This is a genomic window from Lysinibacillus sp. AR18-8, assembly GCF_001705465.1.
GTDB lineage: Bacteria > Bacillota > Bacilli > Bacillales_A > Planococcaceae > Lysinibacillus > Lysinibacillus capsici.
In genome coordinates, this window is sequence record NZ_MDGU01000001.1 from 1 (window position 1) to 57,671 (window position 57,671).

Here is a 57,671-nt window from a genome sequence, read left to right on the forward strand (position 1 = left end):
AGATGTGTATAAGAGACAGATATTTAATAGATTTAAAGATGAAATTAGATAGTGAGCCTTCTCGGGAACAAATACAATATGAAATGGAAAATTATTTTGACCATGAAGAGTCACAAAAATCTATAATTGAAGCTGAAGCAGGTATAACAATTTATAATGAAAATGAGATAATCGAGCAATTCAAAGATTTAGTTAATCCATTTATAAATACATTAACTGATGAATTTTATTTTAGGCAAGACCTTGAGATAAGTATTGAAGAAATCTATGATTCTGTTCAATCTCTAGAAATAGTTCAAATTGAAAGAGAATGGGAAGATAAAATTTTAACGGTGTCTGCTGATATGGAAATTGACGAAGAACAGATAAGTACTTTGACTCTAACAATCTATATAAATGAAGAAGAAGAACTAAAGAAAAGAATTGAGTTTCAAAATGGACAAGCTTATTATGACGAAGATAAGGGGTATTATTTACCCTTAGCTTACGAAAATTTAGATGAAAGTTCTTTTAATGAATTTAAATCAGAGCTAACTGAAATAATAGGGATTGAATTTATTGATTATGTAAGTGAATTGAATTATGAGCAGGGACGAGCGTATAAAGATGGTGGGGCAGAAGTTTTAGCTGATTTTTCTTGCGAAGAATGTGGAAATGAAACTATTAGTTTAGATGAAAACGTATTTCCATATGGTAAATGTGCTACTTGTGGTCACCAACATACAAATATTAAATCCTGCATGAAGTGTGAATGTATTTATAATGCCAATATTGATGGGAGTTTTGGATTATGTGATTCATGCTATGAGAGATTTGAAGAAGAGTAAGTTTTCTTTATTAATTGGCTGACAGAAGTATCGAAGTAACAAGTTAGTGATTTAGTTGGAGGTATTAGGAAACACCTGTGAGTTTATTAAGTAAAATCATTCTTTTACTTAGTATTGAAATTGCAGGTCATGAAGCTTGTCAGAGCTACAAAGCGACCTCGCAGGAGATTCACAGAGCCACGTCACAGGTCGGGTCATTAACAGTCATGTGAGCGTCAGAACGCGTTACAGTGCAATATGATAAGGATTTAGGGAATATTTACAAAGGTCGGTATGGTAGCCCCCTAATTAGCGATACTCCATGCACCATTTATTTGGCTACACAAGTATGTAGTAAATCAAGAAATATTTGAATAAATAGCTTGTTATAGATGCCTATGCCCGCAAAAAAAGAATTTGCGAAATGTTTAGATACTATGTTGTTATCTCGCTATTTTATTTGATGCTTTTATAATTCAAAATGATTATTAAAAGACTAAATGTTGCGAGTTTTTAATGAAAATCAGGAGGTAAGATACTGTATGAAGCTACAAATTGAAAAATGGGTTGAGGGAAATAAGCCTTTTAAAGAATATGAAGCAGCTAATGACCTATTTGAAGAATCAGTACGTTGTTATAAAATGGGAGCATATAAGTCTGCTTTTATCATGTCTTATCTTTCTTTTAAAGTTACTTTGAGAGGTAGAATTTTGGGGTGTACTTATGGTAAAGAGCTTGCTAAGTCTAACCCTAAATTTTGGGAAAATGAAATTGTAAAAAAACTAGAAGATGATAGTAGTTGGGAAAATCATCTAAATTCAATTGTAGATGCGTCTTGTTCAAGTGGTAACAAAAAAGATATAGCCATTTTAGATTTTACAAATGGTGAACAGGTTAAAATAGCCTATAATTATTGGAAAAATATCAGAAATGATTGTGCTCATGCGAAAGGACGTATAACGATAGATAGTTCAACGGTAGAATGTTTTTGGAACTATTTGATGGATAATTTAAGTGATTTTTATGTTCTTGGTGGAGAGGAGTATTTATTAAGGGAATTAAAAAATCTTTATCAATACTATCCTTTTCCAGAGATAGTTGAACAAGACTCCGTAAAGATAATAATGAATGATGTAAACGTAGTTTATAAGAAAAACTCTAAGTATTTTTTCCAAAAACTATTTGAAAAATTAGAGGGTCGCCATAATGGAAAGGGACAATTCGTTAACGATTCAAATAAGAAATTTTGGCAAGATATATTGGAGTCGAATTATGAAAATGTAAGAGAAGGAATAGTAGAAGTCATTTCAAGCGATGCGATGCATTTCTTTAACTTCTACAGCTATTATCCTCAACTACTCGAAATGTCTGTATCTATCAACTCAAAATTTGTTGTGAACGATTTATGCGATTGGTTAAATAGTTCATACTATTTTACATATGATTTCAAAAAAAACTTTTGGACTGTTTTTGTTGAAATTTTACATAGGTTTCCATCGCATGTAGATATTAAAGGAATTGTGAATAAACAAACGCTAGAGCTAATAGATGCCTTTGAGCCAGATGAGAGAAAGTTGCAGATACTTAACCGTAATGGTGTGTTCAAAGAATATATTTTTGAAGTTTCAAGTTGGTTCTTTAGAACTGATGCAAGTTCACAGTATAATAATTACGGTAGGTTTCAATCTAGTGAGTCTGAATTTATAGAACTTTGTTTCGATTATTTGGAATGGGATAGCAAATGTGTAGCTACCCTAAATTATGCTCTTGTTAGCTTAGAAGAAAGTATGGCTTCAAGGTCTAATCACAGTTCCATCATGAATGGACATAGTTATAAATCAAGATGTAAGCGGATAATTTGTAAAAACAAAGATAAAATAAGAAATATCCCAGATATTAATTTAAGTGATTACAAGGAAGTCTTAGAGATAATTAATAGTAGCTGTGAGAGGGAACAAGATTAGGTTCTAAGTTTGTATCTCATAATTACTTTAAAGGTAATTTGATATAGACCCCCCTATTTTCCGATAAATTAGTGTTCTTTATACTAATAAAAAGTGTTCCTTATGCACGCACGTGAAGATGCTTTGAAAAGGAAACGAAAGCTATATAGACCCAAAGAAAAGTGATAATATGATATTTAATTGATACTTTCGGTCTTAGAACGTAATTTGATCGAATCCCTAGTATAAGTAGTGAAAACTTTATTGGTAAGCTAAAGCCTTCGGTTTGGCATTAAATGAATAGAGGAATGGCTTAAGGGGAATGTAAGAGCGTTAAATGTCTTCTTAGCCTATCTCTGTGAAGCCTTACATGAACAATTGGTAACTGAGTTCCATTGGGCGTACAGAGCAAGCTCAAACGTTTAAGGAGTAATAGAATAAGAGTAAAAAAAGCGAGGTAAACTAAGGGTTTATCTCTTTTTTGTTTTTAGATGTGTATTGGAACAAGATTAAATAACAGTTTTGAGTTGTAGGTCATGTAAGCTACATGAGCTGTAGTGTGAGATGTGCTGTGAGTGAAGTTGATTCATTCTGTAATGGTGCTATGAACCCTTGTAGAGCTTGCTTTGAATAGATGGTAGGAGCGTGTTATCCGGTAATGAGGTAGGGTATCTTCTTATATAAATGATGAGCTGTATCAACCACATGAAATGAAGTTGCTAACGAAACAAGCCACTAGGAGCTAGTAATCAACATTTCAAAATGCTATCATTTCAATAGAAGGTGATAGTATTGCGTTCTGAAATCATTCTATTCTTAAATATCCTATAATTCTTGCTCTGTAAGGGTTTCTGAGCTTTGTAAGATGCTCTTGAATCCTTATGGAACAACCATTCCATTCCACCAAGCACTAATGAACAATGATGTCTTCAAATCAGCGCAATTCAATACGAAGTTCCTTGAAGAGAACGATGTATTGGGTGTAGCAGAAAAAGTGAAGTAAGCGTTCGCAAGTTTAAACCTCCTAGCTATTATTAGTTAGGAGGTTTTTTATGTCTAAGCATAACTAGATAGAAGACTTACTTGCAGGTAGGAAGATCAATCATAGAAGAAAGATTGACCGTTATAGAAGCTTAAACAATTACTAGTTGAAGTGTGGTGAAAAAGATTATAAAAGTTCTATTTTATAGATAGAAGATCGTTATCTGGTGTTAACATACCATTCTTTGTTGAATAGTCTCCTATGTTTCTGTAAAGCACAGCTGTCTTTATCGCATGGCCTTCTTTCGCAAATACAAGAAGGAAAATATCTTCCCGTACATCTAATCCACTAATACTACCTTTAAACTGTATGTTCATTGTTTCTTCAATCGCATCTTTCGTTGTATAAGGTCCAAAAATTTGCGCTTTTTCCCAATCAAAATCCGTTAATTTATTTAGTGAAACTATAGTTGTACCATTATTTGCTTTTTCCATTATATTTTTCGCAAGCAATGTATCTTCACTAGCACTATTCCCAAAAAATAAAAAAAACATTGTAAACATGAGGACAACCCCACCGATGCCAAACAACCATTTTTGTAACATACTCTACCTCTACTTTATCTCAAATCAATTCTATATTATAGAAAGAATACTATATAATAGAAGAAAGAAATAGTCATCCCCCTGAAAAGGAGTGAAACAATGGATGCCAATATACAATAAGCTAGTGAGGGATAAAATTTTAGAAGTAATTGAAGCGAAGGGTTTATCCTATCATGCACGCATTTTAGAACCTAGTGAGCTGGTAAAGGCAATAAAGGCTAAAATGATAGAAGAAGCTACAGAATTTTACGAAGCCCAGCATAAAGAAGATAGTGTTGAAGAGCTCGCAGACATACTGGAGCTCATTCATATGGCTATCGGTGTGCTAGGTGTAAGCTTTGAGGAGCTAGAAGCGACCCGTGTACACAAGAAGAAAGCTCGTGGGGGATTTAAAAAGGGAATTTATTTAATCGATGTCGTGGATCAGTAAGTCGGTTTTAAATTAAAACGGCTTTCGACAGCCAAACCTTCCTTTTTATAGTATAATAAATGTAAGTACAGCACTTGTTTGTGATGTGTAAGGGAAAGGATGATATTTGTATGGCAGAGAAAGTAGGACAATCTTTCGTACAACCAACACCTTCTGGGAAAGAAGAGCTTGGAAAAATTGAGGTAGCGGCAGAGGTGATCGAGGTTGTGGCTGGGATTGCTGTCAATGAAGTAGAAGGCATTGCTGCAACTCGTGGGAATATTGCGACGGGTGTCGTGGAACGTTTCGGTAAAAAAGTACACAATAAAGGCATTAAATCAGGTGTAACGGAAACTGGTGAAATTGCGATTGATGTATTTTGCTCTGTGAAATATGGATATGCCATTCCTAAAGTAGCAAAAGAAGTTCAAACGCAAATCCGTCAGGCTATTTTTAATATGACGGCACTAGAAACAGCAGAAGTAAATGTGCATATTACAGGTATTCACTTTGAAAAAGAAGAGACAGTAGTGCATGAATAAAAAAGAAAAGGATTGCCCAATGATGATTCGTTCATCAAAGGGCAGTCCTTTTTATATGGATTTCTCTAGGATGTTCATGTGGATGTATCGTCTATTTTATAATTCTATATGCTTTGGCTTTCTCCAGAATAACGCAAGTATGACGCCTAGCACCAATACGATTGTAGCAAAGTAGTATGGATAGTTCAGATTGATATCGAACAATACCCCACCTAGAATTGGGCCAAAAATATTACCAAGACTTGTAAACATAGAGTTCATGCCACCAACAAATCCTTGTTCATTTCCGGCAATTTTCGATAAATACGAAGTAACAGCAGGTCGAATTAAATCGAAGCCTACGAAAATAAAGAATGTCACGAATAAGATGGCAAAATAATGACTCACGATCGTCATGGCGAATGTTAATACTGCTGAAAGGATTAGTGAGTAACGAATAACATTAATCTCACCCATTTTCTTTGTCAGCCAATCAAATAGTATTAATTGAGCTAGTGCCCCAACAATACCACTTCCTGTAATAATTATGGCAATATCCGATGGTGTAAACGCAAATTTGTGATCAACGAATAAGCTAAACAATGATTCGAATGCAGCGAGGCCAAATGATAACACGAAAATAAGAATGAATGGTATGAAGTAGAGTGGACTAAACACACGTTTGACACTACCTAACATGGATTGTGCTACTTCTTCATTGTCTGTAGCACGTGTTGGCTCTTTTAAAAACAGCAATGACAGGATAGCTGCGAACAGACCAAGTACCCCAGCTGCATAAAATGGGACACGTGTACCAATTTCAGCTAAAAAACCACCGATCCCAGGGCCGATAATAAAACCTGTGCTAATGGCTGCACTCATATAGCCAAGTGCCTTAGGGCGCTGTGCCAATGTCGTAATATCAGCTATATAGGCGGTTACAGCTGGCATAATGAAAGCGGCACTCACGCCACCTAACATACGAGAGACAAAAAGAATTTCAACAGAACGACCAAACCCAAATAAAAACTCAGAAAGTCCAAAAATAAAAAGACCTGCAACAATCATAACTTTGCGGCCAATATTATCAACAAGCTTACCTGCAATTGGTGATGCAATTAATTGTGTAATGGCAAAGGCTGCCACCATATAACCAACAACAGAGCCAGAAATATGTAGCTCATTCATGATGGTTGGTAAAACAGGGATGACTAAACCAATCCCTAAAAAGGCAATGAAAAGATTAGATAATAAAATAGCTAAGGTTATATTTTGTTTCTTGCTCATAAACTTCTCCTTCTAATTGTTCGCGATACATGTTTTCAATCTACTAGAATATTTCCATGTAATACGATAAACCCTATAGTAACTATAGGGTCAAAAGATTTGTTTTTATTTTTTAAAATTTTTATCAGTTTGGGAGTTCTGGCTGAGAGTTATACGAATGCGCCACTACTTTTTCGGAGGAATTTTGTGTCTCTTGTTTTTGCCTAATCTTTAATTCTACTATAAATTTCTTTTCTTGTTCCATAGTGAGCGTTGCTGGCATGTATAGCTCATACACTTGCGATTCAAATAGTTCCTGCTGAGCTAATACATGATTTCTCAACTTTTCATAGAATGAAAAATAAGTATCAGGATCGTAAATAAAGGCAATGCATACATATTTACCGCCAGGAATAATGGTTTGTTGTATGTTTGGTGAAAGCTGCGAAAATGTGCGCTCCGTTAATAGGGGAGTGAAAATAGCATCATAAATGATGTCATTGACATCTTTATAAGGCTCTAGTGGAAAAATACAGCCATAACGACTGTTTAAGACACTGCCTTCCTTTTCGATGATTTTAATTAAAGTGGCATAGTATGTACTGGTGCTCGATGTCGGTGTTAATTCATTAGTGGTTACTTGAAGAACGGGCATTGCTTCCTCTATTTGCACATAAATCTCACCGAAGACTGGGATATCAATTTGCTCTTGTAATTGCTTTTTTGTTTTCAGTAAGGTATTTTTTGCTTCGTTTAAACGAGAAATTTTTTCATTGATGCGTAGCTCCTGCTGAGCTAAAAAATCAAGCAATTCCTCTGAGGTTAATCTAAGTGCTTTTTTTATATCATCGAGCGTCACGCCGATATATTTAAGGGACTTTATAATGTCTAAATAGAATAGCTGATTGCCTTTATAATACCGATAATTGGTGAAGGTATCGATATAAGCAGGCTTAAATAAATCAATTTGATCATAATAACGTAATGTCTGAACCGATAAGTTTGAAAGTTTGGCAACCTCACCTATCGTATAATAATGTTCCTTCATAAATGGCCTCCACTAATAAAAGCTAAAAAAGTTTCGAATGGCATCAAAACGAATTTTATGCTTGCATCCACCCAGTAAAATAGGTGAAATGTACGTTCCTTCATTTGTTGATATTGTTCTTCACCGTCAACCATTTTAAATGTTTTTTGCAGCTAAGACATATAGCTTCAGTTTGCATTGTGACACCTCTAACGTTTTTCTTTATTATACCATTACGAACAGGAAACATTCATTTTTGGAATACCACTATTTCGATGAGAAGTGGGCTTAAACAAAAAGTTCCTTGAAAAAGGTTCAGATTATTGAAAACTTGCTTGAAATCGTGTTTCTCATGTGATTTTATGCTATTATAAACCTTAATGCCACTTAAGAAGGAGAGCTTTACATGAAACGACATGAAGCACGCGAAAAAGCGTTGCAAGTTTTGTTTCAGCTAGACAATACGGATCTAACAGTTGAAGAAGCAATGGGCCATATTAAAGGTCAACCTACCAATGCCTTCTACGAAAAGATCGTAAATGGAACAGCTGAACATTTGGAGGAAATCGATGCTACATTAGAACAGCATCTTGAAAAGTGGTCACTTGCCCGTTTACCCAAAATTGAAAGAACGGTTTTACGTTTAGCTGTATATGAATTGTTATACATGCCAGAAACACCAAAAAGAGTAGTACTAAACGAAGCAATCGAGTTATGTAAAACATTTGGCGATGATAGTTCATCTAAATTCGTCAATGGTGTACTTTCTAAATTTACAGAACAAGAATAATGTGTTGAATTGGAAGGAGTAACGAAGGTTTATGTCAAGTGCAATTATTAATGGTAAAGAGATTGGTCAAGAAATTCGTAATGCTGTAGCAGAGCGTGTCATTCGTTTAAAAGAGCGAGGATTGACACCTGGTTTAGCGGTTGTGTTAGTTGGAGACAACCAGGCATCAGCTACATATGTGAGAAATAAACAAAAATCTTGTGAAGCGATTGGAATGTTTTCAGAACTCATTAAATTACCCGAAGAGACAACGCAAGAAGAATTACTAGCACAAATTGAGCTTTTAAATCAACGTGAGGATATTCATGGTATTTTAGTTCAATTACCACTCCCAAAACATATTGATGAGGATACAGTCATTGCAACGATTGCTGTCGAGAAGGATGTCGATGGATTCTCACCTGTAAGCGTTGGGAAAATGATGCTTGGCCAAGAAACATTTTTACCTTGTACACCGTTTGGCGTAATGAAGCTTCTTGAGTATTCAGGAATTGAAATCGCAGGAAAGCATGCTGTAATCGTAGGTCGCAGTCATATCGTTGGTAAACCAATGGGACAACTACTTTTACAAAAGGATGCAACGGTAACCTATACACACTCTAAAACGCCAGATTTACCTTCATTTACAAAACAAGCAGATATTTTAATTGCCGCAGTCGGACGTGCTAACTTTATTACAAAAGAGCACGTGAAAGAAGGGGCTGTTGTTATTGATGTAGGCATTAATCGCGATGACAACAATAAATTATGCGGTGACGTAAACTTTGCAGAAGTAGATGGAATTGCGTCTCATATTACGCCTGTACCAGGTGGTGTAGGACCAATGACCATCACAATGTTACTATTCAACACAGTGCAAGCAGCTGAAAATACGCTTGCAAAATAAAAAACCTTTTGAAGAAAGTCATCTCAACTTGTGTGAGGTGACTTTTTTGTTGTGTAAATTCAGAACTTTTCTTTGATTATGTCGTCTAATGTAACGTTTGGGACATACATACTGAGGAGGAGGTTTTTATGGAAAATATCGATATTATGTTAATTATCAAGCATATCATTATTGGACTTGTCCAAGGTTTTACAGAGCCAATTCCTGTATCGTCGAGTGGACATGTAATGATTGCTAGCGAAATGCTGGGACTAGGTGAACAAGGTTTTACTTTTGCCATCTTAACCAATACAGCTTCGTTACTTGCTATTATGTATATTTATCGTGAGGATATTGTTCGTCTGATCAGTCATTTTTTTCTTTACTTGAAAACTAGAGAAAAGCGGTATAACGCAGATTTTCGCTTTGCGCTCTATATTGTCATCGGTTCAATTCCTGCTGGCGTTTTAGGGGTGTTATTAAGTGATGTTATTGCAGATAACGTAAGTATGACAACGATTGCGCTCATGCTATTTGTGACAGGGACTGCATTATGGTTAATTCGTAATATGCGTGGCAAGAAGAAAGATGCAGATTTACGTGCTAAAGATGCCATCATTGTAGGGCTGGGGCAAGCAGTTGCTTTAACGCCAGGCATTAGCCGTTCAGGAGCTACGATTATTTCCGCCATAGCAGTAGGGATGAAGCAGGATACAGCCTTACGTTTTTCCTTTATGCTTTATATTCCTGTAAGTTTGGGTGGGGTAGTCCTTGGCATTACAGATTTTTTAGACGAGCCGAATAAAGGTGCCTTAGCTCTTCCATATGCCGCCACTTTCTTGGCAACACTCATTATGACTTATTTTGCGATGCGTTGGTTTATGGGCATTATGAAAAGTGGTAAACTTAGCTACTTTACGTATTATTGTTTTATTGTAGGAACTCTTTTATTACTATTTTATTAAAATATAAAGTCTCATAACGTATGAAGTTATGGGGCTTTGTTTGTTATTTGTCATAATATACGATTTCTAATAGTGAGAACGTGTAGGAATGTGTTATAGTTGTTTTTCGATAGAAGAAAGACAGTCATTTTTTCTATCGAAACTGCATTTTGGCACGTCAACGACTGCAAAAAATGTTATGATAGGTGTAGTTTTGTGAAAAACTTGATTTTAGTAAAGGAGCCGAAAACATGTCCTCTGCTTCTTATTTAACAGTAAAAGCGTTAACAAAATATATTAAACGAAAATTCGATGCAGATCCACATTTGCGTGAAGTGTATGTAAAAGGTGAATTATCAAATGTGAAAATTCATCAATCCGGCCATATTTACTTTACATTAAAGGATGATGGTGCCCGAATAGCTGCGACGATGTTTAAAGCAGCGGCTACCAAATTAGCGTTTGAACCAAAGGAAGGTATGCAAGTATTTATCCGAGGGGATGTAAACGTTTACGAAGGCTATGGAACCTATCAGCTATATGTACAGGAAATGCAACCAGATGGCATTGGTAGCTTATTTGTTGCCTTCAATCAATTAAAAGAGCAATTACAAAAAGAAGGTCTTTTTAAACCTGAGTGGAAGCAACCGATACCAAAATTTCCTGAAAAAATTGGTGTGCTCACGTCAACAACTGGTGCAGCTATACGGGATATTTGTTCAACCTTAAAGAGGCGTTACCCACTTGCTGAAATTTTGATTTATCCAACCCTTGTACAAGGAGCTCAGGCTGCACCGAATATTGTGCAAAATATTCAACGTGCTAATCAAGAGGCAAGCTGTGATGTGTTGATTGTCGGGCGAGGAGGAGGCTCCATCGAGGATTTATGGGCTTTTAATGAAGAAATTGTGGCAAGAGCTATTTTTGAAAGCCGAATTCCTATTATTAGTGCGGTTGGCCATGAAACAGATACAACGATTGCCGATTATGTAGCCGATTTACGTGCACCTACTCCAACAGCTGCTGCTGAGTTGGCTGTGCCCGATCAAGCGGATCTCTACCAACGCGTGCTTACGCAGAAATCACAGCTACATCAAATGGTTAGGTCGCAACTTATGGCAGAGCGACAACGTCTAAATAAGCTCCAGCAGTCTTATCCATTGTCAATGCCAGAAAGACTTTATCGACCTTTTACAGAAAGATTGGCACAGCTTGAGTCAGGATTACAGGCAGCAATGCAAGTGAGCTTGATGAAAAAAGCTGCCCAACTTCAACAATTACATAGTACGGTGGAGCAACATTCACCCAAAAAGGCACTTGCTTTTCATCAGAGAGAGCTTGAAGCGCGCGTTCAACAATTATCACGTGCTACAACGTATTATGTGGCAAAAAAGCAACAACAATTTGAGTCAACCGTTAGAACATTAGAAGCTTTAAATCCACTGTCCATTCTAACAAGAGGATTTACAGTAGCATATAAAGATCAGCAAATGATCAAATCATCCACTGAGGTGCAAAAGCAAGATCAACTGACACTGACTTTCCATGATGGAAAGGTTGTGGCTAACGTGACGAATATCTTGCCAAAGAATGAGGGGGAATTGTTGTGACTGAAAAACAACAAACATTTGCAGAAGCCATGACGGCACTAGAAGAAATCGTTCGCCAGTTAGAACAGGGTGATGTGCCATTGGAAAATGCGATTGATTTATACAAGCAAGGAATGGAGCTATCAAAGTTTTGCCATAGTAAGCTGCAACATGCTGAGGAGCAGCTTGTATCAATTGTCCAAGAGACTGGTGAAACAACAGCATTTGATCCACTAAAGGGAGAGAATTAGGAAATGAATGAGCCATTAAAGTACTTTATTGAAAGCAATACACCACAAATTGAAGAGACGATGTTTGCACTTGTTGAACAAATTGATGCACCAGCAGATTTAAAGGAATCCATGCTTTATTCATTAAAGGCAGGGGGTAAACGAATTCGTCCGCTTTTTGTGTTAGCGGTACTAGAGCTTTACCGTAAAAATCTTCAGGACGGTTTGATTGTCGGTTCGGTTATTGAAATCATTCACACATATTCTTTAATCCATGATGATCTACCAAGCATGGATAATGATGATTTTAGAAGAGGCAAGCCAACAAATCATAAAGTTTATGGAGAAGCGCTGGCTACGCTTGCTGGTGATGCATTAAACACACTGGCATTTGGCATTTTAGCACGCATGGATATCTCTGCTGAAAAGCGTATTGAGCTTGTCCAGTTGCTAAGCGTTGCAGCAGGTGCAGAAGGCATGGTTGGTGGTCAAGTACTAGATATGGAAGGGGAGCAACGTCAGCTTAATTTAGCTGAATTGGAACAAGTCCATGTCAATAAAACAGGTGCTTTATTGCGTTTTAGTATTGAAGCGGGAGCCGTACTTGCAGATGTATCAGCACAAGACCGTGCTACATTGAAAGAATATGCGCACCATATTGGTTTAGCTTTCCAAATTCAAGACGATATTTTAGATATTGAGGGAACGACTGAAGAACTAGGAAAAACAGCTGGAAAAGATGTCGCTAGTGATAAAAGCACTTATCCAGCACTCTTAACCCTAGAGGGAGCAAAAGAAAAGCTTGCTGAGCATTATCAACATGCCATTAACGCACTCGATCAATTACCAATAGATGTCAGCCTATTACGTGACTTTGCTGCTTATATAGTTCATCGTAAAAACTAAGAGAAAATCAAGGCGTTGAAGGAAAAGAATATGCTAGAATAGGTGGGAACGTTTGCAATATGTAAACAATGAAGTGCTCGTACTTTTAGCATATTGATAACACTGCTATAATGGTGGAAACACAATTGCGGTGAATATTTTATTGAAAAGGTGTGTGAGAAAGGTGGATTTAAATAAAATAACTAGTCCATCCTTTTTAAAAAACTTAAATAAGAAGGAGCTTGAGCAGCTTGCCCAAGAAATTCGTACCTTCTTAATCGAAAAATGTTCTGTCACAGGTGGGCATATCGGGCCAAATTTAGGCGTAGTTGAGTTAACGATGATGCTGCATAAAATGTTTGACAGTCCTAAAGATAAGTTTTTGTGGGATGTTGGCCACCAAGCTTACGTGCATAAAATTTTAACAGGTCGTGCGAGTCAATTTGACACACTACGTCAGTTCAAAGGGCTTTGTGGATTTCCGAAGCGCGTGGAGAGTGAACATGATGAGTGGGAAACAGGTCATAGCTCGACATCTTTATCAGCAGCCATGGGTATGGCAGCAGCACGTGATATAAAAAAAGAAAACAACTTTGTTATCCCTATTATTGGTGATGGGGCTTTAACAGGTGGTATGGCACTTGAGGCATTAAATCATATTGGCCATGCAAAAACAAATATGATTGTCATCCTCAATGATAATGAAATGTCGATTGCACCAAATGTTGGCGCATTACACAATGTTTTAGGTCGTCTACGTACAGCCAAGGAGTATTCAAAAGCCAAGGAAGAGCTGGAATCACTTATTAATAAGATTCCAGTATTAGGTGGAAAGCTTGCCTCTACTGTTGAACGCGTAAAGGATAGCTTAAAATATTTAGTAGTATCTGGTGTGTTTTTTGAGGAGCTAGGTTTTAAATATCTTGGTCCAATTGATGGACATGATTTTGAAGCGCTTGAAATGACATTATCACATGCGAAAAAAGTAAAAGGGCCAGTCCTTGTTCATGTTATTACGAAAAAAGGAAAGGGCTATAAACCAGCCGAGGATGATACAATCGGAAATTGGCATGGAACAGGTCCTTATAAAATTGAAAATGGTGCCTTTGTGAAGTCTGAGACTACTGGACCAGCTTGGAGTAGTTTAATTGCTGAGACGGTTCGTAAAATTGCTCATGAAAATGAGCGAGTGGTAACGATTACACCTGCCATGCCTGTAGGTTCAAAGCTACAAGGTATTCAAAAGGACTTCCCAAATCGTTTCTTTGATGTAGGGATTGCGGAGCAGCATGCGGCAACGATGGCTGCAGGATTAGCTACGCAAAAGATGAAGCCATTTTTAGCGATTTATTCTACGTTCCTGCAACGTGCATATGACCAAGTATTGCATGATATTGCTCGCCCGAATTTAAATGTCTTTATTGGTATTGATCGGGCTGGTTTAGTGGGAGCAGATGGGGAAACACATCAAGGTGTATTTGATATTGCTTTCCTTCGTCATATTCCAAACATGACAATTATGATGCCAAAGGATGAGAATGAAGGGCAACATATGGTAAAAACAGCAATTGATTATGATGGTGGTCCTATTGCACTTCGTTATCCACGTGGTAATGGAATTGGTGTGCCATTAGATGATGAGCTTATAGCTTTACCAATTGGTAGCTGGGAAGTTTTACGTGAGGGGAAAGATGCATCTATTTTGACATTTGGAACAACGATTCCAATGGCAATGGCTGCTGCTGAAATGCTTGCGCAACAAGGAATCGATATTGAAGTGGTCAATGCACGCTTTATCAAACCGATGGATGAGGATATGCTACACCGTATATTATCTAGTCAAAAACCGATTTTAACAATTGAAGAAGCTGTTCTACAAGGTGGATTTGGTAGTGGTGTATTAGAGTTTGCTCATGACCACGGCTATTTAAATGCACTAGTTGATCGAATGGGCATTCCAGATCAATATATTGAGCATGGTAACGTAGATCAGCTACTCGCAGAAATTCATATGACAGCAGAAGATACGGTTGCACGTATGCATGTATTACTTCAACAAAAACAGCAAGTGGGTTTGAATAAATAATGACAAAACAACCAAAAGAACGTGTAGATATTTTACTTGTAGAGCGTGGACTATGTGAAACAAGAGAAAAAGCAAAACGGTCCATTATGGCAGGCCTTGTCTTTTCAAATGAAATACGAATTGATAAGGCAGGCGAGAAAATTGCCGTCGATGCACCGCTACAAGTAAAGGGCTCAGATTTAAAATATGTGAGTCGTGGAGGCCTTAAATTAGAAAAGGCGCTACAAATTTTTGATATGTCTGTAGAAGGGAAGCTAATGCTTGACATTGGCTCCTCTACAGGTGGCTTTACAGATTGTGCCTTACAACATGGTGCAAGACATTGCTATGCACTAGATGTTGGTTCGAACCAATTAGCATGGAAAATTCGCTCTGATGAACGAGTGACAGTAATGGAGAAAACGAATTTTCGCTACACAACGGCAGCTGATTTATCAGAAGGTTTACCTGATTTTGCAACAATCGATGTTAGCTTTATTTCGTTATCACTGATTTTACCAGTATTAAAAACATTATTGCTGCCAGGCGGGGATGTTATGGCATTGGTGAAACCTCAGTTTGAAGCTGGGAAAGATAAAGTAGGTAAAAAAGGAATTGTTCGTGATAAAAAAGTACATTTAGAAGTTTTGGAAAAAACGGCTGCAATGGCAACTGAGGTTGGTTTTGTAGTAAAAGATGCTTCATTCTCTCCAATCACAGGTGGAGAAGGAAATATTGAATTTTTATTCCATTTAGTGAATCCTATTGGACAAGAAGTGCTACCTGCATATACAGCTTTTAATGCACTCGTTGAAGAAGCGCATAATTCATTAAAATAACACGTGCTCGCTTATAGAGCCGTGTTTTTTCTTGTGCTTTTTTGTTGAAAATGGTAGTGTGATTATACACATATACAATTATTTATAAGAGGTGATTTCGTTGAATAAGGGACAACGACATATACGGATTCGGGATATTATCGCCAATCATGAAATTGAAACACAAGATGATTTAGTCGATTTTTTAAAAGAAGCAGGCTATAATGTGACACAAGCTACTGTATCACGAGATATTAAAGAGCTTCATTTAGTAAAAGTACCATTACAGGATGGGCGTTATAAATATAGCCTACCCGCAGATCAACGTTTCAATCCAGTCCAAAAATTACATCGTGCATTAGCGGATGCTTTTGTAAGTATTGATGGGGCATCACATTTTTTAGTCATGAAAGCTCTTCCTGGGAATGCGAATGCCATTGCTTCCCTACTTGACCATTTAGATTGGCCCGAAATTTTAGGTACAATTTCTGGAGATGATACCATTTTAATTATTTGTCGAAATGAAAATGAGCGTGAAAATACAAAAAATCGTTTATTAGACATGCTATAAAAAATGGTTAATTTGATTTAGAGGTGACAATTTGTGTTAAGAGAGCTTAGTATTCGAAACTTTGCCATCATTGAGGATTTGACTGTCAGCTTTTTAGAAGGCTTAACAGTTCTCACTGGGGAAACAGGTGCCGGAAAATCTATTATCATTGATGCGGTGCATTTACTTGCAGGAGGACGAGGCAACACTGAATTTATTCGTCATGGCGCAAGAAAAGCAGAATTGGGTGGCTTATTTCAAATTTCGAGTTCAGTTCATCCTGTTCTGAAAAAGTTAGAAGAAGCAGGCATTGAAATAGAAGAAGATACAATTATTTTACGTCGTGATTTGAATGATACCGGTAAAAGTATTTGCCGAGTGAATGGTAAGCTCGTGCCTTTGTCGGTACTAAGAGACATTGGGGCAAGTCTCATAGATATTCATGGCCAACATGAAAATCAAGAGCTAATGGATGAAAAGCAGCACATCAATTTGCTTGATCAGTTTGCAGAAGAAGAGCTGTCGCCGATTCAAAAAAACTATCGCGCCCAATATGATGAATACCGTTTGCTCAAAAAAGACTTAGCTTCTATATCCATTGATGAGCAGTTGATGGCACAACGTATCGATTTGTATCAATTTCAAATTAAAGAGTTGGACGAAGCTAATTTAAAGTTAGGTGAGGAAGACGAGCTTCTAGACGAACGCCGTCGTCTGATGAATTTTAATAAAATTTTTGAACGTTCTAGTGCAGCCTATGAAGCCATTCAGGGCGAAACGAAAGGGCTTGATTGGATCGGAACAGCAATGGGTGCTTTAGAAGATGCTGCAACGGTTGATGAGCAATTCAAAGAATCATCTGAGGCAGTGACAACTGCGTTTTATGCATTACAGGATGCAGCCTATCAGGTCAAAAATGTGTTAGATGAATTGGAATTTGACCCTGCACGTTTAAATGAGGTTGAGCAGCGTTTAGCGTTGTTGCAAACTTTAAAACGCAAATATGGTACGACAGTGGAAGAGATCTTGGCTTATTATGAAAAAATTAAAAACGAGTTAAATGAGCTGTTGAATCGTGATGAGATTTTGCAGGTGAAAGAACGACGTGTGTTAGAGATGGAAGCTGTACTCAATGAGCTGGCTAGTGAACTTTCAACTGTACGTAAAGCTGCAGCTCAACAATTGAGTGAAGCAATTATGGCAGAGCTACGTGAATTACATATGGAAAAAGCAAAATTTATTGTCAATTTCGATGAATTACCCTATTTTGATGCCAATGGGAAAGATCAAATTATCTTCTACATTTCCACAAACGTTGGGGAACCACCAAAGTCTTTACCGAAAATTGCATCAGGTGGAGAATTATCACGAATGATGCTAGCGTTGAAAACCATTTTCTCTTCTTCCAATGGAATTACTTCCATTATCTTTGATGAGGTGGATACAGGTGTCAGTGGTCGTGTTGCGCAGGCGATTGCAGAGAAAATTGCCGCGATTTCTGTTAATTCTCAAGTTTTATGTATTTCACATTTACCTCAAGTTGCAGCGATGGCTGATCATCATTACTTCATTAAAAAAGAAGTCGAGCATGATCGAACGTTTACTTCCTTATCAGAAATTGATCAAGATGCTCGAATAGAGGAAGTTAGCCGTATGATGTCTGGAACGGAAATTACAGCGTTGACACTACAGCATGCCACGGAGCTTTTAAAAATGGCAGATGAACGAAAAAAACAAATGCGATAACCATTATTCCAGAAACAGTTTCAGCTGTTTCTGGCTTTTTTCATTTTGCGCAAATATTTACCGCTTATAAGAACGTCACAACAACACATAGTAAAAAGACAAAAATGAAAAGGAGGTGTCGTATGAATCGTCATTGGCGTCAATTAGTCATTTTGCCTATGCTCATCTTTTTATTAGTGTTGCCTATACAAGCTTTAGCCGCCAAAAAGCTTATACCAATGGGCGAAGCAATTGGAATTCAACTTCAATTGTCCCATGTATTTGTCGCACACGATGTACTGTTAGCTTCCAATCAGTGGATGAAAGGAGGCGCTGTTATTGAAAAAATAAACGATATACCAGTAAAATCTCTTGCTGATGCCAAGCAGGCTGTGGCAAAAGATGGCCAACAGACATGGACGATCAATAGTGAAGGCCAACAAATTACATTGGAATTACAAAACCAAGAAGCAGAGCATGTCATTTCCTTTTTAAAAGATGAAACAGATGGAGTAGGAACACTGACTTATATTGATCCAGAGACAAAAAATTACGGTGCATTAGGTCATCAAATTGTCGATTCAACCCTACAAGAAGCCCCTGTTTTTAGAGCTGGCTCCATTTTTTTAGCTTCTATTCAGCAAATCCGAAAAAGCACACCAGGCCAACCTGGCTATAAAATTTCCTCCATTGAAAAGCATCAAGAACGTCTAGGTAGTATAGATAAAAATACTATTTATGGTATTTTTGGCCGCTGGGAAGACGGTTATCAACAAAGATTACCCAAAGCGATAGAAATTATGCATGAAAAAGATATAAAAACGGGGAAAGCTGAAATCTATACAGCCATTGAAGGCAGTAAGGTGGAAACCTTTTCAATAGAAATTACCAAAGTGGAAAATGAACGCCTTGAATTTATAGTATCTGACGAGAAGCTCATTGAAAAAACAGGTGGCATTTTGCAGGGAATGAGTGGCAGTCCTATTATCCAAGACGGTCGTTTTGTCGGTGCTGTGACACATATGTTTGTGGAGGAGCCGAAAAAAGGTGCAGCGCTAACAGTAGCGGAAATGTTAAGAAGGTCTTCATAAAAAGGTATGAAAGGTAAAAATCCGTTTAATTTTCCCCAGGCAGGACAAAAGCCGCGGGAAACTACACGGATTTTTTACCCTTATTTCATCGAATCCAACATGTATTTCCGATAATTTCCTGAAGAAAGCATGATATTTAAAAAAACTGTAGTTTTATCTACTAAATTTATCTAAAATAAGTTATAAGAGCATTCGACAAGTCGCGTCATTTAGCGTAACTTGTCGATATTAAAAGAAAGTATCGGACTACATACTCATTTTTGGAAATAGAAAAGGTTTTTAAAACAAAAATGTCGAAAATTCCACAGTGTGCCAAAAACGGCATTTAGGGGTTTAGGTTATCGCTTTGAGGTGTTCAAAGCAAGTCCAGAAGGAGGAATTGAAATGACAAAGGTAAAAGTAGCGATTGCAGATGATAATCGTGAGTTATTAAAAACAATGGAGCAGTATTTTCAAGGACATGCCGAAATAGAAATTATTGCAACTGCTTCAAATGGAAAAGTATGTCTACAAATGCTTGAGGAATTTACACCAGATATTTTACTTCTAGATATAATAATGCCTCATCTTGACGGTTTAGCTGTATTAGAGTCCATGTATCAAAATGAGAAAATGTCATCAATTCAAGTCATTATGCTAACGGCTTTTGGCCAAGAGGATGTCATGAAACAGGCGGTGGATTTAGGAGCTTCTTATTTCATGCTAAAGCCCTTTGAATTCGACCAATTGGTACAAAAGATTTTACATTGTGCTGGACAGAAGGCGACACTTCCGAAAAAGACAAGCGTATTACAACCGACAGTACCTCAAAAATTAAATCAGCATCAATTAGACAGTACGATTACAGCCATCATCAAAGAAATCGGTGTACCTGCACATATTAAGGGCTACTCCTATTTGCGTGAAGCCATTCAAATGGTTTTTGAGGATATTGAATTATTAGGATCTGTGACAAAAATTTTATATCCAGAAATCGCTAAAAAATTTAATACGACACCATCCCGCGTGGAACGTGCGATTCGTCACGCCATTGAGGTAGCCTGGAATCGTGGCAATTATGAATCCATTTCGTCAATGTTTGGCTATACAGTCCATCACTTGAAATCCAAACCAACAAATAGCGAATTCATCGCCATGATCGCTGACAAAATTCGTATTGATATGATGGCTAGCTAGACGTTGGTATGACTGCGTTTGTGGACGACAGGCTAGCGGAGAATATGCGGTAAACTTATTATATAAAACAGTTATATTACGTTAATTATAACGTCTTCTTAAACAGTTTTTTACGACTGATTAAGGGGGCGTATTTTTTATGGCTTTAAATCCGTTTTTAGTAGAAATTGATCGCTACATGCTCGATTGTTCAGCGAAAGGTCTGTCACCTAAAACATTAAAATCGTATGAACAGACACTTAGATTATTCGCAAGGTACCTATTGGATAACTTCGAAATAGATGACGTTAAAAGCGTCAAGGTAGAGCATATTCAAGCTTATATTCGTTCAATCGAAGATAGAGGTAAGTTTACAGTAAGTGCGGTAGAATCGCCTGTAAACTACCCAGAACGACGGGTCGATTTTGGTAAACCGGTGAGTAAAACGACAATAGCGAATTATGTACGTAACATAAAAGCATTTTATTCGCATTTATATTCAGAGCAACTTATTCGCAGCAATCCGTTAAAGGATTTAAAGAATGTTAAACCCGAGCGAAAAATCAAAGTTATGCTCGAAGATAATGAATTAAAACAGTTTTTCCGTTCTTTCGACGTTACTAAATTCGATCAATACCGTGATTGGGTAATAGCTCGATTAATCTTTGATAGCGGTGCTAGGATTGGCGAAATTTTAGAAGTGGTGCCATCAGATATTGATTTACGCAGTAACGCAATTTTATTAAGGAAGACTAAATCGGGAAAACAGCGATTTGTTTATTTCTCGCAGAAAACTCGTAATCACTTAAAATCTTGGATTGCATTTAAAGATAGATATACAGATAGTAATTACTTATTCCCGACAAATCGAGGTACAAAACATCGTATAGAAGGCGTGGAGCGTTCGTTTAGACTTCGGAGTCGAGACGTTGGCCTTCAAATAACACCGCACTTACTTCGAAATAATTTCGCTAAGAGGTATTTAATAAACGGTGGTGATTTAGCAACGTTATCTCGATTACTGGGACATGCCAGCGTTGAGGTCACATCGCAAATCTATCTTGATTTCGCTGATAAGGAAGTGATGAAGAAGTATCGACAGCATAGTCCACTTGAAAATTTGGATATTTAAACAGAAAAAAGCCGCTAGTGTTCGCAGCACTAACGACTCTTAATACGATTAACACTAATATGCCAGCCAGCATAAGTGTTCACTCACAACTTAATATGAGCGATGATATGCCTTCATTTTACCTCGAAAAAACGTAAAATGCAAAGGTCTGCTTTCCTATTGTCAAAAATAGGTTCGTTCCGTCTTGGTTGCCCAATAACAGACGTTAAAGACACTGGAAAGGTTTGTCGTACCGATGCACAAAAACGACTATATCACAGGTCAAGCCGTTTCCTTGTTTGCGGTTGTGATGAAGGCGCGCATCTGCCAATTGAAAAGGTGCGGTGGATTATCGGCTGTTACGGCAGGGTAATCGCACTCATGCGGACAAGCTTCACGACAACCGCATACGCAGGACGATAATTGTGTAAGAGTGTGACAGACGAAAGTCTGCTGCGAAACAAGGCGACGAGCAACCTCAATAAATCTCCATGACGTTGAATGATCGCGTAGTTACTTTATGTCTATTACTCTTTTTGAGTTTTAGATATAAGGTAACAACTTTCTCCGATTTCCTAATTTCATCAGCCATTCTGTTGAAAAATCGGTTGATTCTGTCAAGCGTCAATATACAATAGATATCGGTGTTTTTGGTTATTGGAGCATAGAATGCAGCACGCTTTACATATTTTTAATAAAAAGGAGTGTGTTTAATAATGCCAACAGAAGAACAAATGCAGAAAATAGCCGATGGAGTAAGGAAACAAAGCGAAAGGTATGGATTGCCTACGGTGCCAAGAAAGAAGAAATCGAGAGATAAGAGGGTACTAGCTGTATTAGAAAAAACGATACCGGTCATAAAACCTAAATAATGATATAATGTGTAGAAAAAGGTGTGGTATTCTTGAAACTAACTGAAAATGAGTTAAGCATACTGTTGGAGCTAGAAGATTATTTTAAGGTTGGTTTTGCAACAGCAAGTAGCTTAACTAATTGTGTATTTCCTAGCACTCAAGAAGAAGTCAGAAAGGTAATTTATAGTTTGCAATCAAAGGGTGCGCCTATTCGTGAAGTAGGTCTTGAAGAAGGTGGTTGGCGTCTAGAGTCACCACGAAGAATGATTAGGCAGCATATGGATTTAATAGAACGATCACAAAAAGAAATTTATAAGATTATGGAATTTTCTAATCAAAAATTTTACAAAATTATGAATGAAGTAAAAGAAAATTAGATAAATTTAATAAAGCGCAGCCAATTAATCGGCTAGCGCTTTTTCTTCGTCTACTTCTACAAAATCGATTATCTCCGTTATATCATCAATTCCAAATGTTTCAGCGATTCTCTCGATATGTCCAAAGTTGATGTTTTTTCTCTTTCCAGTTTTCATTTCGCTAAGTGCTGCGTGTCTTATATCGCATTTCTCCGCTAACTTTCTCAAAGAGCCGACCTCATACTTTTCAATTATATAATCAATCTTAACAACTACTTGCTTAGCCATTTAAAATTCCTCCTAAAATATACTTGACGTTACGCAAAAGCGTACCATATAATGATAACAGAAGTGGTACTCATAAGCGTACCGAAATAAAAATTATCAGGAGGTTATCTAATGTTTACTCAAATACAAATTTTCGAAGTTGAACCTAGCTACAGTTACGTAGTTGAAAGAACTCAGATTATTGACGGTGTATATTTAGAAGTATTTAAGCAACCAGGATATGAAGATGATGCGATTCTATACATCGGTGATAATGAGATTTTATTCAAGTGGGATGATGAAGCACGCTCAATCTTCTCCGAATTGGATACCGCAGAACCTATCGAGTTGCTAGCAATCCTTGCACAAGCACCTAAGGTTTTAGCTTAAAGATTTTTAAGTTGCAGACGTAAAGGCACGTCTTACTCGCCACGACGGTTGGAAATTGGAGACGATTCAACGCTGAGTGAAGGCAACGGTGCGCTCTAGACGGATTCTATTGCGCTACATACATCAGAGCAGTTGGCGATGCTCACAGACACTCATCAGTATTGCAGAACAGTATTTAGCGGTTTAACCAAGCAAAACATACAGGCGACTTTATTATAGATAGAATTGAATTTTACTTGGAATGTGCGCAGTTCCAGTTGAGGCTAGAGGCGGTTGCAGACGTTTCTAGCCTTTGTTTTACCTTGCTAAACCCTTCGATTTAGACGTGCTAGCATCGTAGTAATATAAATCATCATTCGAGAAATAGAACGGCTAAAAAGACGTTAAAAACACCGAGATACTTTAACGAAGGGGCAACGTGCTTGTATCGTAATTAATCTTTATTACGAAGAAGAAAAGCAGAAAGCGAAGGTACGTATGTCAGAAGGAGGAAGTGGTGGATTAGAACCTAGCCCAGAAGTGGGCTACGTTAAGACTGGTAAAACAGCAGTAACAATAGCGCAGATGTCAGGTGTCGGAAAAACAAACATAGAATACTTATTAGCAGTCAAGAAAAAGCGTCCCGACTTGTACGAGAAAGTATTCGACGGATCTTATTCAATCGGCAAAGCGCACACGCAAATGAAACGAGACGAAGCGCCGCCTACAACAGAAGAAGAACGCCAAGAAGGGAACGCCTAAAACGAAAGGAGAATTAACAGAATGGGAAACGAAATACAAACGCTGTCTACCGATATAAACGTAATCACAGCCGAGATTAACGCATATCAGCGTGTAGCAGGCGAAGCTATTTTCGAAATTGGCTACCGACTTAAAGGAGTGCGGGACAATCCGCAAGATTACGGATTTGAAGGTTATCGAGATTGGGAGCGGTGGTGTAGCGAAGAATTAGATATGTCTAGGCAATACGCAAACCAGTTTATAAAAGTGTACGAAGAACTCGGAAAGACGTCTTTCCGAAACGTAGGCGTAAATGTTTTGTACCAAATCGCAACGTTACCGCCTGAGCAACGTGAACAGACGCATACGCTATCCAGCGGAGAAACAAAGACGGTAGACGAAATGACTGTACGGGAATTGCGTGAAGTTAAGGCGGATGGAACACTTGGTGCGAGGGTGATTTAGGGATTACTCGTAACCACGCTACACGGTTTATAAAAGTAGCAGAGAGGTTCGGAAGTGTATCCCCGGGGATACAGAACGTCGGACTGACAATATTATCGTTATTAGCACCATTCGACGACGACGAATTAGTAAAGCCCCGAGAAATGCCCGACGGTACGGAAAAGACTTTACTAGACATGTCACGCAGAGAAATCGAGGAGTTTAAGGCGGAATTGAAGATAAGGGGTGTCAGATGGTATACACCTTAGGGGTGTCAAACCGGATACACGAACTATACTACTTTCTTTTTAACTAAACTACTATCTTTTAAATAATTAACGAGTCTTTATGCTAACGCATAAATCCTCTATGTCGCTATCGCTCCATGTAAACGGTTATCGACACCGTAACTACCGACACCATATGTATTTACAGTAAGAAGAACTATATCTAACGAGAACTATCGTTTAAGAAGATAAAAGATATTGCGAGTCTTTGCTGACGCAAATCCTCTACGTCGGCCAAAGCCTCCGTCTCATTACATTATTGATGATATCTAGCGATTGTAATAATATCGATGTAATAGATAGACGCGGACTTATTTTGCGTTCTTTGCAAAATGAGGACGCAAAGGTTTTAAATGGTTGTTCCAACCAAAAGGAACCTTTATCGTTACTGTTGATATTGGGCGTTATCCTTACGTGATACTACTGATAAGATAGACAAGATGTCCTGTTGATATGGAGACCTATACAATATATACGTATTTTGTAGCTAATTCAATACATAAAACACTATATATTGTATTTTTGTAACAAAAGTAACCGGGACGTAAAAGGCAGGTAATTCGTCGATTTCGGGACGTAAAAGGCAGGTAATTTTTAAGGAGAAGAAAAGGAGCAGATATGATATGACAGCTGATTTCAAAGAACGAATTAGAAACTACCAAAATAATGGCGATAGATTAATAATTGATGAGATTTTGTACGGAACTACATTCGATTTTATGAACGATCCAACACGCCAGCATATACAGATTGGAGATAAGTTGAAAGTAACAATTAAGTTGCCACGTCATGAGTATTATATTTCATACCATATTCGGGTTCTAAATGACTTTGCTTTGTCTAAATATCGAGGCGAGCGCCAAAATCTCATGACAAAAGAATTTAGCCGAATACTATCCGTATTAGCGATTGATTATGGAATTGATTTCAAAGGCGAAATCATTCAGCAGGACGAATGGCAGTATTACTATAGACTGACGCCGGAACTAATCGAAAACTTGCGCGAACTGCTACCACGTATCGATTCGGAGGTTTTTGGTAGTGATTACGCCACGTTTATCCAGTATTTTAGAAAGTACGAGGCTATCATATTGGAGCAATCCGATAAATTAGTGGAGATGGAGCGCAAGGTAGAAGTAAATACACTCGAAGCGTTAGAGCGAGCATTAAAATACGTAGATGCTTCACGAACAGAGCGTGAGATTGTTAAATATGTGAATACTGCGTTCTCTACTAGATTCGGTGAGTTAGAATTGGCACGAAACGGCAAAAGGCGGATTTATCGCAAAGATAGGTACGACACACTAAAGCCGATGCATGTTACGTTAAAATTCCCAGAGGATACATACAGAGCGATTTTACCGCAACTTACGGAGAGCAATGTTCATAAACTTACTAAATCGCAACGTGTAGCCATAGACAAGCTGTATGAAGTAATAGAACAGGATAAAACCCTAGGTGATTTTACTAACTATAGTTGTACTAGGTCCGGTAGTGTAGTAATCACACGCAATTATGCTGCTGAAAAAATAGATATAACTTATGAAAATTTAAGAAAAATGTTATCTCGTATTAAAAAAAGAGTCACAAAATAGCGTATTAATATCATGTGCCGAGAAGGATAAAACAAGTAAAAAAATTTCTTACTAAGTGTGTAAAAAACGACTTTTAACGGTCTAGTATATGAAGAAATAAAACGTCACATTTACGGGCATTAGTTGGCTTATATAATGAGGAAATAAAAGAGAATTCGTTAAATGTGTCTAAAATGTGAACTGATGATAAAAAAGTTTGCGTTTTTTGTGAGTAAAACCCCGTATTTTACCCCTTTAGTTATCTATATATTATGAAGGGAAGTTTTCGTGGCAAAACATCATAGTTGTTGGCTATACATTATAGGGACTATTGAACGATTTTATAGGGAGGCTGCACACAACTACCATGTTTTGCGCCTTACCTTATGTAGAGGAAGTAAAAACTTACGTACACTAGGTTGTATTTTCGGGCGACAGTTGGCTATATAGGTGAGGAAGTAAACACTACCAAAACACCCATTTAGTTATCTATGCTATATGAAGGCTTGTATTCAGCCTTAGTTTGTACCTTATATATTGAAGAAGTATTTTCCAGTCGTCCAAACCGGACGGCTTTTTTAATTGGCTTTATTTGTAGTTATTAAATTACTAACAAGGAGGTAATCAGAATGGCTTTAACCGCAAATCAAATCAAATACTACCGCGAAACATTCGGCATCACACAAGGACAACTCGCTAAACGTATCGGAATCACGCCGGTTATGCTCGGCTTTATCGAACGTGGCGAGCGTACTCTGTCGCAATCAGTAGCAGTACGAGCCGGAATAGCTTTACTTGAAGCAAGTCGCCAGGTCACGGCAGCAACAACGGAAATCCAATCGTTAGCAGACGCAATACAAAAATAAAACGGAATCAGAAAAGGAGAAGATATGACATGACAGCATTATCAGCAGGCAAACAATTAGTACAATTAAACCCAACGACACGACGTAAGGCTATCGCACAAAAACAGAACTACGTTGTAAAAGATGGCAAGCCTTACAGCTTAGAAACTGGAGAATACTTAGGCGATCTCTTCACTCATGACTTGGTTCCAAAAATGACCGAATCAAAATTTCGTTCTATTGAATCAATCCAGGCGCTAGGCTCTCACGAAGAAGAAAACGGTGGATTTGTTTTCGCCTTCTTTCAGCAGTCGCGAACAATAATTGAACGTTTCCCGTCACTAAATAACGCTGACATCGCTCGATTAATGTACCTGGGAACATACATCGCATGGAATACAGGGCGATTGCAATACGATAACGGTAAGGTAATCAGTCATGAAGGTTTTGAAAAATTGACTGGCCTTAGTCGCAAACGTGCTCGCGAACTATTCAGTCGTTATTGCCAGGAAGGTATCATTTCAGAGTCGGAAGGAGCGTTGTTTATGAATCCTACCGTCTTTTTCAGAGGAAACATTAAGTCAATTCAATCGCACACAGCGGATTTGCAACATACACGAATGTTTAAGAAAACAGTACGTGATTTATACGATTTATCAAACGGCAGAACGGTCGGACAGCTTGCGCTAGTCTACTCGGTATTGCCGTTTTTAAATTTCGAGACAAATATCGTTTGCCACAATCCGGATGAAACGGATTCAGAGCGATTACAACCGATGAATATTGAAAGTTTAGCAGAGTTACTAGGGTATGCAAATGCTGCAAAGCTGAAAACGACAATGAACCGCGTGAAAATTGATGGAAAAGTAGTGTTTGGATTCTTCGAAAACACAAATGATCGTCGACACAAAGGGATCACCGTAAACCCACGCGTACTATTTGGCGGAAATGGTGAGCAGTTGCAGGCGGTAAGAACACAATTTAATCAATTTGGAGGGGTTTAGAAATGAAACTAAAGCAGACTATTACACAAATTGACGTCGCAGAATATGACGTACAAATCGAAATGGCAGACGGAAGCATTTATGCCGAAACTTTTACACAGAGCAATGCAGTTTATCCAGCATTTAAGACGCTCATTCGTGTACTGCAACCTTTTAAGGACGTAGCTTTACGTGTTGAAACGAACAGTAAGCCACTTGCAGACGAATACAATGCAACTCAGCAGAATCCGAACGCAGCTTTACTGAACCACTTGAAAATGGTAATTGCGCGACAAAATCTCGATGTCACAATCGAGTGCGTAGCGTAAATATAAACACTTGAAATGAAAAGGAGTAGATATGAAATGACATTAGAATACCTTCAATTAATCGCAAAACTAGCTTACATCGAAACAAGACTTGCGCTTGCAATGGAAGTAGGTGAGCGCCATGTGTAAAGAGCTTACTTGTCGTATCTGTAATGAGACCAAAGCAATTGAGCTTTTCCGTAGAGATGCCAAAGATAAAAAGGGATACCAAAATATCTGCAGAAGCTGTCGCAGTGAACATCGTCGTGCCAACGGAGAAAAATATCGAGTAAGAGCTAATGCTTATGCAAAAAGAGCTGGTGATAAATTACCACTCGTACCTTGGGAATATATAGCAGAGTTGTTTGAGCAAGACTGTGTATATTGCGGTGTATCACTCAAAGACAATGGTGTAATAGCAACCTGCGATCATGTATTCCCATTGAAAGACGGCAAGGCGTATGGAGGAGCAAATATTCCTGTGAATGTTCTTCCGGCATGTAAAAACTGCAATGATAAAAAGAACGGACTTTTTGCGATAGAAGCGTTTGATAAATACCCCGAGCGATTCAAGCCCGAGCTATTACGTCCGTTCGTCCAACGTTTTATCGAAAGTCTTATTGGTCGAAAACTGACTGACACAGAAGTCGAGCAGATGATAGGACACCTACGAGACGAGGCCTCAGAGGTCCGACGTAATGAAGCGAAACAAAAGGCGGTGCATTCCACTGTCTAATAACCGAGATTTCGAAGCCTGGCGCATACCGGGCTTTTTTATTTTATACGTAGGTGCAGGGCATAACAATGCTATTCGGCGCTTGAAACAACGTAAAGGCTATAAAGTCATGGCTACTTACACAAATCGTAAGGGAAAGTTGCAGGCGGTGCAATTCAAGATTCCTAACAATTTACACCGCGGTCTTAAAAATGTACTAAAACGGCTCGAAAACGGCGATTATGAGCCTTCCTAATAAATAAGTCGAGGACATATTTTTAAAGGCTAGTATCGAAAGAAATGCCTAAATCTATTACCCTATACGGTCAAATGGAAAGGAGTTAAAGCTAATGCGTTTCGCATTACTTTCAATCGTCAATTTGCGAGATGTTCCGTTCATTTCACTGTTAATTTACCAAACGGATGAACGAGGCATATCCAATTTAATTGGTGAAATCTCAAAGCCTTATGACGATGTTATCGACTTGCTAGACGATTTATATGCGTTTGAAATTAGCGAGCTGCAGACGGATAGCCAAGAGTTGTACCGAGATTTAATAAGCGCTCATTGCCCTGTGATTTATCGCAAAGAAGTCGAAGGAACGCGCGAGCAGATTACTCGTAACGAGGAAATGTTAGTCGAATTATTCGAGTTGGACAAGCAAGACGAACAGCCAACGCCTGTTATTCCGATGTGGCGGTTGTGGTGCATCAACAAGCTAGAAAAAATTATTCAAATGCTAAAAACAAAGGGGATAAAACTAGATGACAATTAAGACGCATGAATTTAAACTGTTGCAAGATTACAGAGAAGAAGGCGCTGAACGAGCAGCTAAACACCAGCAATATCAAGCGGACTTGGAAAGTGCTCGTGCACGTTTAAGTGAGTTGCAGACTCAGTATGAGCACACATTTACGGAGAGCGTTAAACATGGCACAGATGCAACTGCGCAACTCGCTAAAATTGATGATGACATCACACTACAAAAAGAGGTTGTAGCACGACGGGAGCGTGATGCTCGTTTAGCACATGCGGCTATGCCAGAAGGTAAGATTTCTTCTGTAGACGTAGTCAAGGAATACGTAGATGTGTTTGTACCAAAAGTTAGGTCGGAGTATGAACCGATTGTTGATGCAAAATTAAAAATGGCGAGGGATTTGCTAATTAGCTGTATTATTGATCACCGCGATGGTGATGAGGCTTACGGATATTTACGTGAAGAAATAGCTGAAATAACTAGAGCAAATCGTAGTCAAGGTAAGACGAGTGAGAGTCCGGTAATAGATCACCCGACAAGTACAGCGAAAGTTATGGGAAGTCTGGGAGTTACAAATGGAGTGCATGAAGTAATCAGCCAGGTTAGTCGATTCACATACGGGCATAAGCCGAACGATTTTGAATATATCGCAGAAGTACCAACGAAGACTAAAGGAGCGAAATAATTATGAGCAAATATAACGATCAAGTAGAAGCATTGATGGCACAACAAGCGAAGGGTAAGGGTACTAATTACCAAGTTTTAGAATCTGGATTAAGGCAAAAATTGAAAGACGGTACAATCCAACAACAGGACGTAGCAATCGCATTACGAGTCGCAAGTGAAATTGGTTCGTTAAGATCGCGTGTTTTATACGCAAACATTAAGCGAGCTGCACAACAAGAGCATGAAACACAGCAAACTGAATAACGCAATATTAATGCAAGGCATGACGTTTTTTAACTAACGTTGTGCTTTTTTATTTTTAAAAAAGAGAGGGGAAATAATACGATGACAACACCGAATTTTAACCTACCACTTATTACAGGTAATATGACGGCCGATGTGCCTCGCGATATGAATGCTTTAGCAGAAGCAACGGATGGGGCGATTACGCAAGTTGGAAATCAACTTACTGAGCACTTGAACGAAGGTAAACAATATGTGGTATTTGAAAAAACGCTAAACCAAAGCGTGGCTAGTATGATCACAACCAATGTCTCATGGACAACTATTGAAAATTTTAATGGTGCAGATTATTGCAGGCTAGAAAATGGCAATATTTTTGTGAATGAAGATGGCCTCTATGAATTGTCGGTTATTTTGGGTTACGCTTCCAATGGGTCTGGACATAGACAAGTTGGTTTAAAAGGATCTTTCCAAACAAGTACAAATGCAGTCCAAAACGGAAATACGTTTATTGCATTGACAAACACAATAGAATATCAAACAGGACAGCAAGTATCTGTAAATGCATATCAAACTAGTAGTGTAGCATTAGATTTAATTGCTACTACATGTAAATTAAAAATAAGAAAAGTTGCAAGTTTATGATTTTAAAGCCTTTGACCGTCAGTACGGTTGAGGGCTTTTTCTATTCATAGAAAGGCAAGGAGGATAAGGAAAATGAATAACACAGATAGAGAAATAGATATTTTAACAAATGCCACTCTTTTAGCAGGCGCTTTATTAGACGCAGATTCTAATAAGCGTGAGTCGATGTTGCCGAAGCTAAAAGTGATTGAGACCGAAGTAAAAGCGACTCAACTAGAGGTACACAAAAATTTAAAAAGGTTAGTAATTATGACGGTGAATGCGGCGATTAGATATTGTTCTAGCGGAAAGCAATCAGACGCAAAACTAACGCGTAGGAATGGAAATGAAGTTGCCAAAGAGTTAGGTCGTTTAAAAAGACTTGCACACCGCAAAGGATGTGATTAGTTTATGGCCGTAAATCTAACCGCAGTATTCCGAGTTCGCGATCAAGGTACCTCGCGTCTACGCCGTATCACGCAGATGATGGACCGAATGAATCGTGCAAGCAGAACAACTGGCGAAAGTATGTCGAGAGCGCAAACGGCAACCAACCGTCTTGGCGGTGCAGTTTCTTCGGCATCAAATCGTATGGGTGGATTTGCAACTCGAGTCACTTCATTGCGCGTAGGTGCTGACGGACTTAGTGCTTCCTTACGTGGTATGCAATCCGCATTAATAGGGCTAGCAGGCGCATACGTAGGAGCGAACGGCGCTGCTAAATTGCTAAATTTGACTATTGGAGCTGCAGCAAACTACGAGCAAAATGCGATGGCTATTAGTGGGATGTTTGGCGATGATAAGCAAGCGAAAAAGTACCTTCAAATGATTGAGAAGGCGGCAATTGATAGTCCGGTATTGAACAGTACGGATATGATGACAAACTCAAAAGCATTCATAGGAATCAGTAAGAACCTTGATGAGTTAAAACAAGTTTGGGGACTAGTTGAACGTATACAAGCACTTTCTGGCGTAGACACTCAACAGGCGGCTTTCTCAACAAAAGAGCTTATGCAAGGTGACTACGTTTCAATGTACGAGGCAGTCGGACTAGATAAAAAGGAATTGCAAAAAATCACTAAAATGGACGGCATGTCTGCTAAGATGGCCGGTTTGGATAAATTATTAACCAAAATGGGCGTTACAGATGAAATGGTTAATAAGATGGGAAATACGACAAAAGGATTGTGGTCACAACTTGAGGAAAAGTCACAGACGTTCTTTAAAAACATAGGAATGGAAAGCAATACGAAACTAGCGGACTTTCTAAGGCGACTAAATAAGATGTTTGATGGCCTTGATACGACTTCTATCAGCAATAAATTGGGTAGTATGCTCGGCAAAGTAACCGACAAAGCTATAGCGCTTTACGATTTATTCGTGAAGTTTCATAAACCAATCGCTTACGCTGCAGGTGCTTTCGCAACGTTTGTTGGTGCTCTCGCGGTCGTAGGTACAATTGCGGCTCTTTCGAATCCAATAGCGCTAATAGCAATGGGAATATCAGCTGCAGCCGTTGGATTTAAGGCTCTTTACGACAATAGCGAGACATTTAGAGGAATCATTGACGGTATAGTTGGCGAGGTTAAAACGCTAATGTCCGCATTCAAGACAGGTGGTACAGGTGGCTTAATTAGTGCGCTATTTCCTCCAGATATAGCGAATCAGATTAACTCGGTAGTGGAAGGAATTAAAACGAAAGTACGTACATTATTCGATTTATTCAAGGCTGGTGGAGTAAAAGGCGTGCTAAAGGCTTTGTTTTCATCGGATCAAATCAACGCGATTATGACGCGAGTAGCAACGTTGAAGGAACAGTTTTCATCAGTATTTACCTCGATATACAACGTTGTAGTGCCGGTACTTCAATCATTATGGGGCATTGTGAAGCCAATCTTAAACGGATTATGGACGAATTTAAAGATTATCGCTGATATTGCGGTTCTAGCGTGGAATAACGTACTTGCTCCAGCGATTCAGTTCATTACAGCAGCGTTTCAGATGTTCTGGGGAGTAACTGGACCAATTCTCAAGTTGTTTGGTGCGGTGCTTGGCGTAGTATTCCAGGTATTACGTTTGGGATGGGATACAATCGTTGGACCATTCGTAGCATTCCTGGCTGGAGCGTTTACTCAAGCCTTCGGAATGGCAACGGAAGTGGTAAAAGCGTTGACGCCAGTGTTTAAAACAGTAGGTAGCTGGATAAGTACGGCTGCTGGACATTTAAAAGAGTTCGCAAGTATTTTAGGGAAGGTTAAAGTTCCGGATTGGATCGGTAAAATCGGGTCAGGGGCCGTTAGTTGGGCGAAGAAGCTAATACCGGGCGGTGGGAACAGTAAACCGGATGGCTCGCACTATCACGGTTTAGACAACGTTAGGTATGATGGATACAGAGCCGTTTTACACAAGGGTGAGGCAGTGCTTAATCGCCAGGATGCCGAGGCATATCGTAACGGCCAAGCTGGTGGAGGCTCTAGTATGCCTGCAATTAACATTGCGAAGATGGAAGTTCGTAAGGAATCTGACATTCAAGATATTGCTTATAGGTTAGCGAAATTAATCGAGGAACATAAGTTTCAAGTTGGCAGATAATGCGATTAACAAACGGGCGGGCATCGGTTTTATAGTGGTGCATGCCTTTTCTAATAAAACGGAAAGTAGGGATTAGATGGTTTATAGAACTGACGCACAATTGACGGAAGAACTTGCAGCACTTGATGCGCTACTAGGTGATGAATACGTACCTTTTCCGCCTACTAGCGATTACTTTGCGTACGAGGTATATAAACGATATGCAAGTGAAGCGAATCAATTTCTTTTAGGTTACGCTGGCATTCTTGCTAAGACAGGACGCTATTTTAACGTAGACGAGACACCTAAACTGCGCGAGTGGATAGACGCATTTGAGGTAGCAGGAAATTGTAACGACGTATTACTAGGATGTACATGCGTCATGACTGCGTACCACTTAAAGCAAGCGATTCAAGGCGGAACAGGATCCACTATTGCGAGTGCTGCTTCGATTCTATCAATCGCAAAAGAAACATATCGTCCACATGAAGATGAAATGGAGCGTCTCGATTACGATGGTGATTATGACGCATATTTAACGCAAAAAATGGAGGAATATAAACAATGGCTAAACTAACACTAGACGGATTAAAGGCGAAACTAACGACGAATCAATTAAGAGCTGCGGAATTACTACTAGAAAAAGAATATGCGCCAAAAGGAGAGAAAAAAACTTACGCAGAAATTGCAGAAGAACTCGGAATTGATACGAGTACACTTTATCATTGGCGCCAAAATGCCGACTTCGTGCACTATTTAGCAGCAGTCAGCGATACAAAGTTAGACAGCGCTAGAGCCGCAGCAGATGCGCAGCTTATGCGCTTAGTACATGGTATTTCCAACAACGGTAACGCTTCGATTAAGGCGCTAGAGTTGTACTACAAGTTAATCGGTAAGTTGACGGAGAAACGAGAAATTGTACAGAGTTCGCAAGAGACGCAAGTATATGACGTTGATGCGATTAAGGCGGAAATTGAGCGACTACGTGGTACAGTATAAATAAATGACGCAATATTAACGGGCATGCCTTCGGGTGTGTCCGTCTTTTTTTATGTCTGCAATATCACGAATAATCACGAAATCATCGGGCACACAGGGCTGACGCGCGTAGGTGTCTGAAATCTCCACGGTTCAATATGACGCAGTTTCGACGCATTATAACGTTATGCATGAGAAAGGCAGTCGGGAACCTATCGAATGTATGCTTTTTATGAAAAGGATACATATAAAACGTTGATATATAGACGTTTGATAATTGCGCATCTAACGAATGTATGCTATTTTAGATATAACGATAAAAAGGATACATTAAAAAGGGGCGTAATTATGGCTAATCATAACGAGAAAAAAGGCATGTTAATCGATGTGCAGCCGTTAAAATCGAAAGAAGAAATACGTGAGATGTTAGAAGCTTTAGGTATGTCGAAGGAATTTGGTCTACGCAATCAGCTACTGTTCAAGCTCGGCATATCTACCGGCTTACGATGCGGAGATTTAGTTGCGCTTAAGGTCGAACAAGTAAAAGGGAAGTCATCGTTTAAGATTCGAGAAGGCAAGACGAAGAAGGAGCGCACTGTCCACCTCGATCAACTGATGGTCGATATTGCGGACTATATCGATACTTTGCCGCCAGGAACAACGTACTTATTCCCGTCACGTAAAGGCGACGCACATATCAGCACGACGCAAGCTTATCGCATTATTACTGATGCTGGCGATAAAATCGGCAATCATTCCGTTGGGTCACATACAATGCGTAAGACGTTTGGATATACTTATTACAACGCTACCAACGACATAGCAACGCTAATGGAAATCTTTAATCATAGTTCGCAAAAGACAACGCTTCGTTACATCGGAATGACTGACGAGCGAATTAAACAAAGTATTAAAAACGTTTCATTCTTTTAATAACGCGATCAACAGCGATTCAGTTCGTTTGTTGGTCGTTCTTTTTTGCCCCCAAAGCCTATTCGCTATAATCCGCCTTTCTGCCGATTGCTACCTCTACATAGTATTTTTAAATCCTCAAGGTAAAATTTGAATTCGAGTTTCTTCCTATATAAAGATGCTTTTAACGCAAAATCAACGCAAATAGAATAATGTGATGTTTTAAATAAGATGACGCACTTCTAACGCAGTCGTATCAAGGGTTTGGACGATATTTAGGGTTGCTTAATATTTACCGGTCATGTATAGTTTTTTACATCGCGATAATATTAAAGCACTGGTGTTGGAAAAGGAGATTTTATGAATGTCAAAATTATATCGTCTTTAGTTCAGCATAATGTTAGAACGACGCAGGAACATTTAGTAGATATAAGGGAATTTATAGAGGATTATGCAACCGATAGTGAAGGGAACAACTATTTTACGGAATTAGATGCGGAAGCCTATTTTATAATGGTGAAAGTTACGAGAAAGAAAAATAGCAAAAACCAAGGTATACGTGCATTAATAGAATTCTTAGAAAGACGTAGAATCTTAGATGACATTAATCGTTTATTAAAAAAATGAAATATATGTTTACTTCCTCAATTTCCTATTGTAATATTATCGGTAAATACAAGTCGAGAAAAACTGCGAAGGCTACCGGTAGAATATACGGTAAACTTACGTGGTATAACTGTTTTAGACATTAAATTACCGTTTTTACTCTCAACAAATAGCGAATTCATCGCCATGATCGCTGACAAAATTCGTATTGATATGATGGCTAGCTAGTACCGATATATAAATCATTAACATATACAGCAATTATACTTCGCATAGAACAGCGCCTTTTTAAATCTATAGTTTAAGGGGGCGCTTTTTTTGTTACTTGAACAAATAATGTGGAAATTTCTGTGGCTGACCTTTAACATTGAAATCGTTAAAAGAACGTCAAATCAGCTAAAAATACGCGATATATACATGTATAGTGGATTTAACGTCATATTCTAAAGATGAAGAGTAAAATCATTTGAGACCTTTCTACAAACTTATAGTAGGTGATTACAATAAAAAGTATAAATTTTCAATTAGAGGGAATGAATTCGCTCGAAATCACACAGATAACAGAAGAGCTATTTGAGGTGCGTTTAGCATTCGATGGTAAAATAAGTATGCAATATATGAATCGACAGCAATTGATACTACTAGGTTCTACTTTCCGAATTGAAAGGAATATCAATACATTGTTAGTTAAAAAGACCTATTTAGACCTATAGTTTAGTGGGAAGCACCCGTGGATACCTGTACTTGGAAGATGATATATTCAAAATAGCCTGATGGAATTACTTTGAATTTATCGGTAATTTTAATAAAAAAACTCAAAAACAAACAATTTATTAGTACTAAATATCTATAATCTTTTAGGGTAAATAAAATATTGTCTTATATTTTAATGATTAAGTGGTACTATTTTCTTTCTCGGTAGTGACAATGGTCTCTAAACAAATGTAAGTGGATTGTATATACTTACATATAGAGGGAAGGAGGAGGTAGCTTGATTCTAGTTCGAAATGAAAACTTCGAAATTTCTGAGGAAAATGGCAAGGTATTTATGCTTACTTTTAGCGCAGGTTTCCCATTAAAAGAATTTGATAGTATCCTACGTAGTCATCCACGACTGAAATTATCTAATTTTTCAATTTTAAAAAATGTGTTATCAACCCAGAATACCAATCCTGTTGAAATTGGACGCTGGCTTCCGAACATTGAAGCAGAAGTGGCACGTGATAAGATGTCAGCCTCTGTTTTTATATATGAAACGCATGATTATATTCAAAATAATAAAGAAAAATTAACACAACAAATCCGAGAAACACTCAATGAAAATGGAATTATACATGGCATATTAGATTTTGATATATTGAAGGCTGAACCAGGAAAAGCATTCTTAATTGCTCAAGGTGAGCAACCAATAGCAGGAATAGATGCACAAATTACATACTTACCTAAACCCGAGAGAAAGCCAGTCATTCGTGAAGACGGTAAAGCGGATTACTATGATATGAATTTTATTTCGGAAATTTCAGAAGGCTCTTGGCTAGGTGAAAAAATTCCTGCTACATTAGGTAAACCAGGGAAAAATGTGCTAGGTCAAGAAGTTGCTGCTGTACCTGGACGAGATTATCCTATTAAATATGATACAAAATCTGCCTATGAAGTGGAAGAAGACGGAAAAATCGTCATTCGCTCGAAAATTGCTGGCGTTTTAGATGATGTCAAAGGCATGATTGGTGTAAACAGGCACCTTCCTATAAATGGTGATGTAGGAGTAGAAACAGGTAACCTTGAATTTAATGGTTCACTTAGTATTAAAGGTACAGTAACAAATGGCTATACAGTTATTGCGACTGGCGATATTTCCATTGAAGGGGCTGAGGGTGTAAGCGGTGCCAAGCTTATTAAATCCATTGAGGGTGATGTATATATTCGTGGGGGCATCTTTGGTCTTGGTTCAACAGTGGTAGAAGCAGGTGGCAATATATTTGTTAAACATGTAAATGAAGCAAATTTATTTGCAGCTAATAGTATTCATATTGGTTTTTACGCACTAGGTTCACAACTTTCTGCTCATTCAATATATGTGGATGAACGAAAAGGTAAAATTATTGGGGGACGTGCAGTAGCTAAAAATACGATTGTTACGGCCATTTCAGGAAACCGATTAGAGCGTCGAACAGATTTAATAATAGAAAGTATTAATAAGCAGGAAAATAACACCGTGATGCAGGAAAAAGCAGCACAGCTAAAACAATTGCAAACAGAGATTTCAGCACACGAGAATAGCATGAAAAATTTATTACCTTTTCTCAATCAAATGTCCAAAGAACAATCAGCGTCATTTGAGGTAACAAAACAAGCCTTAACTAAATTAAAGGCTGAAGCGATTACATTAGATCGTGAAATAAAACTATTAATGGATGAAATGCGTCATGTAGGGAAAGAAGAGATTATTGTGACAAAAGAGGCGCACCCTGGAACTTATATTCAAATTGGTAGAAAATCATCTTTATTAAGCAAAATGACGAATGGTAAATTCCTACTAGAATTTGGTGAGTTAAATGTCTAAGGCAGCTTTTATCCCTGTTTTTGCACATCGAGGTGCTTCTGCTTATGCATTAGAGAATACCTTTCAAGCTTTTGAAAAGGCATTAGAGCTAGGTGCTGATGGGATTGAACTAGATATTCAATTCTCAAAAGATGGATTACCTGTAGTGTATCATGATCCACAATTATCGAGGTTAGTAGGCACCAATAAATTGGTGAGCGATTGTACGATGGAGGAGCTTCTGCGCTTTAAACTTGGCAAGCCTTGGAGACGTCTATTTTCGTCCTATAAAATGCCAGCGTTTGAGGCAGTTTTAGCATGGGCAAATATACAGCAGATGCCGTTGAATATTGAATTAAAATCAACGATATTGGACAATAAGAGTGGGCTAATTCATTTTCTTGGAGGCTTGGCTCTGCCAAAAGGTAGTCATTTTTCATCCTTTCACTATGAGCTTTTAGAGATCGTAAAAAAGCATAGACCTGAATTTGAAACGGCCCTTATTGCTACGAAAAAAATAAAATGGGATCTTCTAGCTGATTATAAAGCGGCTGATAGTGTGCATATGCATAAAAGGTACTACAAACCAAGATATTTGGAGGCCTGTGTTACAAGTGAAAAAGCATGTCGTTTTTATGCTATTGATGGCACGGAACCATTTTTAACTAATCCGCACCCTTCTGTTATTGGTTGGATTACGGATTATCCTGATAAAGTTATCACATCTCAGCAGCGGATATAAAAAGAGCTATCCAGTAAGTCTTGCATGACTTATTTGGATAGCTTTTTTTATTTTTTTTGGAAGCGTGGTGCTACTTTTCCGTTTTTTCGATCGCGATGCAGTAAAAATCCAGCGAAAAAACCAAAGCCTATGACGAAGAAAATGACACCAACTACAAATTGCAGCCATAAAAATGGGAATGGTGAAATAAGCTTACCAAATAATGTATCACGCATAAATTTAATGCCACCTGCAGCCATAAGACCTGGAATAAGCATTACAATAAATGCAGCTAAACGGGCCATGTATACCCCTCCTTATTCCTATGATTAATTTTACCTGTGGATGGGGGAATGTCAAGGAAGGGTATAAACCAATATAATATTTTTAGCTAAAAACGTGACAGGACAGAAAGTAGCAATTGTAACTGAATGTTTAGAAAATTCTTACTTAAATAAGAATATGTAATAATAGTTGCGAAATTGTGAATTTGTCAGTATTGTAAAAATAAGTGGAGCAATATTATCCATTACTAAACAATTTCTTCTTTAAGTATTAGGGTCTAAACACCTACTACCGAATAGGAGCTCAGAATTTGCTGAGTGAGGACGCTATGAAGATTAGATTGTTAGATAAAACTTGATTGGATGGGCATTTGGGGATGCACTTTCCAAAGCAAAGGGGCGAGTTTCATGGAAATCTTCAAGTATATGGAAAAGTATGATTACGAACAATTGGTATTTTGCCAAGATGAAGCATCAGGGTTAAAAGCGGTTATCGCTATCCATGATACAACACTTGGACCAGCACTAGGTGGAGCACGTATGTGGACGTATGCGTCGGAAGAAAATGCAATTGAAGATGCATTACGTTTAGCACGAGGAATGACTTACAAAAATGCTGCAGCTGGTTTAAACCTTGGCGGTGGAAAAACGGTCATTATTGGTGACCCATTTAAAGATAAAAACGAAGAGATGTTCCGTGCGTTAGGTCGTTTCATTCAAGGATTAAATGGCCGCTATATTACAGCTGAAGATGTAGGTACAACGGTATCAGATATGGATTTAATCCATGAAGAAACAAATTATGTAACAGGAATTTCTCCTGCATTCGGTTCTTCAGGTAACCCATCTCCAGTAACAGCTTATGGTGTTTACCGTGGTATGAAGGCAGCTGCAAAAGAAGCATTCGGTTCAGACTCACTAGAAGGATTAAAAGTTTCTGTACAGGGTCTAGGAAATGTAGCCTACAAGCTTTGCGAGTATTTACATAATGAAGGGGCAAAACTTGTTGTAACAGATATCAATCAGGCAGCTATTGATCGAGTTGTTAATGACTTCGACGCGATTGCAGTGGCACCAGATGAAATCTATGCGCAAGAAGTAGATATCTTCTCACCTTGTGCATTAGGGGCAATTTTAAATGATGAAACAATTCCGCAATTAAAAGCGAAAGTGATTGCTGGATCTGCAAATAACCAATTAAAAGATTCACGTCATGGTGACTACCTACATGAATTAGGTATCGTCTATGCACCAGATTATGTAATCAATGCTGGTGGCGTTATTAATGTTGCGGATGAATTATATGGCTATAATCGTGAACGTGCAATGAAACGCGTTGATGGCATTTATGATAGTATTGAAAAAATCTTTGCTATTTCAAAACGAGATGGCATTCCAACATATGTGGCAGCGAACCGCTTAGCTGAGGAACGTATCGCTCGCGTAGCAAAATCGCGCAGCCAATTTTTAAAAAATGAAAAAAATATTTTACACGGTCGCTAATTTAGACAGTTGATACATGAAGAGAAGTCGCATTGTCGACTTCTTCTATTTTCAACAAAGAAATTAGGGCTTTAATGAAGTAAAGCTAAAGTTTTTCTAAAGCACTGACTGTTAAAAAAATCACTTGGTTATTGTTTAATAGAATCCTTTAGCACTTTTCTCAATAGGGGGAATAAACATGGCTCAAAATTATGATGTTGTCATTTTAGGTGGAGGTACAGGTGGATATGTTGCAGCCATCCGAGCTGCTCAGCTAGGCTTAAAAACAGCCATTGTAGAGCGTGAGCGTTTAGGAGGTACATGCTTGCATAAAGGCTGTATTCCAAGTAAAGCGTTACTCCGAAGTGCCGAAGTATATCGTATGGCTAATAAAACAGCTAGCGAATATGGTGTCGATATTGAAGGTGTAACATTACAATTTGACAAAGTTCAAGCTAGGAAACAAGCAATCGTTGAGCAATTAAGCCAGGGTGTGAATACACTGATGAAAAAAGGCAAAATAGATGTTTATCATGGTACAGGGCGAATTTTGGGTCCATCTATTTTCTCACCTATGCCTGGTACAATATCTGTAGAAATGTCCAATGGCGATGAAAATGAAATGCTTGTGCCTACGAATGTTGTCATTGCAACGGGCTCAAAGCCTCGTGGTATGGCAGGGTTAACGATAGATGGGCAATATGTGCTGAATTCAGACCACGCATTACAGTTAGAAAGTTTACCAAAGTCACTCCTAATCGTTGGTGGTGGTGTTATTGGAATTGAGTGGGCATCTATGCTATGCGATTTTGGTGTATATGTAACAGTAGTAGAATATGGTCCATCCATTTTACCAGCTGAAGATGCGGACATCGTTAAAGAAGTGACGAAACAACTTGAGAAACGAGGCGTTCGTATTGTTACGAATGCTCGCTTAGATACAAATACATTCAAAATTGAAAATGATAACGTTTTCATTTCTGCGCAAGTGAATGAAAAAGAAGAAGTTTTTGAGGCTGATAAACTATTACTTTGTGTAGGACGTGAGGCGAATACGCAAGGTATTGGTCTAGAAAATACAGAGATTGAAGTGGAAAATGGCTTTATTAAAGTGAATGGTTCCTATCAAACGAAAGAGTCTCATATGTATGCCATAGGAGATGTGATTGGTGGCTTACAATTAGCGCATGTTGCTTCTCATGAAGGGCTTTCAGCTATTGAGCATATAGCAACAGGGAAAACCGAGACATTGGATGCACTAAAAGTACCGAAATGTGTTTATTCCTATCCAGAGGTTGCTAGCATTGGATTAACAGAAAGTGCTGCTAAAGAACAAGGATTTTCATTAAAGATTGGTAAATTCCCGTTTAAGGCCATTGGTAAAGCATTGGTAAATGGAGAGACAGAAGGCTTTGTCAAAATTATTGCTGATGAAGAAACAGATGATATTTTGGGTATTCATATGGTAGGGCCTCATGTAACAGATTTAATTGGTGAAGCATCCTTAGCAAAAGTGTTAGATGCAACACCATGGGAAATTAGTCAGGCAATTCATCCACATCCATCCTTAAATGAGGTGTTAGTGGAATCTGCTCTAGCAGTGGATGATCGCGCTATCCATTTTTAATTTTCTGAATTTCATAACTAACATATCCAAATGTGGGGATATAGGATAAGATAGTTATTTCTCTATAATACGAAAGGGGTGTTCGTATGCAAGATGTTCAAATCAAACATGAAGATTTAGGTTTGTCAAATGAAGATGTACTTGCTATGTTCGAAACAATGTTAATGGCCAGAAGACTAGATGAGCGTATGTGGTTGTTAAACCGTTCTGGTAAAATTCCGTTTGTAATTTCCTGTCAAGGTCAAGAGGCGGCACAGGTTGGAGCAGCCTTTGCACTGGATAAAAGTAAGGATTATATTGCACCTTATTATCGTGATATGGGTGTTGTTTTACATTTTGGTATGACACCAAGAGAACTGATGCTATCTGCGTTTGCTAAAGCAGAAGATCCAAACTCTGGTGGTCGTCAAATGCCAGGCCACTTTGGTCAAAAGAAAAATCGTATTTTAACAGGTTCATCTCCTGTTACGACTCAAGTTCCACACGCAGTGGGCGTTGCACTTGCAGGACGTCTAAAAAATGAAGATTTTGTTTCTTTCGTTACGCTTGGTGAAGGTTCATCCAACCAAGGAGACTTCCATGAAGGAGCGAACTTTGCAGGTGTGCATAAGCTACCAGTCATTATTATGGTAGAAAACAATCAATATGCGATTTCTGTGCCAGTAGAGCGTCAATTAGGCTGTGCAAAAGTATCTGATCGTGGGATTGGCTATGGAATGCCAGGAGTGACCGTGGATGGGAAAAATCCTTTACAAGTGTACAAAGTGGTGAAAGAGGCTGCAGATCGTGCACGTAATGGGGAAGGTCCAAGCTTAATCGAAACAGTGACATATCGTTTAACAGCCCATTCTTCAGATGATGATGACCGTCAATACCGTACGGCTGAAGATATTGCAGAAGGCAAAGCAAAGGATCCAATAGTATTATTTGAAAAGTATTTAATGGATACTGGCGTGATGACTGAAGCGATACGTACTGAAATCGAAGAGCGTGTTATGGCAGAAGTAAATGAAGCAACTGATTATGCTGAAGCGGCTCCATATGCACAACCAGAGCATGCACTTAAATATGTTTATGCACCAGTGGACGGAGGTGACATGTAATGGCAGTAATGTCTTATATTGATGCGATTACATTAGCGATGAAAGAAGAGATGGAACGTGACGAACGAGTTTTCATTTTAGGAGAGGACGTTGGTCGTAAAGGTGGTGTATTCAAAGCCACTACTGGGCTATACGATCAATTTGGTGAATACCGCGTGCTTGATACACCGCTTGCAGAAAGTGCAATAGCTGGTGTGGGTATCGGTGCTGCGATGTACGGTATGCGTCCGATTGCTGAAATGCAATTTGCTGATTTTATTATGCCAGCTGTCAATCAAATCGTCTCAGAGGCAGCCAAAATTCGTTACCGTTCTAATAATGACTGGACTTGTCCAATGGTCATCCGCGCACCTTTTGGCGGAGGTATTCACGGGGCACTTTATCATTCACAATCCGTTGAAGCACTTTTTGCTGGTACACCTGGTTTGAAAATTGTCATTCCATCAACACCGTATGATGCAAAAGGTTTATTGAAAGCTGCTATTCGTGATGAAGATCCGGTATTATTTTTCGAACATAAACGTGCCTATCGTTTAATTAAAGGGGAAGTACCACTAGATGATTACACATTGCCAATTGGTAAAGCAGATGTAAAACGTGAAGGAGATGACGTGACAGTCATTACCTATGGTTTAGCAGTCCACTTTGCTTTACAAGCGGCAGAACGCCTAGCTGCGGATGGTATTTCCGCTCATATCCTTGACTTGCGTACAGTTTACCCTCTGGATAAAGAAGCGATTATAGAGGCTGCAAGTAAGACAGGTAAAGTATTGCTTGTCACAGAGGATAATAAAGAAGGTAGTATCATGAGTGAGGTTGCTGCAATTATTGCAGAACATTGTTTATTTGAGCTTGATGCACCAATTCAACGTCTAGCGGGACCTGATGTGCCAGCCATGCCATATGCACCAACGATGGAGAAATATTTTATGATTAATCCTGATAAAGTGGAACGTGCTATGCGAGAACTTGCTGCGTTCTAATAAATAGATCACAACAAGGCTGAATGAAAAAATAAAAGCCTCAGACGGAACAACAGATTTTGACTTTGCACATATGAAAGTCAAAATCTGTCTAAATGCCTGTCTACGTTTAATGTTTTTAGCGCTGCATCAGGTACAATGACGCCTAGGCTTAATTGATGGGAGGAATAAAGGATGTCGGTTCAAAATATTACAATGCCACAGCTCGGCGAAAGTGTAACAGAAGGTACAATTGAAAAATGGCTTGTAAAGCCTGGAGATACAGTTAAAAAGTATGATCCATTAGCAGAGGTTGTTACAGATAAAGTAAATGCTGAAATCCCGTCATCATTTGAAGGGGTTATCACGGAGCTTCTTGCGCAAGAAGGTCAGACATTACCAGTTGGAGCAGTCGTTTGCTCGATTGAAATAGCGGGAGAAGGTGAATTACCAGCACCACCACCTGAAAAAAAATCAACGGTAAGTACGGCTATTTTAAATGCAGGTGTTCAAAAGAAACAGGAGGCACCACAGCAGGTAGCAGCTCCAGTATCTGCACCAAAAGAGGCACGTACGGGTAAAGTACGTTATTCACCAGCTGTTCTTCGACTTGCACAGGAGCATGATATAGCTTTAGACCTTGTAACAGGTACTGGCGAGGGTGGTCGTATTACACGAAAAGACCTGTTAAAGCTAATTGAAACAGGTAATATCCCAACGGCAAATGATGTAGCACAAGCAGCTCCAACCGTTCAAACGACATCAGCACCTTCAGCACCACAGCAACAAGTGGAAAAAGCAGCTACACCTGTACAACCTATTCATCCAGGAGATATCGAAATTCCAGTGACGAAGATCCGTCGTGCCATTGCGAATAATATGGTGAAAAGTGTACATGAAGCGCCGCATGCTTGGATGATGATGGAAGTGGATGTAACAGATTTAGTGACTTATCGTGATAGCTTAAAGAATGAATTTAAGCAAAAAGAAGGCTTTAATCTTACATATTTCGCCTTCTTTGTAAAAGCGGTTGCTCAAGCTTTAAAGGAATTCCCAATGCTGAATTCGATGTGGGCGGAAGATAAAATCATTCAAAAACATGACATCAATATTTCGATTGCAGTAGCAACGGATGATGCATTATTTGTACCTGTTATAAAACACGCAGATGAAAAATCCATTAAAGGAATTGCGAAAGAAATCAATGAACTGGCTATCAAAGTTCGTACAGGAAAATTAGCAATGGATGACATTACTGGTGGTACATTTACAGTGAATAATACAGGTGCATTTGGCTCTGTTCAATCAATGGGCATCATCAATTACCCACAAGCAGCGATTCTACAAGTGGAAAGTATTGTAAAAAAACCTGTTGTTTTACCAGGTGGAATGTTTGCTGCACGTGATATTGTGAATTTATGTTTATCATTAGATCATCGTGTGCTTGATGGACTTGTCTGTGGTAAATTCCTAAATAGAGTAAAAGAAATACTCGAAAATACAAATAAATCTTCAACGTCAGTCTACTGATGACTCGTCGGAAACCTGCTGTATAAGGGTTTCCGATTTTTTTTATGCTTTTCGAGTCGCAATTTGTCATGTAGAATAACAAATAGAAACTACTAAGGGGGGAAGCTGATTAAGCGTCCGCATGTCAAACAACATGAAAAATATTGAATTTGAAATACCAGCCTATTCAGACTGGCAAGATGCAGCAATCAAAGCTTTAAAAGGGAAACCATTTGAGTCACTATTCACAAAAACAAATGAAGGTGTTACACTACAGCCGCTTTACACGCAAGAAAGTTTAGTAGCTAAGCTTGGAGAAGAGCTTGATTTACAAGTTGCCACAATTCGTTCCCTACAAAATGATCAAGTATTTCAGGTGGCACAACAAATTCACGCTGATTCAAGCGAAGCTTTTTTTGCACAGCTTGAGGATAGCCTAGCTCGAGGCAATGAAGTTATTACGATTGATAGCCGAGTGAGCTTTGCTTGGACAGAAGAAGTATTGGTCAAATTAGCATCATATTTCTCAGAATATTCGTTTAAAATTACTATTGAAAATTCAAAAGACCCGTTATTAGCAGTATTCGACAACATTCCAGTAGATCAACAAGAAGCCATTAAAGGTTACATTATTTCAAAAGACCCTATCGCTTTGACTGCATTTCCGAACGTGCGCTCAGTCAGTGCAGACACAACGGTTTATCATAATGAAGGTGCTAACGCTGTACAAGAATTAGCCTATGCACTTGCATTAGCAGCCAAATTTGCAGAACAAGAAGAAAGCTTTGAAGCGTTCTCGAAGAAATTCTTTGTATCATTTGCCATTGATACACAATTCTTTACGGAGATTGCAAAGCTACGTGCTTTTAAAGTACTTTGGAAAGCGTTCTCATCCGCTTATGGCGTAACAGATCATGTGAAAATCCCTACTGTGGCTGAAACATCATTAAGAAGCTTTTCTAAATTAGATGTGTATGTAAATTTATTACGCTCTTCAAATGAAGCGCTTTCTGGTTTAATCGGTGGTGCTGATCTCTTTACGGTTCATCCACATGACGTGTTAATAAAGCCTACGGATCAATCCATTCGTATCGCTCGTAATGTATCATTAATTTTAAGAGAAGAAACAAATGTCTTAAAAGTAAAAGATCCAGCAGGGGGCTCTTACTTTATCGAGTCGTTAACAGCAGATTTTGTGAAAGAAGCATGGGCACTATTTTTAGACATTCAGGCAGCTGGCGGTATCGATGAATATACTGCCTCTGGCAAGCTTGCAGAAGAAGTGGAAGCATCCTATCAAAAACGCATCAAAGCTGCCCAAACACGTAAGCAATCATTAATTGGAACGAATATTTATGCTAATCCAGCTGATATTCTTGAACAGGATACAAATCCATTATTTGCTGATATTAAGCGTATCGCTGCTCCATTTGAGGATTTACGTGCAGACATGACAGCAGCAGATGTAAAAACAGGTATTTTAGCATTAGGATCATTAAAAAGCTCCAAACCACGCGCAGATTTTGTAGCGGGCTTCTTAAACACAGTTGGTCTTGTACCAGAAAAAAGTGAGCCAGTGACAGCTGTAGAAGAGGCAGTAGCTTGGCTGAAAGCGACAGAGGCTAAGTATGTAGTGATTGCAGGCAGTGATGATGATACAAAAGCATTTTTATCAGCCATTTTAGCTGAAAAACCAGCGAATGTGCTTGTAGATGTAGCGGGCAAATTTAAAGACGAAGAAGAAGCATGGTTAGCAAATGGCTTAAACGGCTTTATTTTCGCAGGACAAAACATCATTGAAAAATTACAGTCCGTGTTTGCGAGCATGAAGGAGGTCCAACGATGAGCAAGCCAAATTTTAATGCAGTAGAAATAGAAAAGGTTTTAACAGCTGAAGCACCTCAAGCGTCTGAAGACAAGTTCATGACAAATGAGGGAATTGAAATTAAAGATATTTACACAAAAGAAGATATTAAAGAGGCTAAACATCTAAATGATGTGGCAGGGATTGCACCCAACACACGTGGGCCATACCCTACTATGTATGTAGCACGTCCATGGACGGTTCGCCAATACGCAGGTTTCTCAACTGCTGAAGAATCCAATGCCTTTTACAAACGAAATTTGGCTATGGGACAAAAAGGTCTTTCTGTCGCGTTTGATTTAGCAACACACCGAGGCTATGACTCTGATCATCCACGTGTAACAGGGGATGTAGGAAAAGCTGGGGTTGCGATTGACTCAGTTGAGGATATGAAAATCCTTTTCGATCAAATCCCGTTAGACCAAATGTCAGTTTCAATGACAATGAATGGTGCCGTATTACCCGTCCTTGCATTCTATATTGTAGCAGCAGAAGAACAAGGGGTAACGCCAGATCAATTAGCAGGTACCATTCAAAATGATATTTTAAAAGAATACATGGTGCGTAATACATATATTTACCCACCAGCTATGTCAATGAAAATCATTGCAGATATTTTTGAATATACAGCGAAGTATATGCCAAAATTTAACTCTATTTCAATTTCGGGTTACCATATTCAAGAAGCAGGCGCAACAAATGACATTGAGCTTGCCTATACATTAGCAGATGGCTTGGAGTATGTACGAACAGGATTAAAAGCAGGTATTGATATTGATGCATTTGCACCACGCCTATCGTTCTTCTGGGCAATTGGTATGAACTATTACATGGAAGTTGCTAAAATGCGTGCAGCACGTCGTATTTGGGCACAAATGATGTCGACGTTTAACCCTAAAAATCCGAAGACATTAGCATTACGTACGCATTCCCAAACATCTGGCTGGTCATTAACTGAGCAAGATCCATTTAACAATGTTGCACGTACTTTAATCGAAGCAAATGCCTCTTCGATGGGACATACGCAATCCCTTCATACAAATGCATTAGATGAAGCGATTGCACTTCCAACAGATTTCTCAGCACGTATCGCGCGTAATACACAGTTATTTTTACAAGAGGAAACAGCGATGACAAAAGTCATTGATCCTTGGGGTGGTTCGTACTACGTAGAGAAATTAACAGAAGAAATTACGAAATCTGCTTGGGCGTTAATCGAAGAGATAGAAGCGCTTGGTGGTATGGCTAAAGCGATTGAAACGGGACTTCCAAAAATGAAGGTTGAGGAAGCAGCAGCAAAACGTCAAGCGAAAATTGATTCTAAAACAGAAACGATTGTTGGCGTGAATAAGTATCGCTTAGCAAAAGAAGAGCCAATTGATATTTTAGATATCGATAATACCATTGTTCGTCAAAAACAAATTGAACGTTTAGAAGCGATGAAGGCAGCTCGTGATGAAGCGGAAGTTCAAAAACATTTAGCTCGCTTAACGAAGGCGGCTCAAGATGGAGAAGAAAACCTGCTAGCGGTAGCAGTGGATGCAGCGCGCGCTCGTGCTTCTTTAGGTGAAATATCTGATGCAATTGAAGCAGTTTCTGGTCGTCATAAAGCGGTCATTCGTTCGATCTCTGGTGTTTACTCTGCAAACTTCTCTGATGAGGAGCAAATTGCGGAAGTGAAACAAATGACAGAAGAATTCCTTGAAAATGAAGGTCGTCGTCCGCGTATTTTAGTTGCTAAAATGGGACAAGATGGACATGACCGTGGTGCAAAGGTTGTCGCAACTGGTTATGCAGATTTAGGCTTTGACGTAGATATTTCTCCATTATTTATGACGCCTGCTGAGGCTGCTCAAATGGCTGTTGAAAATGATGTTCATGTTATTGGTGTGTCTTCACTAGCAGCAGGACATAAAACATTAGTGCCTGAATTGATAGCTGAGCTTGAAAAACTAGGTCGTGAAGATATTATCATTATTGTGGGTGGTGTTATACCAGCACAAGATTATGATTTCCTTTATAATGCTGGTGCAGTAGCCATTTTCGGACCAGGTACAGTGATTCCTGTATCCGCACAAAAAATTATTGAAGAAATCTACAAACGTTTAGGCTATGAGGAAGTGTCTGAATAATGGACAAAAATAAAGGAATGGAAGAAAGTGCGCTATTTGTCATGGACGGAGTAGAGGCGACTCACGACGGGATGCAATATGGTACACCCAAAAAGTTCCGAAAGAAAAAGGCAGACACTCTAAATGTAGGAGAGCTTGCACAACAAGTACGTGCGGGCTCTCGCACACATTTATCAAAAGCCATTACCCTCATTGAAAGTTCAAACGCTACCCATAAAGTACAGGCACAAGAACTATTGCAGGAGCTTCTTCCACATACAGGCAATAGTATCCGAATTGGCATAACAGGTGTGCCTGGGGCAGGAAAAAGCTCATTCATAGAGGCTTTCGGTACTATGCTTTGTGATATGGGGAAACGAGTTGCTGTTCTTGCCATTGATCCAAGTTCTTCTCTATCGGGAGGAAGTATACTTGGCGATAAAACGCGTATGGAAGAGCTCGTTAAGAAGCCTAGTGCATTTGTGCGTCCATCGCCATCGGCAGGTACCCTAGGGGGTGTTCACAAAAAGACACGAGAAACCATGTTAGTTTGTGAGGCAGCAGGCTATGATGTGATTTTAATTGAAACAGTGGGTGTTGGACAAAGTGAAACCTATGTCCGTGGCATGGTTGACTTCTTCCTGCTTCTTGTTTTAACAGGAGCGGGGGATGAATTGCAGGGCATGAAAAAAGGCATTATGGAATTAGCAGATGCAATTGTCGTGCATAAGGCGGATGGTGATAATGTACGTCTAGCTAAAAAAACGGTTGCAGAGTACAAACAAATTTTGCACTTTTTACAGCCTGCTACACCTGGTTGGATGTCAACTGCCATGCCTGTTAGTTCACTAGAAAATCGAGGACTTGATAAGGTTTGGGAAACAATTGGGGAATTCAAGCAAATCGTAGAAGCAAATCACTATTGGGCTACCCGACGCCAGCAACAAACAAAAGAATGGTTCCAATCGATGATTACCGATCATTTAATAGATCTCTTTTATGGAAACCCGCAACGTAAAGCACAAGTACAACAGCTTGAACGTCAAATTTTAAGTGGACAGTTGACAGTTACACAAGGTGTGGATCGTTTATTTAGCGAGGAGCAGGAAGACAAGTAAACGAGTCTTATTGAAATCGTAGTAATTTCAACTGAAATGTGTTGAGCAAGTAGGTGCACAAATTGCTTGCAAACTGCTATGATAAGAGATGGATAAGCGTCAAAAACCTACTATCTGAAATATAACTAAGTTGGCGCGAACTTGAAAGGAGCTATCGCTATATGAATATGGATTACGATTTATTTATGCAGGAAATTTTAAAAACAGCACGTGCTGAAATTGAGGCAGCTGGTTATGAACAATTAACAACACCAGAAGCTGTAGAAGAGGCGTTTGCTCGTCCAGGTACAACATTAGTAATGGTGAACTCAGTATGTGGTTGTGCGGGTGGTATCGCTCGTCCAGCAGCAGCACAATGCGTTCATTATGATAAACGTCCAGACCATTTAGTAACAGTGTTTGCAGGGCAAGATAAAGAAGCAACTGCAGCAGCGCGTTACCATTTTGGAGAGGATCATCTACCTTCATCACCATCATTCGTTCTATTAAAAGACGGACAAGTTGTCGCAGAAGTGGGACGCTATGAAATTGAAGGGCATGACCCAATGTCAGTTGTGACAAATTTACAAGCAAACTTTGAAGAATATTGTGACGAGCTTTAAGTCTATTCTTGCATAAGAAAAATCATTTTCAATCAAGTAGAAAAGCCTCATAGATCATGCTATCTATGTAGGCTTCCTACTGATCCTCATGTATAGGTAGTTTCATTATTATTAAAATTTTTGTAATATTGGCTAAATAATTAGCTGAATGAGTGAAGAGTACTAAAGGATGGGAGGCAGTCGGCCTGAAGAAGTTTTCAATCGGCTATCGAACTTTAAAAACAGCAATTGGTGCGGCCATCGCTATTGCCATTGCACAGTATTTTGATTTAGCCTCATATGCATCTGCTGGTATTCTAACCATATTATGTGTGCAGCCAACAAAAAAGAAATCCATTTATGCAGCCTATACACGATTGGTTGCAAGTATTGTAGCAATGCTTTTTGCCTTTGTAAGCTTTGAGTTATTTGCTTATCATCCACTTACACTAGCAGGCATGCTTATACTCTTTATTCCTACTATTGTATCTTTAAAGGTTGCGGATGGATTTATCTCCAGTGTCGTGATTATTATGCATATTTACGCTGCTGAAGGTTATTCATTAACACTTGTTTATAATGAATTAGCGTTGATGGCTATCGGTTATGGAACAGGGATTGCCATTAATATGTATATGCCAGACATTCAAAAGGAATTAAATTACTACAGAGTCAAAATAGAGGAGCTATATAGTAAGATTTTTTTAGAAATTGCCAGCTATTTACGGCAAGGAGATACGTTGTGGAACGGCCAAGAAATTATCGATGCAATCAAAGCACTAGAAGAGGCAAAATCATTAGCGTTTAAAGATGTTCAAAACCATTTTACAAGACGTAAAAATGATTACTATGTATATTTCGATATGCGAGAGCAGCAGCTAGAAATTATCGAAAGAGTGCTACCCAAAGTGACGACATTACCTGTTATAGTACAAGAGGCTGAAATTGTGGCAGATTTTTTACAAGACCTAGGTGAGCATGTTCATTCGGGGAATACGGCTAGTCAGTATCGCGAAAAGCTCGAACATGTTAAGCGCGATTTTTCTCAGCTTCCTTTACCACAAAGCCACGAGCAATTTATCGCTCAGGCAGCCCTCTATCAGTTTATAGAGGAAATGGACAGGTATTTAGAAATAAAGCAGTCATTTAAAGGGTTAAAGGCTAAAAAAGAGCGCCCACAGTAGTGTGGACGCCTCGTGCTTTGCCTTAAATTATCATAGATAATCCGAATGCTAGAGATGAGATTAGCATAATTGCGATCATACTATAAATAACGACTTTTTGAAATTTTTTATTACTCATATGCTCGTTCGCTCCTTCTTTTCTTATAAATAGTTTAGCAAATCTGAAAAATTTCTCAAGTAGTAGAGTTTTGACAAAAAAGTCTGTAAAATAGAGTATGTACCATAACAGAAGGAGATGTCACCATGGAGAAAGTAGACCATATTGGGATTGCAGTGCGCGATCTTGATGAACGCATTACATATTATACAGAAACTTTGGGCTTAAAGTTGATGAAAGTGGAAGAAGTAGAATCTCAACAGGTTCGTGTGGCATTTATCGATGCAGGGAACGTGAAAATCGAGCTATTAGAACCAATGAGTGATAAAAGTGCCATCCATGGTTTTATTGAAAAACGTGGAGAAGGAATTCATCATGTTGCGTTTGGTGTGACGGGAATTCGTGAACGAATGGCAGAGCTTCGTGAAAAAGGTGTACGTCTCTTATCCGAAGAGCCAGGGCCAGGTGCTGGAGGGGCAGAGGTTGCGTTTATGCATCCTAAATCCTCATTTGGGGTGTTATATGAATTATGTGATAAAAGTGGAAAAGGGGATAAGTGATTAGTATGGATATGTTCGACAAAATCAATGACTTGTATGACCGTAAAACGGTAATTGAACTTGGTGGTGGCTATGATCGCATCGATAAGCAGCATGAGAAGGGGAAACTTACTGCTCGTGAGCGTATAGACTTGTTGCTAGACGAAGGTACATTTTTCGAAATCAACCCATTTATTACACATCGTACAGTAGACTTCGGCATGGAAAAAATGGAGGGACCTGGTGATGGTGTCGTAACTGGATTCGGTAAAATTAACGGACGTCCAGTATACTTATTCTCTCAAGATTTCACAGTGTTTGGTGGGGCGCTTGGTGAAATGCATGCGAAAAAAATGGCAACAGTGATGGATCTAGCTGCTAAAAATGGTACACCATTTATCGGCATCAATGACTCAGGCGGTGCACGTATTCAAGAGGGTGTTCTTTCATTAGATGGCTATGGTCATATCTTCTACCGAAATGCCATTTATTCTGGTGTGATTCCACAAATCTCTGTGATTATGGGACCTTGTGCTGGTGGAGCTGTTTATTCTCCAGCTATTACTGACTTTATTCTAATGGTGGATAAGACATCTCAAATGTTCATTACAGGACCTAAAGTAATCGAAACGGTAACAGGAGAGAAAATTTCTGCTGAAGATTTAGGTGGTTCGAAAGTAAATAATGCGGTCAGTGGGAATGCTCATTTCCGTGCTCCTTCTGAAGAGGCAGCGATTGATGAAATTAAAAAACTATTAAGCTACTTACCACAAAACAATAAAGAAAAGGCGCCTCGTCAAACTAGACCTGAAGGGGATGACTACCGTCCAGAAATCGTAGATACAGTACCAATCGAAACAACACGTCCATATGATGTACGTAAAGTTGTTGAGCAAGTAGTGGATGAAGGTTCGTTCATGGAAGTACATGCAGAGTTTGCTAAAAACGTAGTAGTCGGTTTTGCACGTATTGCTGGCGAATCAGTTGGACTTGTTTGTAACCAACCAAAAGTTCTTGCTGGTGGCTTAGATATCGATTCTTCTGATAAAGCTGCTCGTTTCATTCGTACTTGTGATGCATACAATATCCCAATCATCACATTTGAAGACGTTTCTGGCTTCTTCCCAGGTGTTAAACAAGAACATGGTGGTATTATTCGTCATGGTGCGAAAATTCTTTATGCTTATTCAGAAGCGACTGTTCCAAAAATTACAGTGATTTTACGAAAAGCTTATGGAGGCGCTTACGTTGCCTTAAACTCTAAATCAATTGGTGCTGACCTTGTATTTGCATGGCCAAATGCTGAAATTGCTGTTATGGGTGCTGCTGGCGCAGCTAACATCATTTTTGCCCGTGAAATTGCAAAATCAGATGACCCAGAAGCAACTCGTGCAGCAAAAATCGAAGAATATAAAGAGAAATTTGCTAACCCATATGTTGCAGCATCTCGCGGTATGGTAGACGACGTAATCGATCCACGAGATACACGTATCAAGCTGATTCAAGGACTTGATATGCTGTCAAACAAACATGAAACACGTCCAGAGAAAAAGCACGGTAATATTCCTCTATAATAGTCATACAAGCCTAGCAGCTCAAAAGTTGCTAGGTTTTTCATTGCCAAAAAGTGAAACATTTTTGTATGTCATCCGTACTGATAGATATGAGGAGTTGAGATGAATGGAATGGCAGCAATTACAAACAGAGCAAGAAAAGATTCATGCACAACTTAGAAAAGCATCTAGATTAAACGAACAAAATCAGTTAATTGATGGGCAAATTAAACATACACAACAGGAAATAGACACTCATACAGCAGCACTCCACCAAATTCGATCCAAACTTGATAAATTGGATGGTTTCTCGTTTATGAATATGATTCGTACGTGGACAGGGCAACAAGATGAACTGAGGGCAGAAAAAATTGATAAGGCGGCAGTACTTGAATTAAAGCTGAATGAAGCAAAGAAAATGCAAAATGATTTAGCAGAGGACAACGTGCAAGTGATGAATCAGCTTGCCCAGATTGATGAAAATGCGCTACAGCAATCACTTCAACAGGTCTACCTTAAAAAGAAGAAGTATTTACAGATTCATGATGCTGCCCAAGCAGAAAGGCTAGAGCATTTAGCACATGAGGAAATGCTAACAAAGCAGCTCATTAGAGAAATTAAAGAGGCGGAGGAAGCGGGAGAAGTAGCTCTTACAAGGCTAGGGCAAGCAGCAGCTTCATTACATTCGGCCAATGGATATTCCACATGGGATACATTTTTTGGCGGTGGGCTGATTGCTACGCACTTAAAGCATGATGCACTCGATCAGTCTGAAAACTATTTACATAGTGCTCAAATTGCGTTACAACGGTTTCATAATGAATTATTAGATGTTCATGAAATGTCTACGAAATCGCTGCATATTGAAACAGATGGGTTTGTTAAGTTTGCTGATTACTTTTTTGATGATATTTTTTCAGCATGGTCTGTTCATTCTAAAATCTCGACAGCAAGGGAACAGGTCTCGCGTGTTCAAGATGATGTACATAATACGATTTGGCGCTTACAGGATAAACATAATAAAGCTGTCAACTACCTACAATCATTAGAAAAAGAAAAAGAGCTTATTTTCAATGACTAGGGAAAGTCTGAGATTTTTCTCAGACTTTTTATTTTGGTAGTATTGTTCAATGATTTCAACTCTTCTGACGTTGTGCTAAAATGATACATATACTATAACGTGGAAATACACGTAAACTAAGGGAGTTTTACAACATGACAAGTCGTTTAGTAGAAGAGTTTTTTGAGCTCGTACAAATTGATTCCGAAACAAAACATGAACAACTAATAGCACCAATTCTTGTAGATAAGTTAACTGCACTTGGATTTTCAGTGATTCAAGACGATGCACATACGCGTAATGGACATGGGGCAGGTAATATTATTGCCACATTAAAAGGCACATTGGATGTAGAGTCAATCTATTTCACTTCTCATATGGATACTGTCGTTCCAGGAAAAGGCATCAAACCGTCTTTACGTGAAGATGGCTATATCGTATCAGATGGTACGACGATTTTAGGTGCCGATGATAAAGCAGGACTAGCTGCTCTATTTGAGATGGTCAAACGTTTGAAAGAGCAAAATATTGCACATGGCGATATTGAATTTATTATTACGGCTGGTGAAGAAAGTGGCCTTGTTGGCGCTAAAGAGTTAGATCCAGCTAACATTAAAGCAAAATATGGATTTGCGGTTGATAGCGATGGCAAAGTTGGTGGTATCGTGACAGCAGCACCATTCCAAGCGAAAATTTTCACAAAGATTATTGGAAAAACGGCACATGCAGGGGTTGCTCCTGAAAAGGGCATTTCTGCCATAACAGTCGCATCAAAATGCATTGCTCAAATGAAACTAGGTCGTTTAGATGAAGAAACAACAGCGAATATTGGGCGTTTTGAAGGTGGACAAGCGAC

General features: G+C 38.7%; 60 protein-coding genes (1 of these 60 running past the window's edge). 54 read left to right on the forward strand and 6 right to left on the reverse strand.

Features of this window, described 5'->3' with window-relative positions; all coding sequences use genetic code 11:
- The first annotated feature begins 1,348 nt into the window (after positions 1-1,348).
- Positions 1,349-2,770, forward strand: coding sequence for a hypothetical protein (locus BFM98_RS00010; protein ID WP_066036189.1), 1,422 nt, complete (start codon positions 1,349-1,351; stop codon positions 2,768-2,770).
- Between the two features lie 850 nt (positions 2,771-3,620).
- A complete protein-coding gene (locus BFM98_RS24350; RefSeq protein WP_256389901.1) occupies positions 3,621-3,752 on the forward strand; it encodes a hypothetical protein in 132 nt (43 codons plus the stop codon).
- Positions 3,753-3,928: 176 nt separating this feature from the next.
- On the opposite strand, the gene BFM98_RS00015 is transcribed toward BFM98_RS24350, so the two are convergent.
- Complete coding sequence (locus tag BFM98_RS00015; RefSeq protein WP_066036190.1) at positions 3,929-4,336, reverse strand: hypothetical protein; 408 nt, start codon at positions 4,334-4,336, stop codon at positions 3,929-3,931.
- A gap of 103 nt (positions 4,337-4,439) precedes the next feature.
- Between BFM98_RS00015 and BFM98_RS00020 the strand changes: the two genes are divergently transcribed.
- Complete coding sequence (locus BFM98_RS00020) at positions 4,440-4,766, forward strand: nucleoside triphosphate pyrophosphohydrolase (protein WP_066036191.1); 327 nt, start codon at positions 4,440-4,442, stop codon at positions 4,764-4,766.
- Positions 4,767-4,876: 110 nt separating this feature from the next.
- Positions 4,877-5,287 (forward strand): Asp23/Gls24 family envelope stress response protein, encoded by a 411-nt coding sequence (locus tag BFM98_RS00025; protein WP_004231142.1) that lies wholly within the window; start codon positions 4,877-4,879, stop codon positions 5,285-5,287.
- Positions 5,288-5,383: 96 nt separating this feature from the next.
- On the opposite strand, the gene BFM98_RS00030 is transcribed toward BFM98_RS00025, so the two are convergent.
- Both BFM98_RS00030 and BFM98_RS00035 read right to left on the reverse strand, forming a co-directional pair.
- Complete coding sequence (locus BFM98_RS00030) at positions 5,384-6,553, reverse strand: MFS transporter (RefSeq protein ID WP_048392291.1); 1,170 nt, start codon at positions 6,551-6,553, stop codon at positions 5,384-5,386.
- A 124-nt stretch (positions 6,554-6,677) separates the two neighbouring features.
- The gene (locus tag BFM98_RS00035) at positions 6,678-7,580 is read right to left on the reverse strand and encodes a MerR family transcriptional regulator (protein ID WP_066036192.1); all 903 of its coding nucleotides are present in this window, start codon (positions 7,578-7,580) and stop codon (positions 6,678-6,680) included.
- Between the two features lie 385 nt (positions 7,581-7,965).
- Here BFM98_RS00035 and nusB point away from each other — a divergent pair, with 385 nt between their 5' ends.
- From nusB to BFM98_RS00105, 15 genes are all read left to right on the forward strand, one after another.
- Positions 7,966-8,349, forward strand: a complete 384-nt coding sequence (gene nusB / locus BFM98_RS00040) for a transcription antitermination factor NusB (protein WP_004231146.1) — start codon at positions 7,966-7,968, stop codon at positions 8,347-8,349.
- A gap of 31 nt (positions 8,350-8,380) precedes the next feature.
- The gene (gene folD, locus BFM98_RS00045) at positions 8,381-9,235 is read left to right on the forward strand and encodes a bifunctional methylenetetrahydrofolate dehydrogenase/methenyltetrahydrofolate cyclohydrolase FolD (RefSeq protein ID WP_054549163.1); all 855 of its coding nucleotides are present in this window, start codon (positions 8,381-8,383) and stop codon (positions 9,233-9,235) included.
- 128 nt (positions 9,236-9,363) lie between these two features.
- Positions 9,364-10,179: an undecaprenyl-diphosphate phosphatase gene (locus BFM98_RS00050; protein WP_066036193.1), complete on the forward strand. Its 816-nt coding sequence runs from the start codon at positions 9,364-9,366 to the stop codon at positions 10,177-10,179.
- Between the two features lie 230 nt (positions 10,180-10,409).
- Positions 10,410-11,768, forward strand: a complete 1,359-nt coding sequence (gene xseA, locus BFM98_RS00055; RefSeq protein WP_054549164.1) for an exodeoxyribonuclease VII large subunit — start codon at positions 10,410-10,412, stop codon at positions 11,766-11,768.
- A complete protein-coding gene (gene xseB, locus BFM98_RS00060) occupies positions 11,765-11,998 on the forward strand; it encodes an exodeoxyribonuclease VII small subunit (protein WP_008179899.1) in 234 nt (77 codons plus the stop codon). Before xseA ends, xseB begins: the two co-directional genes overlap by 4 nt.
- 3 nt (positions 11,999-12,001) lie before the next feature.
- A complete protein-coding gene (locus BFM98_RS00065) occupies positions 12,002-12,883 on the forward strand; it encodes a polyprenyl synthetase family protein (RefSeq protein WP_066036194.1) in 882 nt (293 codons plus the stop codon).
- 163 nt (positions 12,884-13,046) lie between these two features.
- Entirely contained in the window at positions 13,047-14,948 is a 1,902-nt protein-coding gene (dxs, locus tag BFM98_RS00070) for a 1-deoxy-D-xylulose-5-phosphate synthase (protein ID WP_048392297.1), read from the forward strand.
- A complete protein-coding gene (locus BFM98_RS00075) occupies positions 14,948-15,766 on the forward strand; it encodes a TlyA family RNA methyltransferase (RefSeq protein ID WP_004231167.1) in 819 nt (272 codons plus the stop codon). Before dxs ends, BFM98_RS00075 begins: the two co-directional genes overlap by 1 nt.
- 100 nt (positions 15,767-15,866) lie before the next feature.
- Complete coding sequence (gene ahrC, locus BFM98_RS00080) at positions 15,867-16,316, forward strand: transcriptional regulator AhrC/ArgR (protein WP_004231170.1); 450 nt, start codon at positions 15,867-15,869, stop codon at positions 16,314-16,316.
- A 33-nt stretch (positions 16,317-16,349) separates the two neighbouring features.
- A complete protein-coding gene (recN, locus tag BFM98_RS00085) occupies positions 16,350-18,041 on the forward strand; it encodes a DNA repair protein RecN (RefSeq protein WP_054549167.1) in 1,692 nt (563 codons plus the stop codon).
- A 122-nt stretch (positions 18,042-18,163) separates the two neighbouring features.
- A complete protein-coding gene (locus BFM98_RS00090) occupies positions 18,164-19,111 on the forward strand; it encodes a SpoIVB peptidase S55 domain-containing protein (protein ID WP_048392300.1) in 948 nt (315 codons plus the stop codon).
- Between the two features lie 384 nt (positions 19,112-19,495).
- Positions 19,496-20,287 carry a sporulation transcription factor Spo0A gene (spo0A, locus tag BFM98_RS00095; RefSeq protein ID WP_016993890.1) on the forward strand — a complete coding sequence of 264 codons (792 nt, stop codon included), beginning with the start codon at positions 19,496-19,498 and terminating at the stop codon, positions 20,285-20,287.
- Positions 20,288-20,426: 139 nt separating this feature from the next.
- Positions 20,427-21,398 carry a tyrosine-type recombinase/integrase gene (locus tag BFM98_RS00100; protein WP_066036195.1) on the forward strand — a complete coding sequence of 324 codons (972 nt, stop codon included), beginning with the start codon at positions 20,427-20,429 and terminating at the stop codon, positions 21,396-21,398.
- A gap of 695 nt (positions 21,399-22,093) precedes the next feature.
- Positions 22,094-22,249, forward strand: coding sequence for a hypothetical protein (locus tag BFM98_RS23740; RefSeq protein ID WP_175400688.1), 156 nt, complete (start codon positions 22,094-22,096; stop codon positions 22,247-22,249).
- A gap of 32 nt (positions 22,250-22,281) precedes the next feature.
- The gene (locus BFM98_RS00105) at positions 22,282-22,608 is read left to right on the forward strand and encodes a hypothetical protein (protein WP_066036196.1); all 327 of its coding nucleotides are present in this window, start codon (positions 22,282-22,284) and stop codon (positions 22,606-22,608) included.
- A gap of 24 nt (positions 22,609-22,632) precedes the next feature.
- Here BFM98_RS00105 and BFM98_RS00110 read toward each other — a convergent pair whose 3' ends face one another.
- Entirely contained in the window at positions 22,633-22,875 is a 243-nt protein-coding gene (locus BFM98_RS00110; RefSeq protein ID WP_066036197.1) for a helix-turn-helix domain-containing protein, read from the reverse strand.
- 111 nt (positions 22,876-22,986) lie between these two features.
- Here BFM98_RS00110 and BFM98_RS00115 point away from each other — a divergent pair, with 111 nt between their 5' ends.
- The 21 genes from BFM98_RS00115 to BFM98_RS00210 all read left to right on the forward strand — a co-directional run bounded on the left by BFM98_RS00115 (position 22,987) and on the right by BFM98_RS00210 (position 39,762).
- Complete coding sequence (locus BFM98_RS00115) at positions 22,987-23,244, forward strand: hypothetical protein (protein WP_066036198.1); 258 nt, start codon at positions 22,987-22,989, stop codon at positions 23,242-23,244.
- A 477-nt stretch (positions 23,245-23,721) separates the two neighbouring features.
- The gene (locus BFM98_RS00120) at positions 23,722-23,985 is read left to right on the forward strand and encodes a hypothetical protein (RefSeq protein WP_066036199.1); all 264 of its coding nucleotides are present in this window, start codon (positions 23,722-23,724) and stop codon (positions 23,983-23,985) included.
- A 21-nt stretch (positions 23,986-24,006) separates the two neighbouring features.
- Positions 24,007-24,429: a DUF3102 domain-containing protein gene (locus BFM98_RS00125; protein WP_066036200.1), complete on the forward strand. Its 423-nt coding sequence runs from the start codon at positions 24,007-24,009 to the stop codon at positions 24,427-24,429.
- An 889-nt stretch (positions 24,430-25,318) separates the two neighbouring features.
- Positions 25,319-26,290, forward strand: a complete 972-nt coding sequence (locus BFM98_RS00130) for a hypothetical protein (RefSeq protein ID WP_066036201.1) — start codon at positions 25,319-25,321, stop codon at positions 26,288-26,290.
- Positions 26,291-26,898: 608 nt separating this feature from the next.
- On the forward strand, positions 26,899-27,135 hold the full coding sequence (locus BFM98_RS00135) for a helix-turn-helix transcriptional regulator (RefSeq protein ID WP_066036202.1): 237 nt from the start codon (positions 26,899-26,901) through the stop codon (positions 27,133-27,135).
- A gap of 29 nt (positions 27,136-27,164) precedes the next feature.
- The gene (locus tag BFM98_RS00140; protein WP_066036203.1) at positions 27,165-28,118 is read left to right on the forward strand and encodes a hypothetical protein; all 954 of its coding nucleotides are present in this window, start codon (positions 27,165-27,167) and stop codon (positions 28,116-28,118) included.
- Between the two features lie 2 nt (positions 28,119-28,120).
- Positions 28,121-28,426, forward strand: a complete 306-nt coding sequence (locus BFM98_RS00145; protein WP_066036204.1) for a hypothetical protein — start codon at positions 28,121-28,123, stop codon at positions 28,424-28,426.
- Between the two features lie 121 nt (positions 28,427-28,547).
- A complete protein-coding gene (locus BFM98_RS00150) occupies positions 28,548-29,141 on the forward strand; it encodes an HNH endonuclease (RefSeq protein WP_066036205.1) in 594 nt (197 codons plus the stop codon).
- A 329-nt stretch (positions 29,142-29,470) separates the two neighbouring features.
- Positions 29,471-29,896: a hypothetical protein gene (locus tag BFM98_RS00155; protein ID WP_066036206.1), complete on the forward strand. Its 426-nt coding sequence runs from the start codon at positions 29,471-29,473 to the stop codon at positions 29,894-29,896.
- Positions 29,886-30,563 (forward strand): hypothetical protein, encoded by a 678-nt coding sequence (locus BFM98_RS00160; RefSeq protein ID WP_066036207.1) that lies wholly within the window; start codon positions 29,886-29,888, stop codon positions 30,561-30,563. The genes BFM98_RS00155 and BFM98_RS00160 overlap by 11 nt, the downstream gene beginning before the upstream one ends.
- A 2-nt stretch (positions 30,564-30,565) precedes the next feature.
- Complete coding sequence (locus BFM98_RS00165) at positions 30,566-30,808, forward strand: hypothetical protein (RefSeq protein ID WP_066036208.1); 243 nt, start codon at positions 30,566-30,568, stop codon at positions 30,806-30,808.
- Positions 30,809-30,889: 81 nt separating this feature from the next.
- Positions 30,890-31,432, forward strand: a complete 543-nt coding sequence (locus tag BFM98_RS00170; protein WP_066036209.1) for a hypothetical protein — start codon at positions 30,890-30,892, stop codon at positions 31,430-31,432.
- Between the two features lie 72 nt (positions 31,433-31,504).
- Complete coding sequence (locus BFM98_RS00175) at positions 31,505-31,819, forward strand: hypothetical protein (protein ID WP_066036210.1); 315 nt, start codon at positions 31,505-31,507, stop codon at positions 31,817-31,819.
- Between the two features lie 213 nt (positions 31,820-32,032).
- Positions 32,033-34,003, forward strand: coding sequence for a phage tail protein (locus tag BFM98_RS00180; RefSeq protein WP_254659970.1), 1,971 nt, complete (start codon positions 32,033-32,035; stop codon positions 34,001-34,003).
- Between the two features lie 76 nt (positions 34,004-34,079).
- Positions 34,080-34,559, forward strand: a complete 480-nt coding sequence (locus BFM98_RS00185) for a hypothetical protein (RefSeq protein WP_066036212.1) — start codon at positions 34,080-34,082, stop codon at positions 34,557-34,559.
- Complete coding sequence (locus BFM98_RS00190; RefSeq protein ID WP_066036213.1) at positions 34,547-34,981, forward strand: phBC6A51 family helix-turn-helix protein; 435 nt, start codon at positions 34,547-34,549, stop codon at positions 34,979-34,981. Before BFM98_RS00185 ends, BFM98_RS00190 begins: the two co-directional genes overlap by 13 nt.
- A 327-nt stretch (positions 34,982-35,308) precedes the next feature.
- Complete coding sequence (locus BFM98_RS00195; RefSeq protein WP_066036214.1) at positions 35,309-35,893, forward strand: tyrosine-type recombinase/integrase; 585 nt, start codon at positions 35,309-35,311, stop codon at positions 35,891-35,893.
- A 339-nt stretch (positions 35,894-36,232) separates the two neighbouring features.
- Positions 36,233-36,499: a hypothetical protein gene (locus BFM98_RS00200; RefSeq protein WP_066036215.1), complete on the forward strand. Its 267-nt coding sequence runs from the start codon at positions 36,233-36,235 to the stop codon at positions 36,497-36,499.
- Positions 36,500-37,011: 512 nt separating this feature from the next.
- On the forward strand, positions 37,012-37,191 hold the full coding sequence (locus BFM98_RS23215; protein ID WP_083225182.1) for a hypothetical protein: 180 nt from the start codon (positions 37,012-37,014) through the stop codon (positions 37,189-37,191).
- Positions 37,192-37,469: 278 nt separating this feature from the next.
- The gene (locus tag BFM98_RS00205) at positions 37,470-39,041 is read left to right on the forward strand and encodes a flagellar assembly protein A (RefSeq protein WP_048392301.1); all 1,572 of its coding nucleotides are present in this window, start codon (positions 37,470-37,472) and stop codon (positions 39,039-39,041) included.
- On the forward strand, positions 39,034-39,762 hold the full coding sequence (locus tag BFM98_RS00210; RefSeq protein ID WP_054549168.1) for a glycerophosphodiester phosphodiesterase: 729 nt from the start codon (positions 39,034-39,036) through the stop codon (positions 39,760-39,762). The genes BFM98_RS00205 and BFM98_RS00210 overlap by 8 nt, the downstream gene beginning before the upstream one ends.
- A 47-nt stretch (positions 39,763-39,809) precedes the next feature.
- Here the strand turns inward: BFM98_RS00210 and BFM98_RS00215 are convergent, their stop codons facing one another.
- The gene (locus BFM98_RS00215; protein WP_004231186.1) at positions 39,810-40,046 is read right to left on the reverse strand and encodes a DUF2627 domain-containing protein; all 237 of its coding nucleotides are present in this window, start codon (positions 40,044-40,046) and stop codon (positions 39,810-39,812) included.
- A gap of 387 nt (positions 40,047-40,433) precedes the next feature.
- Here BFM98_RS00215 and BFM98_RS00220 point away from each other — a divergent pair, with 387 nt between their 5' ends.
- The 10 genes from BFM98_RS00220 (at position 40,434) to BFM98_RS00265 (ending at position 53,566) form a co-directional block, all read left to right on the forward strand.
- Positions 40,434-41,528 carry a Leu/Phe/Val dehydrogenase gene (locus tag BFM98_RS00220; RefSeq protein ID WP_048392303.1) on the forward strand — a complete coding sequence of 365 codons (1,095 nt, stop codon included), beginning with the start codon at positions 40,434-40,436 and terminating at the stop codon, positions 41,526-41,528.
- 178 nt (positions 41,529-41,706) lie between these two features.
- The gene (gene lpdA, locus BFM98_RS00225; protein WP_054549169.1) at positions 41,707-43,134 is read left to right on the forward strand and encodes a dihydrolipoyl dehydrogenase; all 1,428 of its coding nucleotides are present in this window, start codon (positions 41,707-41,709) and stop codon (positions 43,132-43,134) included.
- Positions 43,135-43,220: 86 nt separating this feature from the next.
- The gene (locus tag BFM98_RS00230; protein ID WP_066036216.1) at positions 43,221-44,237 is read left to right on the forward strand and encodes a thiamine pyrophosphate-dependent dehydrogenase E1 component subunit alpha; all 1,017 of its coding nucleotides are present in this window, start codon (positions 43,221-43,223) and stop codon (positions 44,235-44,237) included.
- The gene (locus BFM98_RS00235) at positions 44,237-45,220 is read left to right on the forward strand and encodes an alpha-ketoacid dehydrogenase subunit beta (protein ID WP_016993882.1); all 984 of its coding nucleotides are present in this window, start codon (positions 44,237-44,239) and stop codon (positions 45,218-45,220) included. The genes BFM98_RS00230 and BFM98_RS00235 overlap by 1 nt, the downstream gene beginning before the upstream one ends.
- A gap of 174 nt (positions 45,221-45,394) precedes the next feature.
- On the forward strand, positions 45,395-46,729 hold the full coding sequence (locus BFM98_RS00240) for a dihydrolipoamide acetyltransferase family protein (protein ID WP_066036217.1): 1,335 nt from the start codon (positions 45,395-45,397) through the stop codon (positions 46,727-46,729).
- A 121-nt stretch (positions 46,730-46,850) separates the two neighbouring features.
- Positions 46,851-48,554: a methylmalonyl-CoA mutase family protein gene (locus tag BFM98_RS00245; protein WP_066036218.1), complete on the forward strand. Its 1,704-nt coding sequence runs from the start codon at positions 46,851-46,853 to the stop codon at positions 48,552-48,554.
- Entirely contained in the window at positions 48,551-50,704 is a 2,154-nt protein-coding gene (gene scpA / locus BFM98_RS00250; RefSeq protein WP_004231201.1) for a methylmalonyl-CoA mutase, read from the forward strand. Before BFM98_RS00245 ends, scpA begins: the two co-directional genes overlap by 4 nt.
- A complete protein-coding gene (meaB, locus tag BFM98_RS00255; RefSeq protein ID WP_048392309.1) occupies positions 50,704-51,801 on the forward strand; it encodes a methylmalonyl Co-A mutase-associated GTPase MeaB in 1,098 nt (365 codons plus the stop codon). Before scpA ends, meaB begins: the two co-directional genes overlap by 1 nt.
- Positions 51,802-51,962: 161 nt before the next feature.
- Positions 51,963-52,403: a BrxA/BrxB family bacilliredoxin gene (locus BFM98_RS00260; RefSeq protein WP_004231203.1), complete on the forward strand. Its 441-nt coding sequence runs from the start codon at positions 51,963-51,965 to the stop codon at positions 52,401-52,403.
- A gap of 152 nt (positions 52,404-52,555) precedes the next feature.
- Positions 52,556-53,566, forward strand: a complete 1,011-nt coding sequence (locus BFM98_RS00265; RefSeq protein WP_081010952.1) for an aromatic acid exporter family protein — start codon at positions 52,556-52,558, stop codon at positions 53,564-53,566.
- A 22-nt stretch (positions 53,567-53,588) separates the two neighbouring features.
- On the opposite strand, the gene prli42 is transcribed toward BFM98_RS00265, so the two are convergent.
- Positions 53,589-53,684 carry a stressosome-associated protein Prli42 gene (gene prli42, locus BFM98_RS24355; RefSeq protein WP_009370219.1) on the reverse strand — a complete coding sequence of 32 codons (96 nt, stop codon included), beginning with the start codon at positions 53,682-53,684 and terminating at the stop codon, positions 53,589-53,591.
- Positions 53,685-53,809: 125 nt separating this feature from the next.
- Here prli42 and mce point away from each other — a divergent pair, with 125 nt between their 5' ends.
- The 4 genes from mce to BFM98_RS00285 form a co-directional block, all read left to right on the forward strand.
- A complete protein-coding gene (mce, locus tag BFM98_RS00270) occupies positions 53,810-54,223 on the forward strand; it encodes a methylmalonyl-CoA epimerase (RefSeq protein WP_004231207.1) in 414 nt (137 codons plus the stop codon).
- Between the two features lie 5 nt (positions 54,224-54,228).
- The gene (locus BFM98_RS00275; protein ID WP_066036219.1) at positions 54,229-55,776 is read left to right on the forward strand and encodes an acyl-CoA carboxylase subunit beta; all 1,548 of its coding nucleotides are present in this window, start codon (positions 54,229-54,231) and stop codon (positions 55,774-55,776) included.
- Positions 55,777-55,882: 106 nt separating this feature from the next.
- A complete protein-coding gene (locus tag BFM98_RS00280) occupies positions 55,883-56,836 on the forward strand; it encodes a hypothetical protein (protein ID WP_066036220.1) in 954 nt (317 codons plus the stop codon).
- A 134-nt stretch (positions 56,837-56,970) separates the two neighbouring features.
- Positions 56,971-57,671 carry the 5' portion of a M20/M25/M40 family metallo-hydrolase gene (locus BFM98_RS00285; protein ID WP_066036221.1) on the forward strand. 415 nt of this gene lie beyond the right edge of the window, so only the first 701 of its 1,116 coding nucleotides appear in the window; the start codon lies at positions 56,971-56,973; its stop codon lies beyond the right edge, outside the window.

What these genes read in the sequence shown, in the direction of transcription:
- BFM98_RS00160 (WP_066036207.1), top strand. Translation starts at nt 29,886, where the DNA reads ATGACAATTAAGACGCATGAATTTAAACTGTTGCAAGATTACAGAGAA.
- meaB (WP_048392309.1), top strand. Translation starts at nt 50,704, where the DNA reads ATGGACAAAAATAAAGGAATGGAAGAAAGTGCGCTATTTGTCATGGAC.
- BFM98_RS00100 (WP_066036195.1), top strand. Translation starts at nt 20,427, where the DNA reads ATGGCTTTAAATCCGTTTTTAGTAGAAATTGATCGCTACATGCTCGAT.
- BFM98_RS00230 (WP_066036216.1), top strand. Translation starts at nt 43,221, where the DNA reads ATGCAAGATGTTCAAATCAAACATGAAGATTTAGGTTTGTCAAATGAA.
- xseA (WP_054549164.1), top strand. Translation starts at nt 10,410, where the DNA reads ATGTCCTCTGCTTCTTATTTAACAGTAAAAGCGTTAACAAAATATATT.
- BFM98_RS00200 (WP_066036215.1), top strand. Translation starts at nt 36,233, where the DNA reads ATGAATGTCAAAATTATATCGTCTTTAGTTCAGCATAATGTTAGAACG.
- nusB (WP_004231146.1), top strand. Translation starts at nt 7,966, where the DNA reads ATGAAACGACATGAAGCACGCGAAAAAGCGTTGCAAGTTTTGTTTCAG.
- BFM98_RS00125 (WP_066036200.1), top strand. Translation starts at nt 24,007, where the DNA reads ATGGGAAACGAAATACAAACGCTGTCTACCGATATAAACGTAATCACA.
- BFM98_RS00215 (WP_004231186.1), bottom strand. Translation starts at nt 40,046, where the DNA reads ATGGCCCGTTTAGCTGCATTTATTGTAATGCTTATTCCAGGTCTTATG.
- BFM98_RS00140 (WP_066036203.1), top strand. Translation starts at nt 27,165, where the DNA reads ATGACAGCATTATCAGCAGGCAAACAATTAGTACAATTAAACCCAACG.
- BFM98_RS00090 (WP_048392300.1), top strand. Translation starts at nt 18,164, where the DNA reads ATGAATCGTCATTGGCGTCAATTAGTCATTTTGCCTATGCTCATCTTT.
- BFM98_RS00280 (WP_066036220.1), top strand. Translation starts at nt 55,883, where the DNA reads ATGGAATGGCAGCAATTACAAACAGAGCAAGAAAAGATTCATGCACAA.
- BFM98_RS00240 (WP_066036217.1), top strand. Translation starts at nt 45,395, where the DNA reads ATGTCGGTTCAAAATATTACAATGCCACAGCTCGGCGAAAGTGTAACA.
- lpdA (WP_054549169.1), top strand. Translation starts at nt 41,707, where the DNA reads ATGGCTCAAAATTATGATGTTGTCATTTTAGGTGGAGGTACAGGTGGA.
- BFM98_RS00110 (WP_066036197.1), bottom strand. Translation starts at nt 22,875, where the DNA reads ATGGCTAAGCAAGTAGTTGTTAAGATTGATTATATAATTGAAAAGTAT.
- BFM98_RS00170 (WP_066036209.1), top strand. Translation starts at nt 30,890, where the DNA reads ATGACAACACCGAATTTTAACCTACCACTTATTACAGGTAATATGACG.
- BFM98_RS00155 (WP_066036206.1), top strand. Translation starts at nt 29,471, where the DNA reads ATGCGTTTCGCATTACTTTCAATCGTCAATTTGCGAGATGTTCCGTTC.
- BFM98_RS00020 (WP_066036191.1), top strand. Translation starts at nt 4,440, where the DNA reads ATGCCAATATACAATAAGCTAGTGAGGGATAAAATTTTAGAAGTAATT.
- BFM98_RS00195 (WP_066036214.1), top strand. Translation starts at nt 35,309, where the DNA reads ATGGCTAATCATAACGAGAAAAAAGGCATGTTAATCGATGTGCAGCCG.
- BFM98_RS00175 (WP_066036210.1), top strand. Translation starts at nt 31,505, where the DNA reads ATGAATAACACAGATAGAGAAATAGATATTTTAACAAATGCCACTCTT.
- spo0A (WP_016993890.1), top strand. Translation starts at nt 19,496, where the DNA reads ATGACAAAGGTAAAAGTAGCGATTGCAGATGATAATCGTGAGTTATTA.
- BFM98_RS00275 (WP_066036219.1), top strand. Translation starts at nt 54,229, where the DNA reads ATGGATATGTTCGACAAAATCAATGACTTGTATGACCGTAAAACGGTA.
- BFM98_RS00150 (WP_066036205.1), top strand. Translation starts at nt 28,548, where the DNA reads ATGTGTAAAGAGCTTACTTGTCGTATCTGTAATGAGACCAAAGCAATT.
- BFM98_RS00065 (WP_066036194.1), top strand. Translation starts at nt 12,002, where the DNA reads ATGAATGAGCCATTAAAGTACTTTATTGAAAGCAATACACCACAAATT.
- scpA (WP_004231201.1), top strand. Translation starts at nt 48,551, where the DNA reads ATGAGCAAGCCAAATTTTAATGCAGTAGAAATAGAAAAGGTTTTAACA.
- BFM98_RS00075 (WP_004231167.1), top strand. Translation starts at nt 14,948, where the DNA reads ATGACAAAACAACCAAAAGAACGTGTAGATATTTTACTTGTAGAGCGT.
- BFM98_RS00260 (WP_004231203.1), top strand. Translation starts at nt 51,963, where the DNA reads ATGAATATGGATTACGATTTATTTATGCAGGAAATTTTAAAAACAGCA.
- BFM98_RS00015 (WP_066036190.1), bottom strand. Translation starts at nt 4,336, where the DNA reads ATGTTACAAAAATGGTTGTTTGGCATCGGTGGGGTTGTCCTCATGTTT.
- BFM98_RS00185 (WP_066036212.1), top strand. Translation starts at nt 34,080, where the DNA reads ATGGTTTATAGAACTGACGCACAATTGACGGAAGAACTTGCAGCACTT.
- BFM98_RS00145 (WP_066036204.1), top strand. Translation starts at nt 28,121, where the DNA reads ATGAAACTAAAGCAGACTATTACACAAATTGACGTCGCAGAATATGAC.
- BFM98_RS00190 (WP_066036213.1), top strand. Translation starts at nt 34,547, where the DNA reads ATGGCTAAACTAACACTAGACGGATTAAAGGCGAAACTAACGACGAAT.
- folD (WP_054549163.1), top strand. Translation starts at nt 8,381, where the DNA reads ATGTCAAGTGCAATTATTAATGGTAAAGAGATTGGTCAAGAAATTCGT.
- BFM98_RS00035 (WP_066036192.1), bottom strand. Translation starts at nt 7,580, where the DNA reads ATGAAGGAACATTATTATACGATAGGTGAGGTTGCCAAACTTTCAAAC.
- BFM98_RS23740 (WP_175400688.1), top strand. Translation starts at nt 22,094, where the DNA reads ATGCCAACAGAAGAACAAATGCAGAAAATAGCCGATGGAGTAAGGAAA.
- BFM98_RS00210 (WP_054549168.1), top strand. Translation starts at nt 39,034, where the DNA reads ATGTCTAAGGCAGCTTTTATCCCTGTTTTTGCACATCGAGGTGCTTCT.
- BFM98_RS00135 (WP_066036202.1), top strand. Translation starts at nt 26,899, where the DNA reads ATGGCTTTAACCGCAAATCAAATCAAATACTACCGCGAAACATTCGGC.
- BFM98_RS00130 (WP_066036201.1), top strand. Translation starts at nt 25,319, where the DNA reads ATGACAGCTGATTTCAAAGAACGAATTAGAAACTACCAAAATAATGGC.
- BFM98_RS00025 (WP_004231142.1), top strand. Translation starts at nt 4,877, where the DNA reads ATGGCAGAGAAAGTAGGACAATCTTTCGTACAACCAACACCTTCTGGG.
- BFM98_RS00165 (WP_066036208.1), top strand. Translation starts at nt 30,566, where the DNA reads ATGAGCAAATATAACGATCAAGTAGAAGCATTGATGGCACAACAAGCG.
- BFM98_RS00220 (WP_048392303.1), top strand. Translation starts at nt 40,434, where the DNA reads ATGGAAATCTTCAAGTATATGGAAAAGTATGATTACGAACAATTGGTA.
- BFM98_RS00115 (WP_066036198.1), top strand. Translation starts at nt 22,987, where the DNA reads ATGTTTACTCAAATACAAATTTTCGAAGTTGAACCTAGCTACAGTTAC.
- BFM98_RS00245 (WP_066036218.1), top strand. Translation starts at nt 46,851, where the DNA reads ATGTCAAACAACATGAAAAATATTGAATTTGAAATACCAGCCTATTCA.
- BFM98_RS00120 (WP_066036199.1), top strand. Translation starts at nt 23,722, where the DNA reads ATGTCAGAAGGAGGAAGTGGTGGATTAGAACCTAGCCCAGAAGTGGGC.
- BFM98_RS23215 (WP_083225182.1), top strand. Translation starts at nt 37,012, where the DNA reads ATGAATTCGCTCGAAATCACACAGATAACAGAAGAGCTATTTGAGGTG.
- prli42 (WP_009370219.1), bottom strand. Translation starts at nt 53,684, where the DNA reads ATGAGTAATAAAAAATTTCAAAAAGTCGTTATTTATAGTATGATCGCA.
- BFM98_RS00050 (WP_066036193.1), top strand. Translation starts at nt 9,364, where the DNA reads ATGGAAAATATCGATATTATGTTAATTATCAAGCATATCATTATTGGA.
- BFM98_RS00030 (WP_048392291.1), bottom strand. Translation starts at nt 6,553, where the DNA reads ATGAGCAAGAAACAAAATATAACCTTAGCTATTTTATTATCTAATCTT.
- mce (WP_004231207.1), top strand. Translation starts at nt 53,810, where the DNA reads ATGGAGAAAGTAGACCATATTGGGATTGCAGTGCGCGATCTTGATGAA.
- BFM98_RS00235 (WP_016993882.1), top strand. Translation starts at nt 44,237, where the DNA reads ATGGCAGTAATGTCTTATATTGATGCGATTACATTAGCGATGAAAGAA.
- BFM98_RS00010 (WP_066036189.1), top strand. Translation starts at nt 1,349, where the DNA reads ATGAAGCTACAAATTGAAAAATGGGTTGAGGGAAATAAGCCTTTTAAA.